Source organism: Chlamydiota bacterium, from assembly GCA_016178055.1.
Lineage (GTDB): Bacteria > Auribacterota > JACPWU01 > JACPWU01 > JACPWU01 > JACOUC01.
The window spans coordinates 1-48,901 of the sequence record JACOUC010000069.1 but is presented as its reverse complement, the minus strand read 5'-3'; the positions used below and the strand labels follow the sequence as shown (position 1 = coordinate 48,901).

Annotated in this window: 43 protein-coding genes and 3 tRNA genes; 42 read left to right on the top strand and 4 right to left on the bottom strand. The window is 41.0% G+C overall.

What is annotated here, in order from left to right:
* Nucleotides 1-200: 200 nt before the first annotated feature.
* Nucleotides 201-1,772 (bottom strand): hypothetical protein, encoded by a 1,572-nt coding sequence (locus HYS07_10120; GenBank protein ID MBI1871534.1) that lies wholly within the window; start codon nt 1,770-1,772, stop codon nt 201-203.
* Nucleotides 1,773-1,932: 160 nt separating this feature from the next.
* On the opposite strand from HYS07_10120, the gene HYS07_10115 reads away from it, so the two are divergent.
* The 13 genes from HYS07_10115 to HYS07_10055 all read left to right on the top strand — a co-directional run bounded on the left by HYS07_10115 (nt 1,933) and on the right by HYS07_10055 (nt 17,071).
* The gene (locus HYS07_10115) at nt 1,933-3,051 is read left to right on the top strand and encodes an ABC transporter substrate-binding protein (protein ID MBI1871533.1); all 1,119 of its coding nucleotides are present in this window, start codon (nt 1,933-1,935) and stop codon (nt 3,049-3,051) included.
* A gap of 132 nt (nt 3,052-3,183) precedes the next feature.
* Nucleotides 3,184-4,086 (top strand): branched-chain amino acid ABC transporter permease, encoded by a 903-nt coding sequence (locus HYS07_10110; GenBank protein MBI1871532.1) that lies wholly within the window; start codon nt 3,184-3,186, stop codon nt 4,084-4,086.
* Between the two features lie 70 nt (nt 4,087-4,156).
* Entirely contained in the window at nt 4,157-5,113 is a 957-nt protein-coding gene (locus HYS07_10105) for a branched-chain amino acid ABC transporter permease (protein MBI1871531.1), read from the top strand.
* Nucleotides 5,114-5,253: 140 nt separating this feature from the next.
* Nucleotides 5,254-6,012 (top strand): ABC transporter ATP-binding protein, encoded by a 759-nt coding sequence (locus HYS07_10100; protein ID MBI1871530.1) that lies wholly within the window; start codon nt 5,254-5,256, stop codon nt 6,010-6,012.
* Nucleotides 6,013-6,088: 76 nt separating this feature from the next.
* The gene (locus HYS07_10095) at nt 6,089-6,811 is read left to right on the top strand and encodes an ABC transporter ATP-binding protein (protein MBI1871529.1); all 723 of its coding nucleotides are present in this window, start codon (nt 6,089-6,091) and stop codon (nt 6,809-6,811) included.
* 244 nt (nt 6,812-7,055) lie between these two features.
* The gene (locus HYS07_10090) at nt 7,056-8,177 is read left to right on the top strand and encodes a SpoIID/LytB domain-containing protein (protein MBI1871528.1); all 1,122 of its coding nucleotides are present in this window, start codon (nt 7,056-7,058) and stop codon (nt 8,175-8,177) included.
* A gap of 21 nt (nt 8,178-8,198) precedes the next feature.
* On the top strand, nt 8,199-9,257 hold the full coding sequence (queA, locus tag HYS07_10085) for a tRNA preQ1(34) S-adenosylmethionine ribosyltransferase-isomerase QueA (GenBank protein ID MBI1871527.1): 1,059 nt from the start codon (nt 8,199-8,201) through the stop codon (nt 9,255-9,257).
* A gap of 122 nt (nt 9,258-9,379) precedes the next feature.
* Nucleotides 9,380-10,480: a tRNA guanosine(34) transglycosylase Tgt gene (gene tgt / locus HYS07_10080; protein MBI1871526.1), complete on the top strand. Its 1,101-nt coding sequence runs from the start codon at nt 9,380-9,382 to the stop codon at nt 10,478-10,480.
* Between the two features lie 830 nt (nt 10,481-11,310).
* Nucleotides 11,311-11,448, top strand: coding sequence for a hypothetical protein (locus tag HYS07_10075; protein MBI1871525.1), 138 nt, complete (start codon nt 11,311-11,313; stop codon nt 11,446-11,448).
* A gap of 239 nt (nt 11,449-11,687) precedes the next feature.
* On the top strand, nt 11,688-14,357 hold the full coding sequence (locus tag HYS07_10070) for a pyruvate, phosphate dikinase (GenBank protein MBI1871524.1): 2,670 nt from the start codon (nt 11,688-11,690) through the stop codon (nt 14,355-14,357).
* A gap of 197 nt (nt 14,358-14,554) precedes the next feature.
* Nucleotides 14,555-15,394 (top strand): sigma-70 family RNA polymerase sigma factor, encoded by an 840-nt coding sequence (locus tag HYS07_10065; GenBank protein MBI1871523.1) that lies wholly within the window; start codon nt 14,555-14,557, stop codon nt 15,392-15,394.
* 171 nt (nt 15,395-15,565) lie between these two features.
* On the top strand, nt 15,566-16,111 hold the full coding sequence (locus tag HYS07_10060) for an adenine phosphoribosyltransferase (protein ID MBI1871522.1): 546 nt from the start codon (nt 15,566-15,568) through the stop codon (nt 16,109-16,111).
* A gap of 198 nt (nt 16,112-16,309) precedes the next feature.
* Nucleotides 16,310-17,071: a hypothetical protein gene (locus HYS07_10055; GenBank protein MBI1871521.1), complete on the top strand. Its 762-nt coding sequence runs from the start codon at nt 16,310-16,312 to the stop codon at nt 17,069-17,071.
* Nucleotides 17,072-17,123: 52 nt separating this feature from the next.
* Here the strand turns inward: HYS07_10055 and HYS07_10050 are convergent.
* Nucleotides 17,124-17,197, bottom strand: a tRNA-Arg gene (locus HYS07_10050).
* Nucleotides 17,198-17,318: 121 nt separating this feature from the next.
* Between HYS07_10050 and HYS07_10045 the strand changes: the two genes are divergently transcribed.
* The 13 genes from HYS07_10045 (at nt 17,319) to HYS07_09985 (ending at nt 29,032) form a co-directional block, all read left to right on the top strand.
* Nucleotides 17,319-17,936 carry a tetratricopeptide repeat protein gene (locus HYS07_10045; protein ID MBI1871520.1) on the top strand — a complete coding sequence of 206 codons (618 nt, stop codon included), beginning with the start codon at nt 17,319-17,321 and terminating at the stop codon, nt 17,934-17,936.
* 383 nt (nt 17,937-18,319) lie between these two features.
* Nucleotides 18,320-19,693, top strand: coding sequence for an alginate export family protein (locus tag HYS07_10040; GenBank protein MBI1871519.1), 1,374 nt, complete (start codon nt 18,320-18,322; stop codon nt 19,691-19,693).
* Between the two features lie 112 nt (nt 19,694-19,805).
* A complete protein-coding gene (locus HYS07_10035) occupies nt 19,806-20,504 on the top strand; it encodes an LAGLIDADG family homing endonuclease (protein ID MBI1871518.1) in 699 nt (232 codons plus the stop codon).
* Between the two features lie 6 nt (nt 20,505-20,510).
* Nucleotides 20,511-20,584, top strand: a tRNA-Gln gene (locus HYS07_10030).
* Nucleotides 20,585-20,744: 160 nt separating this feature from the next.
* Nucleotides 20,745-20,817: transfer RNA gene (locus tag HYS07_10025), tRNA-Glu, on the top strand.
* A 233-nt stretch (nt 20,818-21,050) separates the two neighbouring features.
* Nucleotides 21,051-23,480 (top strand): ATP-dependent Clp protease ATP-binding subunit, encoded by a 2,430-nt coding sequence (locus HYS07_10020; GenBank protein ID MBI1871517.1) that lies wholly within the window; start codon nt 21,051-21,053, stop codon nt 23,478-23,480.
* A 40-nt stretch (nt 23,481-23,520) separates the two neighbouring features.
* Nucleotides 23,521-23,751: a hypothetical protein gene (locus HYS07_10015; GenBank protein ID MBI1871516.1), complete on the top strand. Its 231-nt coding sequence runs from the start codon at nt 23,521-23,523 to the stop codon at nt 23,749-23,751.
* A gap of 38 nt (nt 23,752-23,789) precedes the next feature.
* On the top strand, nt 23,790-24,563 hold the full coding sequence (locus HYS07_10010) for an ABC transporter permease (GenBank protein MBI1871515.1): 774 nt from the start codon (nt 23,790-23,792) through the stop codon (nt 24,561-24,563).
* A 24-nt stretch (nt 24,564-24,587) separates the two neighbouring features.
* Nucleotides 24,588-25,382, top strand: coding sequence for an ABC transporter ATP-binding protein (locus HYS07_10005; GenBank protein MBI1871514.1), 795 nt, complete (start codon nt 24,588-24,590; stop codon nt 25,380-25,382).
* A 70-nt stretch (nt 25,383-25,452) separates the two neighbouring features.
* The gene (locus HYS07_10000; GenBank protein ID MBI1871513.1) at nt 25,453-26,418 is read left to right on the top strand and encodes an MCE family protein; all 966 of its coding nucleotides are present in this window, start codon (nt 25,453-25,455) and stop codon (nt 26,416-26,418) included.
* A gap of 6 nt (nt 26,419-26,424) precedes the next feature.
* Complete coding sequence (gene radA, locus HYS07_09995) at nt 26,425-27,786, top strand: DNA repair protein RadA (protein ID MBI1871512.1); 1,362 nt, start codon at nt 26,425-26,427, stop codon at nt 27,784-27,786.
* Complete coding sequence (gene ispD / locus HYS07_09990) at nt 27,786-28,478, top strand: 2-C-methyl-D-erythritol 4-phosphate cytidylyltransferase (GenBank protein ID MBI1871511.1); 693 nt, start codon at nt 27,786-27,788, stop codon at nt 28,476-28,478. The genes radA and ispD overlap by 1 nt, the downstream gene beginning before the upstream one ends.
* A 26-nt stretch (nt 28,479-28,504) precedes the next feature.
* Nucleotides 28,505-29,032, top strand: coding sequence for a 2-C-methyl-D-erythritol 2,4-cyclodiphosphate synthase (locus tag HYS07_09985; protein ID MBI1871510.1), 528 nt, complete (start codon nt 28,505-28,507; stop codon nt 29,030-29,032).
* Nucleotides 29,033-29,078: 46 nt separating this feature from the next.
* On the opposite strand, the gene HYS07_09980 is transcribed toward HYS07_09985, so the two are convergent.
* Complete coding sequence (locus tag HYS07_09980) at nt 29,079-29,312, bottom strand: hypothetical protein (GenBank protein MBI1871509.1); 234 nt, start codon at nt 29,310-29,312, stop codon at nt 29,079-29,081.
* A 326-nt stretch (nt 29,313-29,638) separates the two neighbouring features.
* Complete coding sequence (locus HYS07_09975; protein ID MBI1871508.1) at nt 29,639-30,658, bottom strand: aldo/keto reductase; 1,020 nt, start codon at nt 30,656-30,658, stop codon at nt 29,639-29,641.
* Between the two features lie 258 nt (nt 30,659-30,916).
* On the opposite strand from HYS07_09975, the gene HYS07_09970 reads away from it, so the two are divergent.
* The 16 genes from HYS07_09970 (at nt 30,917) to HYS07_09895 (ending at nt 48,751) form a co-directional block, all read left to right on the top strand.
* Entirely contained in the window at nt 30,917-31,558 is a 642-nt protein-coding gene (locus tag HYS07_09970) for a hypothetical protein (protein ID MBI1871507.1), read from the top strand.
* A gap of 74 nt (nt 31,559-31,632) precedes the next feature.
* Nucleotides 31,633-33,786 (top strand): DNA helicase RecQ, encoded by a 2,154-nt coding sequence (gene recQ / locus HYS07_09965; protein ID MBI1871506.1) that lies wholly within the window; start codon nt 31,633-31,635, stop codon nt 33,784-33,786.
* 74 nt (nt 33,787-33,860) lie between these two features.
* Entirely contained in the window at nt 33,861-34,094 is a 234-nt protein-coding gene (locus HYS07_09960) for a hypothetical protein (GenBank protein ID MBI1871505.1), read from the top strand.
* 270 nt (nt 34,095-34,364) lie between these two features.
* Nucleotides 34,365-34,670, top strand: coding sequence for a nucleotidyltransferase domain-containing protein (locus tag HYS07_09955; GenBank protein ID MBI1871504.1), 306 nt, complete (start codon nt 34,365-34,367; stop codon nt 34,668-34,670).
* Nucleotides 34,667-36,529 carry a glutamate--tRNA ligase gene (locus HYS07_09950; protein ID MBI1871503.1) on the top strand — a complete coding sequence of 621 codons (1,863 nt, stop codon included), beginning with the start codon at nt 34,667-34,669 and terminating at the stop codon, nt 36,527-36,529. The genes HYS07_09955 and HYS07_09950 overlap by 4 nt, the downstream gene beginning before the upstream one ends.
* 161 nt (nt 36,530-36,690) lie before the next feature.
* The gene (locus HYS07_09945; GenBank protein ID MBI1871502.1) at nt 36,691-38,163 is read left to right on the top strand and encodes a cysteine--tRNA ligase; all 1,473 of its coding nucleotides are present in this window, start codon (nt 36,691-36,693) and stop codon (nt 38,161-38,163) included.
* A 33-nt stretch (nt 38,164-38,196) separates the two neighbouring features.
* Nucleotides 38,197-38,838, top strand: a complete 642-nt coding sequence (locus HYS07_09940) for a dTMP kinase (GenBank protein MBI1871501.1) — start codon at nt 38,197-38,199, stop codon at nt 38,836-38,838.
* Nucleotides 38,839-38,912: 74 nt separating this feature from the next.
* Nucleotides 38,913-39,911, top strand: coding sequence for a DNA polymerase III subunit (locus HYS07_09935; protein ID MBI1871500.1), 999 nt, complete (start codon nt 38,913-38,915; stop codon nt 39,909-39,911).
* Between the two features lie 152 nt (nt 39,912-40,063).
* On the top strand, nt 40,064-40,855 hold the full coding sequence (locus HYS07_09930; protein ID MBI1871499.1) for a stage 0 sporulation protein: 792 nt from the start codon (nt 40,064-40,066) through the stop codon (nt 40,853-40,855).
* A gap of 165 nt (nt 40,856-41,020) precedes the next feature.
* Nucleotides 41,021-42,589, top strand: coding sequence for a methionine--tRNA ligase (gene metG, locus HYS07_09925; GenBank protein ID MBI1871498.1), 1,569 nt, complete (start codon nt 41,021-41,023; stop codon nt 42,587-42,589).
* A 78-nt stretch (nt 42,590-42,667) separates the two neighbouring features.
* On the top strand, nt 42,668-43,432 hold the full coding sequence (locus HYS07_09920; protein ID MBI1871497.1) for a TatD family hydrolase: 765 nt from the start codon (nt 42,668-42,670) through the stop codon (nt 43,430-43,432).
* Between the two features lie 26 nt (nt 43,433-43,458).
* Nucleotides 43,459-44,418, top strand: a complete 960-nt coding sequence (locus tag HYS07_09915) for an ROK family protein (protein MBI1871496.1) — start codon at nt 43,459-43,461, stop codon at nt 44,416-44,418.
* Nucleotides 44,419-44,503: 85 nt separating this feature from the next.
* Nucleotides 44,504-45,154, top strand: coding sequence for a fructose-6-phosphate aldolase (gene fsa / locus HYS07_09910; GenBank protein MBI1871495.1), 651 nt, complete (start codon nt 44,504-44,506; stop codon nt 45,152-45,154).
* Between the two features lie 42 nt (nt 45,155-45,196).
* Nucleotides 45,197-46,174 carry a GDP-mannose 4,6-dehydratase gene (locus HYS07_09905; protein ID MBI1871494.1) on the top strand — a complete coding sequence of 326 codons (978 nt, stop codon included), beginning with the start codon at nt 45,197-45,199 and terminating at the stop codon, nt 46,172-46,174.
* Between the two features lie 252 nt (nt 46,175-46,426).
* Nucleotides 46,427-46,621, top strand: a complete 195-nt coding sequence (locus HYS07_09900; GenBank protein MBI1871493.1) for a hypothetical protein — start codon at nt 46,427-46,429, stop codon at nt 46,619-46,621.
* A 54-nt stretch (nt 46,622-46,675) separates the two neighbouring features.
* Nucleotides 46,676-48,751, top strand: coding sequence for an LPS-assembly protein LptD (locus tag HYS07_09895; GenBank protein MBI1871492.1), 2,076 nt, complete (start codon nt 46,676-46,678; stop codon nt 48,749-48,751).
* The last annotated feature ends 150 nt before the right edge of the window (nt 48,752-48,901 follow it).

Genomic DNA, 48,901 nt, shown 5'->3' with positions numbered 1-48,901 from the left:
CCCCTTACCGAAGCCACGGATCGTCCATCGCTTTTATATACCGTCAAAATTGAGTGAGGCTTACTGAAGAGCCGTATGCGGAAAATCCGCACGTACGGTTCCGTGAGGGGCATTGAAATATATGTCTACTCGACAAGTTCAAAGAAAGAGCTGAAAAATAGTTTAAAGTTTAAGGGCTGAAGATTACAGAAAGTTTAAGATTAGGAAGTTGAGGGAGTTTTTTTATCTTTAAACTTTGAACTTTGAACTTTGAACTTTTCGGTTATCCATTCTTTCGCTCTGATTCTAAAAAAGGCATGGAATTTCTCTTCTTCTGATTTTCCATAACCTGCCAGATAACCTCCCTCGAGAGGTTTTAAAAGAACAAAGAAATTTAATTTTTCTGGAAAATCAGCTGTTATTTCATCCAAAGGAACCTGAGAGGCTGATGAGGCTTGTTTTAGTTTTTCCACGGCCGATACAAAATTTTCAGGGGAGTCAAATTTAAGTCCAATCCAATGATGGTTGTCTGAAAAGGTGCTGTATAAAATTTTCGAAGGAGATGCAATCCTATCAACTTGTTGAAAGATATTTTCTGTCATTTGTAGAGAACCGACTTCTTTAATGAGACGATTAAAATCCAAATGGGCTTTTTCCAATTCTCCTTCTTTGAGGTCAAAGGCAAGGATGGTTTTAATCAATCCTTCCATCGAAAGATTGTTAAAGGTAAAAAGGTTTCTGATGTGGGAGGCGTAATTTTGGGCAAGGGCTTGGATTTCAGGTTTGTTCCCTAGGGGTATAAATTTTGAGATCGGAAGCGTTTGAGGAAGTGTGACCTTTAAAAGAGCTGCGGTATTAACGAGGGGAGCGCTTTTTAAAGAAAGCATCAGTTGATTTGATTTTTTTAATTTTTCTGCAAGAGAAGAATCAGGTTTAACTTTTAAATCAATTTCAAGTTCGATTGAATCAGCTTTTAAAAAAGAAAATAACTGAAGTTCATCTACTTTCCCAAGAGAATCCTCCAGTGTTTCTAACATCCATTGGAGTGATTGAAGATTTTTAGAAATCAGAGCGGGTTCAAGTTTATGACGAAGGCCCTCCAGATCTTCTCGATAGACACCATAGGCTTGACTCGATCGCAAAAGGATATCGATGGGTTTGGGGCCAAGATCGCAAGAGTCTGATTTTTTAGAAGTGAGAATATTTTCTAAAGATTCACTTAAAAACTTTTGAACCAATTCTTGACTCCCTGAGACAATAACCTGGTTGTCTTTAAAGGCTAGAAAGTAAGAAAGCATCACCTTCGTCTGAAAATTCGTCACATCCACAGGGCCTTTTTCTAAGGCCTTTAGAAATCCCTCTCGATCAAAATGCGTCTGTTCTTCAATATACTCTTGAACGGGTTTATTTTTTGTTTCTTCTTTGAGCGTAAAACCCTTTCCCCCCAGAAGGCTTTTTCCAAACCCTAAAAGGAAAAGGTCTTTATCTTTGAGATAGGCGGTGTAAAAAAATGGGACGGGGGATTTTTTTGGGTTGAGTCTGGCATAGAGCATCGGACGGGATAAATCAAAACTCTCGATTTTTGTGTCTTTGAGGAAAAGGGTTGATAAAAATCCGGGTGCTTGCTGGGAGGCTTGACCAAAGGGAACAAGATATTCTTGGCTTTGTTGAATCAATTCAGAAAAAACGGGAAAATAAATGTAACCTAAGAAATCCTCTGGGAATTTCTCTTGAATCGTTCCGGTCGCGAGTAGTGGAAAAATGAAAATGATAATAAGAAATATTTTTTTCATAAGGGATAAATGATAGCATGAAAAGACAGCGTGAGTCTACAGTCCATCGTCCACGGTCGACGGTTTTAAAGGAAGCATTTATTTCTGTGGACCGTGGACTATGGACTCGTTTTCATCCACTTGGGTAAATAACTTTGAGCTATTTTGAAAGAGGAAAATGATGAAAAAATTATTATCGATTCTTTTAGGGGCATGTTTGATTGTAGGTTGTGCTAAAAAAAATGAAGATATTCCCATTGGCGTTTATGCCTCGCTCACCGGTAGTACGGCCACTTTTGGTCAATCCATGAATCGTGGAATTGAGATGGCTTTTTCAGAGGTGAATGATCAGGGTGGAATTTTAGGAAAGAAAATGAGGGCTGTTATTGAGGATGATCAAAGTAAGCCAGAGGAAGCAAAAACGGCTGTTGTAAAATTAATCAAGCGAGATGGCGTGGTGGCTGTTTTGGGCGAGGTTGCTAGCTCAAGGAGTTTAGCGGGAGCCCCTGAGTGTCAAAGGGCAGGAATTCCAATGGTGACTCCTGCTTCTACTAATCCAAAGGTCACTGAAATGGGGGACTATATTTTCAGAATTTGTTTCATCGACCCTTTTCAAGGGGAAGTCATGGCCAAGTTTACTTATGAGACTTTAGGTGTGAGAGAAGCTGCAATTTTTAAAGATATTAAAAATGATTACAGTGTGGGTCTTGCCTCTTTTTTTGAGGCAACCTTTAAAAAATTGGGAGGAAAGATTGTAGCCAATGAATCTTATTCAGAAGGGGATATTGAATTTCGCGCTCAGCTGACAGCGATCAAAAGTCAGCATCCTGAGGCTATTTTTGTCCCAGGCTATTACACGGAAGTAGGTTTGATTGCTCGACAAATTCGAGAATTGGGGTGGACGGGGCAGTTATTAGGGGGGGACGGATGGGATTCTCCGCGTGTGGTTGAAATTGGAGGAGAAGCCATTAATGAATCCTATTTCAGTAACCATTATGCTGCAGATGATCCGAGTGTCGTCATTCAAAAATTTATTGAAACTTTCAAGGCAAAATACGGAGAAGTTCCAGACGCGATGGCCGTTCTTGGGTATGATGCTGCCAAAATTTTAGTCGATGCTATTCAAAGAGCGGGGTCTCTTGAAGGGAGTACAATTCGGGATGCTTTAAGTCAGACAAAGAATTATCCAGGAATTTCTGGCTCCATTACACTCGATAAAGACCGAAATGCTCGTAAGGCAGCGGTTGTTTTAAAAATTGAGAATGGAAAAGTAAAATTTTTTAAACGGGTAGAACCTTAAAAAATCAAAATTAAAAATGCAAAAATCAAAATGACATATCAAAATTCAAAAATTATCTAATACTATTGCGGAAAAAATTTTTAGATTTTACATTGTCATTTTGCGTTTTGATTTTTGCATTTTGGATTTCATATGTCTGAATTTCTTCAACAACTTATTAATGGTATTAGCTGGGGAAGTATTTATGCCCTCATCGCCTTGGGTTACACCATGGTTTATGGGGTTTTGCGCCTGATTAATTTTGCCCATGGCGATATTTATATGTTGGGGGCCATGATCGGATACTATCTCTCGGGATGGGTTCATGGGGCAACGGAGCCTTCAAATGCTAAAGCTCTTCTAATCCTTTTGGTTTCAATGATCAGTTGTGGTGCTATTGGCGTTTTGATTGAAAAGACTTGTTATCGTCCCCTTCGTGGTAGCCTTCGTTTAAATGCGTTGATTACGGCCATTGGTGTTTCCCTACTATTAGAAAATGGAGGACAACTTGTTTTTGGGCCTGATCCTAAATTTTTTCCCCAAATTGTGAAAGTCAAAGAAATCATTCGTTTTGGGGATGTCGCCTTCAATAATATTCAACTCCTAATCTTAGGTGTTTCCATTGGTTTGATGCTCATGCTTCATTGTGTGGTGATGAAAACTCGCATGGGAAAAGCGATGAGGGCTGTTTCATTCAGTCACGAGACAGCCGGCCTCATGGGAATTAATGTCAATCGCATCATTAGTTTTACTTTTTTTATCGGGTCCACTCTAGCCGCAGCCGCAGGTATTCTCGTCGGGCTTTCCAATCCTAAAATAGAACCTTTGATGGGAATTATGCCAGGTCTCAAGGCTTTTGTAGCTGCTGTTCTGGGTGGAATTGGGAATGTTGTGGGAGCGATGCTCGGAGGTTTGATTATGGGAATTTCGGAAACATTGGTCTCAGGTTATATCTCAAGCACTTATCGGGATGCCTTCGCTTTTTTTATTCTTATTTTTATTTTGCTTTTTAAACCTCATGGACTTCTTGGAAAAACTGGTCCTGAGAAACTATAAAACAATTAAAAATTGAGAATTGAGAATTAAAAATGATATCGGAGTTAATGACGAGATGAGATGTTTGAGGATGTGGCTTTTAAATGGTTTGATCGTAATCACTCTTCTTATTCTGCAGCGTGTTCTCACACTTCATCTCAATGCCTACTACTTTCAAATCCTGATTTACATTGGAATCAATATTATTTTAGCGGTCAGTCTTAATTTAATTAATGGGCAGACCGGTCAATTCTCAATCGGGCATGCAGGGTTTATGGCTATAGGAGCCTATGTTTCTGCCTCACTCACCTATTATATGGGGCCTTGGTTCATTCATTTTCTTACAACATCAGTTGGACTACCCGATGGGATTGCGAAAGGCATTTTGTTTGCCCTTGCTCTGACTTTGGCGGGGATAACAGCTGCGAGTGCAGGGCTTCTGGTGGGATTACCCATCTTACGTCTTCGGGGTGATTATTTGGCCATTGCTACATTAGGGTTTGGAGAAATTATTCGCGTTCTTATTTTGAATACCGATGCTGTGGGGGGAGCCCGTGGCTTTACCGATATTCCTGAATATACCCATTTCTTTTGGTTAGGGCTTTTAACCTATATCACCCTTCTTGTGATTTGCAATCTCATTCATTCGACCAAAGGCAGGGCCTTCTCAGCGATAAGAGAAGACGAGATAGCTGCGGAATCGATTGGGATTAACACCACAAAATACAAGGTTGGGGCCTTTGTGATTGGATCTTTTTTTGCGGGTATTGCCGGCTGTCTTTTCGCCCATCAAGTGGGTTATCTTCATACCAATTCTTTTACCTTTATGAGGTCTATTGAAATTGTAGTCATGGTTGTTTTAGGAGGGATGTCAAGTATTACGGGAACGGTGATTGCGGCCATTGTTTTAACTATTTTACCGGAGCTCTTAAGATTCTTTAGCGAGTTTAGAATGGTACTTTATTCTCTTATTCTTATTTTACTGATGCTGGGAAGATCAGGAGTTTTTGGAAACTCAAGAATATCAAAAATCAAAATGACAATGTAAAACTTAAAATGTCTCCCTTGCAATAGCATCAGAAATTTTGAATTTTAATCTGTCATTTTGCATTTTGATTTTTGGATTTTGAATTAGAAATGAAGATGACGGTAAATTATAATCTGAATACAAACAAGAAGTATAGAAACATGTCCCTACTAGAACTTAAAAATTGCACATTGTTTTTCGGGGGTTTAAAGGCCGTTTCCCATTTTGACCTAGAACTCAAAAAAGGAGAATTGGTCAGCTTAATTGGTCCTAATGGGGCAGGAAAGACAACGATATTTAACCTTGTGACCGGAATTTATTCTCCTCAAATAGGCACGATCCTTTTAAATCAAGAATCGCTTAGCCATTTAAGACCCTCTAAAATTTGTCGTAAAGGCATTGCTCGAACTTTTCAGAATATTCGCCTTTTTGGATCGATGAGTGCTTTAGACAATGTACGTGTCGCCCACACCATTTATTTGAATCGTGGTTTGTGGAGGTCTATTTTTCGTACGGTTGCTTTTTACGAAGAAGAACGGCAGACACTAGAAAAGGCCAGTGAAATTTTAGATTTTGTCGGCCTTTCATCTGAAAAGAATGAGCTCGCCAAAAATCTTCCTTATGGAAAACAGCGCAGACTCGAGATAGCAAGAGCTTTAGCGACGCGTCCCCAACTTCTTCTTTTGGATGAACCTGCTGCGGGTATGAATCCAACGGAGAAGGATGATCTCATGAAGTTTATTCATCAATTACATCAAAAACAAAAGATGAGTATTCTTCTCATTGAGCATGATATGAAGATGGTGATGGAGATTTCTGAAAGAGTTGTGGTCATGGATCATGGCGAAATCATTGCCCAGGGAAATCCTAAAGAAGTTCAGAAAAATTCAAAGGTGATAGAAGCATATTTGGGAGGATAATTTAAAGCAGTAAGTAGTAGAAAGTAAGGAGTAAGTAGAAAGCGGAAAAGAAGTAAAAAGTAAGAAGAGAATATTCATGCTAAAAATTCAAAATCTTGAAGTCTCATATGGTGCCATCAAGGCCCTTCAGGGGGTCTCTCTGGAAGTCAAGGAAGGAGAGATTGTCACTTTGATTGGGGCAAATGGGGCGGGTAAAAGCACTCTTTTAAGAGCTATTTCTAGGTTGATGGATGTTGTTTCTGGTTCTATCCTTTATGCGAGGGAGGGGAAAGAACTTGATTTGAATCGCCTCAAGTCTCATCAAATTGTTCAGCTTGGGATTTCTCATGTTCCTGAAGGTAGACAGATTTTTCCGAATTTATCTGTAAAAGAAAATTTAGATTTAGGAGCTTACTTGAGAAAAGATGCTCAAGGGATTGAAGAAGACTCCGAAAAGATTTTTAAACTTTTTCCTAGGTTGAAGGAACGGCTACGTCAAAATGCTGGAACCTTGAGTGGGGGAGAACAACAGATGTTGGCGATTGCCAGAGCCCTTATGACTTGTCCTAAATTACTTTTAATGGACGAGCCTTCGTTGGGTTTAGCGCCTCTTTTAGTAAAATCAATTTTTGAAGCCATTCAAACCATTAATCAGGAAGGGATGACGATCCTTTTGGTTGAACAAAATGCCCATATGGCTTTGAAATTAGCCCATCGAGCTTATGTTTTAGAAACAGGAAAAATCGCTCTTCAAGGACAAGCCCATGATTTAAGAGTTAAAAATGTACCTTCTCAAAAGTTTTTCATTCACGAAATCTGATGAGAAATGCGGGCCAGCTCCTTGGGTATTCATTCAAGGAACAAGGGCATGGGTATCATTTTTGATATTTGCATTGTCATTTTGATCTTTGATTTTTAATTTTTGATTTCTATGGGTTTATTGGGTTCTGGCTTGTCCAGGTTAGGTAGTAAGGAGTAAGGGTTGATGGCATAATAAAAGTGAGCACCTTATGTGCTCATATCTTTTACACTATCGGGTCTGCAGGATCGGAGTCAAGGATTTTATGATGAAAAAAGGGTGGGTTTTATCAGCTTCTTTTCTTCTCCTCTTTTTCTCTTTAGGAATGAGTAAAAGACCGCGTGAGATTGAAAGGGATATTCGGGTCTTGATTCATCAAGGGATTGCGGATCTTTCTATTTCTGGGGAAAAGTTGGATGTGGAGGATGACGAGGGCAGGCATTTATTCCAATCCTTAGGGCTTGTTCATCTGACGCGAAAGGCTGAGGGGATAGATGTGAATGGTCAAGTGCTCAAACAAAAGGTGATCGTTTTGACGTCAGAAACGGAAATTCTCAAAGTTCAGGGCAAAGATTATCGTGGAAAAATTTTAGGGGTGCTTGATGAAAAAAGAGGATTTTTAGTGATTAATCAACTTCCTCTAGAAAGCTATTTAAGGGGAGTCGTAGGATCCGAAATGCCTCGAGGGGCTCCTTTAGAATCCCTGATGGCTCAAGCCATTGCCGCAAGGACTTTTGCTTATGCTCATCAGTTGAAGAATGCGAAACAGCCCTTTGATTTGGATCGCCCCTCTTCTTCACAAGCCTATCAAGGAATCAAAGGTGAAAGTGCACTTACAGACCAGGCTATTCAAGAAACGATGGGAACGGTTCTGGTTTATCGAGGGAAAATATTTACTTCTTTTTTTCATCATTGCTGCGGGGGATATACGGTAAAAGCTAAAGAAGTCTGGCCTGATATCAGTGAAAAAATTCCGCCAGCTCGAAGTTGTAAGCCCTGTCAAGAAAAGCCGGGCGTCGAATGGAAGTTTAAAATAACCTGCTCAGAATTTAGGCAAATATTATTATCGCATCATTTTCCCATTCCTGAAACCTTTTCAGCGATTCTTCATCGCGATTTAGAAACGAAGAGGATTGAGTCTATTGAAGTGGCAAATCAGTCGATTCCTGCCCGTGAGCTTAGAAAATATTTAGGGCATACCCGTCTTAAGAGCACGATATTCTGGCTAAAGATCAGTGAGGACCAGATGGAATTTTCGGGGAAAGGATGGGGGCATGGCGTAGGTCTTTGCCAGTATGGGGCCATTGCCTTGGCTGAAAAGGGATCTTCTTTTCAAGAAATTTTAGGCTATTACTATCCGAAAGCAAAGTGTGTTCGACTTAGATAACAGAGGATGATACGATCACCGATGCCCGATCACCAATCACCTGTTTTGAATCTCAATGACTATGATTATGATTTACCTTCATCCCTGATTGCTCAACGACCAAGTTCGATGCGGGAAATGTCACGTCTACTTCAATTTAATCCTGCAACAAACCAAATTCAGCATCGGTCTTTTAAAGATCTTGTCCATATTCTGGAACCAGGCGATACCGTTGTGATCAATGATTCCAGGGTGATTCCAGCAAGAATTTGGGGAAAAAAAGTTAAGACGGGGAGGCTGGTTGAATTTCTCTGGCTTGAAGAGACCTCGGATGGATGGAAGGGGCTTTTGAGAGGAAAGAATCCTGTCGCAAGTGAAATTATTTTTGGATCAGGGGAAGTGGTCGGACAGGTTTTTTCAAAAAATGAGGATGGAACGATAACACTTAAAATAAGTTCCTCTATAGAAACCTTATCTTTTCTTGAAAAATATGGGGAACCCCCGCTTCCGCCTTACATTCATCGAGATCCCGACTTAATTCTAAAAGAAGACAAAGAACGTTATCAGACTGTCTTTTCAAAGAGTTGGGGCTCTGTGGCGGCTCCTACGGCGGGACTTCATTTTAGTCCATCATTAATGGACGAGATGAGTCATCGAGGCATTCATTTTGTGAAGGTGACGCATCATGTAGGTCTGGGGACTTTTCAACCCTTGAAAGAGGAAACGCTTCAAAAAGGGAAACTTCACTGTGAAAAATATGAAATTTCCCAAGTGAGTGCGTTTCAAATCAATCAGGCTGTTTCCCAAAAAAGAAGGATTTTAGTGGTTGGAACAACCACGGCTCGGTGTTTGGAATCCTCAGTAGGATTAGACGGGAAAATTCGATCTGGAAATGGGGTAACGGATCTTTTTATTTACCCTCCTTATCAATTTAAAATTGTCAAAAATCTTTTGACCAATTTTCATCTTCCTAAATCTTCTCTTTTGATGTTAGTCTCAGCTCTGATCGGTCGACAAAAACGATTGTCTCTTTATCAGGAAGCGATTCAAAATCAATATCGGTTTTATAGCTATGGAGATGCAATGTTGATTCTTATTTAAATCAAAAATCAAAACGCAAAAATCAAAATGACAAATTAAAATTCAAATAACTAAAAACCAAAAGCTTTCTAAAATTTTGGATTTTGGTCTGTCATTTTGATTTTTAAATTTTGATATAAATTATGACTTTTCAACTTTTAAAAAAAGATAAAGAAACCCGTGCCAGGGCGGGTCTTTTAACGCTGACCCATGGTCAAGTTGAGACTCCCTGCTTCATGCCCGTGGGAACTCAAGCGACGGTTAAAACCCTTTCTCCTGATGAGCTTCGTAGCTCGGGTGTTCAGGGAATATTATGTAACACCTATCATTTAATGCTGCGTCCTGGAGCTGATATCATTGGGAAGGCAGGCGGTCTTCACAAATTTATGAATTGGGACGGGGTGATTTTAACGGATAGCGGAGGGTTTCAGGTCTTTAGTCTGGCCAAATTAAGAAAAGTGAGTTCAAAAGGAATTGAATTTCGTTCTCACCTGGATGGATCAAAATGGTTTTTAACTCCTGAAGAAGCGATTCGGATTCAAGGGATTCTGGCCTCGGATGTTGCGCTTTGTCTGGATGAGTGCCTTCCCTATCCTTCCTCCTATGAGTCTACTTGCAATTCAGTTCTTCTGACGTTAGAATGGGCAAAAATTTCCAAGAAGGCTCATCAGCCTTTCGAAGAAAGCCAAGCCCTTTTTGGGATTATTCAAGGGAGTGTTTTTAAGGATTTACGTGTCCGATGTATTGAGGGCCTTCGTGAGGTTGGTTTTGACGGCTATACCTTTGGCGGATTAAGTGTGGGGGAGCCGGATCTTTTGATGTATGAAGTTCTTGAAGAAACCGTCGACCCTATCCCGGAAAATAAACCTCGTTATGTCATGGGTTGCGGCACCCCTCTCAATCTTTTAGAATGTATTGAAAGAGGAATTGATTTATTTGATTGTGTTTTGCCCACACGAAATGCAAGAAATGGGACGGTCTTTACCCATCAGGGAAAAATTACTTTAACAAACAGCCGTCTTAAAGATGATTTTTCTTCTCTGGATGAGGCTTGTGGATGTACAACCTGTAAGAATTATAGCCGCGCTTATCTCCGGCATCTTTTTCAGGCAGGTGAAATATTAGGGATGAGGCTCGCCTCGATTCACAATGTTTTCTTTTTTGTAAATTTAGTCAAACAGGCAAGAGCAGCAATCTTAACGAATCGCTTTACAGCATTTAAAGCAGATTTTTTGGGAAAATAGGGGACGTTCATTGATTTATTGATTTACTAAATATACATCAAGTGAGATGCAGAATAAAAGAAGCTATCTTAATTATGTATGTAGAGCTTCAAGCGCAAGACGGTGGGCTAGATAAAAGAGCGGTACTTGGTTGCGATGAACCTATCACGAAGGCGCAAGGTCAAGAATGGATGGCTAATCTTGGGACACAACTTAGCAGAGGAGAGCTAAGAGTCAGAGATAAAGCGTTAATCGATGTCTCACGTTTTATATCATCAACGGATGGTATGACGGGTTTTTACATTCAATCTTTTATAATTCTGGCGTATTTCCGTATTTCCAAGTAAAAAATTTTAGGTGCTTAAATTTTAACAAAGTGGTATTTTTATCTTTCACTTTTGGTTTTTAACTTTTTTTATAGGGGACGTTCACTGATTTACTAAATATACGTCATAAATTTTATGACAGTTTGCTCTTTGAAAACCGAATAAATTTTTCGAGTTTAGAGCCCGTTATTGCGATCCCACTTTGGGAAGATTCCTCGAAACCGACTCCATCGGCTGTGCCAACTTCCTCATTTTCAGTGTGCAAGTGAGAAAGCCGAAAAAGACATTATAAAGTATAAGGGAGAAGCTTTACCCTTACTAATCGAGTCATCTTATTTAGAAGATTTATGGGTAAGAAGTTGGGCAACGTATTGCTTAATGAGAATTGCTGATCCTTGAGCATGAGAGGCTTTAAGCGCACGCCTAAGAAGTGATTTGAAATGGACAATGGTTACTGCGGCAGAGGGGTTGTATTGAATTGGGGATAAGGACAGGGATATCAGAATGAGGGCAGTGGAAAGATGAGTGCAGTTAGGAGTAAAAAAGGTTATTTCCAATGAAAAATTGGATCTTGAAAATGTCCCTCCTTATCTGCACGAAAAATTTCGAGAACTTTTTAAGCAGCTTTCACAGCAAGGTTATGGTTCTTTGAAAATTGAATAGAACCGAGTCCTTAGGGAAATGGGGGTGGATGGGAAGTTAGATTTCCTGAAGGAACCCCTCCTGATTGAGTTGAGGGGCCGTTTAACATATACAGGAAGAGATGGAAGACAAAACTCTATTGAGTCTTATGAATAGTTGGCTAAGAGAAAATATGCTTTTTAAGGAACAGCTTCATCAGGAGGTCTAGATAATATTAACAGATTTTATTTCTAAGAATTAAAAGGAGGAGTTAGCGCGTTATGCAGAAAACAGATCAAGTCTTATCGAAGGAAACAAAGTCAGCAACAACAAAATTTGTCTATTTCTTCGGAGGAGGAAAAGCCGAAGGTAATTCAAAAATGAAGGAAGTTTTAGGGGGCAAGGGCGCTAACCTCGCCGAAATGACTAACCTGACCATTCCGGTTCCTCCTGGATTTACGATTTCAACTCAAGCCTGTCAGGCCTATTATGAAAAATCACGTCAGTTTCCAGAAGGTTTGAGAAAAGAAGTCGAAAAGTCTCTTCATCAATTGGAAAACCTGATGGGGAAAAAATTAGGGGATCCTGTTGATCCTCTTCTCGTTTCGGTCCGTTCAGGTGCAGCGGTTTCAATGCCAGGAATGATGGATACAATTTTGAATTTAGGGCTTAATTTCCAGTCTGTGAATGGTCTTGCGACCAAGACGGGGAATGAACGATTTGCCTGGGATTCCTATCGCCGATTTATTCAAATGTTTGGGGATGTGGTGTTAGAGGTGGAGCGTCACCTTTTTGAAGAGGCGTTGACTCAAGCTCGTGAGAAAAAGGGAGTCCATTTTGACAATGAACTGGACGCGATTGATCTTAACGAATTGGTCATCCGATACAAAAGAATTGTACGTGAGGCTAAAGGGATTGATTTTCCTGAATCGCCCATCGAGCAATTGTGGCTGTCCATTGGAGCTGTTTTTGGATCTTGGAACAATGCCCGTGCGATTAAATACCGACAGCTCAATGAAATTCGCGGCCTTTTCGGAACAGCCGTTAATGTTCAATCCATGGTATTTGGAAACATGGGCCCCACTTCGGGCACTGGAGTTGCCTTTACCCGAAATCCTTCCACAGGTGAAAATAAACTTTATGGCGAATTTTTGATGAATGCTCAAGGCGAGGATGTGGTTGCTGGAATTCGCACCCCTGTTCCTCTGGCAGAACTGAAGAAAGTCATGCCTGCGGTCTATGATCAATTCACGCAGATTTCTAAGACCCTTGAGAATCATTACAGGGATATGCAGGACATCGAATTTACGATTCAAGAGGGCAAGCTTTATTTACTCCAAACTCGTTCAGGGAAGAGAACAGCTCATGCCGCCGTGAGAGTTGCCGTCGAAATGGAAAAGGAAAAATTGATTGATCGCAAAACGGCCATTTTACGGGTAAATCCGGCTCAGTTGGATCAGTTGCTTCATCCTACGATTAATCCAAAGGCCAAATATCAAGTTTTGACCAAGGGGCTTCCTGCTTCTCCAGGTGCTGCGGTTGGGCAAATTGTTTTTTATGCTCAAAAAGCGGAAGAATGGGACGAACAGGGGCATAAAGTCATTCTTGTTCGAGCGGAAACCTCCCCCGAAGATATTGGAGGCATGGCGGTTGCTCAAGGAATTTTAACCTCACGAGGAGGAATGACCTCTCATGCAGCCGTTGTTGCACGTGGCATGGGAAAATGCTGTGTGGCCGGATGTCAGGACACCGTTGTTGATGAGGTTAAGGGAACTTTAACGATAGGAAAGAGGGTGTTGAAAGAAGGGGATAAAATTACTCTGAACGGGTCTACCGGCGAGGTCATTTTGGGCACTGTGGATTTGGTCAGTCCCGAATTAAGTGGAGAATTTGGCGAGCTCATGAAATGGGCTGATGAGACTCGACGTTTAAAGGTGAGAACCAATGCCGATACCCCCAATGATTGTAAGGTTGCAAGAAAATTTGGAGCGGAAGGCATTGGGCTTTGCCGAACCGAACATATGTTTTTTGAAGGGGACCGAATTGATGCGGTTCGGGAAATGATTTTGGCGGAGGATCATGGAGGCCGTGAAAAGGCCTTAGAAAAAATTTTGCCCATGCAAAAGGGAGACTTTGTTGGAATTTTTGAGGCAATGGAAGGCCTTCCCGTAACCATTCGTCTTTTAGATCCACCGCTTCATGAATTCGTTCCTCATACGGAAGAAGAAATTCAACTTTTAGCTAAAAAAATTAATGTTTCTCCCGATCAATTAAGGGCAAAATCGGATTCTCTAAAAGAATTTAATCCGATGCTAGGTCACCGAGGTTGTCGTCTGGGGATCAGTTTTCCTGAAATTTATAAAATGCAAACCCGGGCCATTTTTGAGGCAGCTTGTGAGATTGCAAAGCGGGGAATTAAAGTGGTTCCAGAGGTCATGATTCCTTTGATTGGAGACGTGAGTGAACTCAAGGTTCTCAAAATTGACCTAGAAGAAGTTGCCAAAGAGGTTATGGGAAAGGCCAAAATAAAAGTGGAATATCTTTTTGGAACCATGATTGAAATTCCACGGGCTGCTTTGACCGCTGACAAAATTGCGGCGGAAGCACAATTTTTTTCCTTTGGAACAAATGATTTAACGCAGATGACATTTGGTTTTAGCCGAGATGATGCGGGTGTCTTTCTCAAGGATTATCTTGAGAAGGGGATTTTGCAGGATGATCCTTTTCAAATTTTAGATCAGGAAGGGGTTGGACGCCTCATTCAAATTGGTATTGAAAAAGGTCGTTCCGTTAATCCTAAACTCAAAGTGGGAATTTGCGGAGAGCATGGAGGAAATCCTCCCTCGATTGAATTTTGCCATATCCAGGGGATGGACTATGTCAGTTGTTCCCCATACCGGGTTCCGGTTGCACGGCTTGCGGCAGCTCATGCGCAGTTGAAAAATGCATAAAACGGTTATCGGTATTTAGAATGTAGGTTAGCCCGGATCGTAGCTGTTTCATTGTTTTTACCATGCATTTTTGTCCACAGTCGACAGTCGATGGTCGACAGTTTTAAGAGGATTATTTATTTCTGTAGACCGTGGACCGTAGACTGTAGACTAATGTTATCAATCGATAACCCAACAACAATCACCGGACAGCAGAAATGTCAGAGGCAGAAGATTCCGTACAAATCTATCTTAAGCAAATTGGTGAAACTCCTCTTCTGAATCGAGAGGAGGAAGAAGCCCTTGCCCGTCGATCTCAAGCTGGGGACGAAGAGGCACGGCGCATGCTCGTTCGTGCCAATTTACGCCTCGTTGTTTCCATTGCCAAAAGATATATGCACATTGGTTTGGCCCTTCTTGATTTAATTGAAGAAGGTAATCTTGGTTTAATGAAGGCCGTTGAGAAATTTGATGTTGCAAAGGGCTGCAAACTTAGTACCTACGCCTCTTGGTGGATTAAGCAAGGGATTATGCGGGCCTTGGCCAATCAATCAAAAATGATTCGCCTTCCCGTCTATTTGGTTGAAAAAGTGACAGCCGTTCGTAAAGCATCCGAAGCCCTTTTCAAAGAAATGGGACGCTATCCCACTTACCAAGAAATTGCGGCTCATCTTAACATTGAGCCTGAAAAAGTTCTTGATCTTCAAAATATTTCTAAAACTCCAGAATCACTTCATGAAGTCATTGGCGAAGATGGTGTGAGCGAACTGATTGATGTGATCGCCGATAATTCAGCTTCAAGTCCCGAGCGGGGAATTGCTGAACGCATGATTCACGAAAACATTATGGATTTAGTGAATCACTTGGGAGAGCGTGAGGCAAAAATTGTTCTTTGGCGTTATGGCCTTTTTGGCGATTCTCCTAAAACCTTGGAAGAGATTGGTCAAAGACTGGGAATTACGCGAGAGCGTGTTCGACAAATTTGCGAGGTCGCGGTCAAGAAAATGAGAGAGGTGTTGAACGAAAAGCATCTAAGTTATCAGGATTTTGAAGGATGAAAATCTAAAAATCAAACATCAAAAATCAAAATGACAGATGAAAATCCAAAATGTTTAAAATGCAATTGCGAGGAAAAATTTTGATTTTTGGATTGTCATTTTGCATTTTGATTTTTGGATTTTGATTTTCATTTTTTTGGGCCCGGATGGATATGGGGGTGGTTTACAACAATGAGAACACTGATCGACACTCAAGAACTTTCATATGAATTAAAAAAAGTCATTCATGATGTCCCTGATTTTCCAAAAAAAGGAATTATTTTTAAGGACATTACTCCTCTTTTGATGGACGGATTTCTTTTTCAAAAAACCATTCAGTTTTTCTTTAATCGTTGGCAAGATGAAGTGCTGGATGCTATTGTGACGATTGAATCCAGGGGTTTTTTTCTGGGTGCCCCTTTGGCTGCGCAATTAGGAGTGGGGCTCATCCCTGTCCGGAAAAAAGGAAAGCTTCCACGTAAAACCCGCAAGGTTTCCTATCAACTTGAATATGGAACGGACCATCTTGAAATTCATGAAGAGGACTTGAAAAGGCTTCGTCATGTGTTAGTGGTCGATGATGTTTTGGCCACGGGCGGCACTGTTTCTGCGGTTATTCAGCTTTTAGAGGAGGCAGGCTGTCTGATACGGGGAATTGATTTTTTAATGGAACTGACCTTCTTAAAGGGGCGTGAAAAATTAAAAAACCATCCGGTCTTTTCGCTTCTTCAGTATTAAGAAAATGGGTATAATTGCGACATGTCAATCATCTGTAAAGCAATGTCCTTGGGTCTTGGCTTGATATGAAAAAATCAAAAAGTTTCAGTGATGACCTCTACGAGGATGAGTGGTTGGAGTGGTATAAAATGACTCCTACCCAACGTTGGAAAGAAAGTCAAAAGTTGTGGGTTTTTTTTATAAAAATGGGAGGTTCTCTTGATCCCGAACCCGATTCACAGAGTCCTTTCGACGCTTTATTTGAAGGGCGTTCAGCACCTGCTTATGGGCGGTCAGGCCTGCGTGTTCTACGGCGCAGCAGAATTTAGTCGCGACACGGATATTGCGATTCTTGCCGAGCCTCATAATCTTGAACGTTTATCCAAGGCATTAAAGGAACTGAAGGCCAAGTGTATTGCCGTTCCTCCGTTCTCAAGTACGTATCTAAGACGCGGTCACGCCATTCATTTTCGATGCTTCCGGGCTGATGTCCTCAATATGAGAATTGATGTCATGTCGGTTATGCGAAGGGTTGCGGCTTTTAAAGATCTTTGGGAGAGGAGGACAACAATCCAACTCAATTCAAGTGAGAAATACGAACTCATGTCATTGCCCGATTTAGTTCAGGCAAAAAAAACTCAAAGAGATAAAGATTGGCCAATGATCAGGAGGCTTGTGGAGGCACATTATATTACATATCAGGGGAAGCCTACCTCAGAACAAATTTCATTTTGGCTAAGAGAGGCAAGAACGTCTCGTCTTTTGATAGAACTTGCCGGAAAGTATCCCTTTGAACGGACTCTCTTAATGAAAGAAAGGCCCCTTCTTTCCTTTGCAAAAGCCAAGGATGAGGTGATTTTACAGAACGCTCTTGAAGAAGAAGAAAAACGTGAAAGAGAGATAGACAAAATGTACTGGACTCCTCTCAAAAAGGAATTAGAAGAGCTTCGACGTCGAAGGCTAAAAAAGGCGAATGAATAATAATTTTGTTTTTCATTCCGCAATCCAGAATCCAAAATCTAAAATTGAAATCTGCCCCCGAGACGAATCGAACGTCCGACCTAAGCTTTAGGAAAGCTTCGCTCTATCCTACTGAGCTACGGGGGCGTTAAAAAATATATTTCGGATTTTGAATTTCGGATTGCGGAATTAATTAATGAAAAAAATTTAAATACAGACCTGAAAAAAATGCTAGGCTACTCTAACCCAAATTGGAGTTTGTGAAAAGATGAAAAATAAATTGAAAAAATCTATTGAGGTAAAGTTTGTTCAGAAACTTTTTCCTTTTCGTTATTTTATTCTTTTTGTTTTAGTTGTTTTTTTAGGGGGTGTTTTAGGTTTGACGGGTTGGTCTTCCCATCAGAATGTACGTGAGAAAAAATCGATGAATCTTTTTTCACTCGCCCATGATGAGAATGATTTTTTGAGCATCACTCAAAATTATCCTGGTACATCGGCCTCATCCCTTTCAGAGATTCACTTAGCACATGAGAAAATAACGAAATTAGATTTTAATACTGCGATTGAAATTTACGAAAAATTTTTGTTGAAAGATTCTGATCGCATTTTTGCCCCTTTCATCCAAATGAATCTTGGGGAATGCTTCATTTCAACAAAAAAATTTGATCAAGCCCGAAAAATCTTTGAAACTATTTTAAGGGACCCAAAACTTGAGTTTCTCCATACTCAGGCTCAATTGAATTTAGGACGGATTCTGGCTCTTCAAGGTCATTTTTCAGGTGCCCTAGCGTTATGTCAAAAATTGAAAGAAAATGATGAAAGCAATATTTGGAAGGATACCCTAGAAGCTTTTATTGCCTATCATAATAGAAATATTCAGAAATAACTCATATGGGTCAAAAATTGAACAATATATTATTTTTTCTTATTCATAATTATATTTGTCATCATGAACTTTCAGTCCACCCAAGTGGATGAAAATTGAGTTCCTCCCCTTTGGGGTACAAAGGAGGGGAATAGCCAGTAACAACGTCTCATTTTCATGACTGATAATTTTTCTTGTATCTTCGTTTTTAAAGGAATAGAATGTTTGTATCTTTAAGGGGGTTCGTATGTTATTGTTTTTTTCTTCTCTCGTACCAAACATCATAGGTAGCTTTAATAAGGCAAGAAAGGGGGGATGGTTTATTTGTTCGGCCTGAAGCTGCTCAAGTGATGATCAAGATAGATTCAACCAAGAAATCAAAGACTAATCAGGAGGTTTATAGGATGAAAAAGATACTTTACAGTATCACGCTCTTCATCGTTCTCTCCGGATTTTGTTTTGCTGAAGTTCAGAACGTAAAAGTTTCAGGTGAGTTGAGAAACCGTGGTCTTTATTCGACCAATGTTATTGACCTTTCAGATAATTCAAAACCGGATGACGATATTGGTTATTTTGCTCAACGGGCAAGAATTAATGTTGAAGCAGATTTAACCGATAATGTTCTCACTGTCATTGAGTTGGAGGCATCCGGTATTGTAGGCGATAAAGGCGTTGCTCAGAATGCTAATTCAGTCGCCGCAGCTCAACTCGCTGGGTTAGATTCAAGTGCTCGAAGCGTCCGAAATGCCGATGGAACGACAGACATCCAAGGAAGTGTTCATATGGATGAGAATACGACTGCTCAAGGTCGTCGTCAAAAAGACGGTTACGATGTCAAGGTAAGCCAGGCTTATGTTCAAGCCAGTGAGCTTTTTTATACGCCATTGACTGGAAAGATAGGTCGGCAATACATGAACTTCGGAAAAGGTTTTCTCATCAGTGATAATGAACATGAGATTAACTTCGATGCGATTCGCTCAACATTGGATTTTTATCCCATCATTGTGGATGCAGTCTATGCACGTTTGGCAGAGAGAAGTTCTCAGGCCATTCAGGCTGTCGATGCAGACGACATGAGCATGTATGTCGTGAATGCTCATTATGCAGCTGATCGCTGGAATGCTGAAGCATATGTCATTGGACTTGTTGATGTGGATACGCATTATCAACCTGTTACCGTTGGATTAAGAGGTGATGTGATGCCGATGGAGGCTCTTCAACTTTGGGTAGAGGGCGATTATCAGGGCAATCAGTATACCCCGAATCGAGACCTTGAAGCTTGGGCAGCCAATGTTGGGGCAACCTATACGTTTGACTTTAAATGGCATCCCGCTCTTTCGGTCATCTATACGGTTGCTTCGGGTGAGGAAAATCCGACTGCAACAACAGGTGATTATGAAGGCTTTCAGGAGCTATTTGAGTATAACTATTACGGATATGCTTTCAGTCCAAGACTGGAGAATATTCAGTTCATCAATGCAAAGGTCAGTGTCCTTCCAATGGACAATGTGACTTTGGGATTCGATTACTATCATTATTGGCAGTTAGAGCAAGCCATCCAATCCATGGGAGATCCCTTCCAGGATAATGGAGGTGTTGCAGCCCTAACAACTGGTAACGATGAAAGTCTTGGTGATGAATTTGATCTCATGGCTGCATATGATTATACGGAAGATGTCAGTACCCAGCTCTATTTAGCATGGTTTCTTCCTGGGTCTGCATATACTCCGGATGATACAGCCTTTGAGATTAGAGGTGAGATTTTAGTAAGCTTCTAGTCAAAGAGAATCAGGAGTTTTTTAAACCCCTTGGGAGTTTACTCCCAAGGGGTTTTTGTCTAATGGTAGGACAAAATTTTGATTTTCTAAGCATTTTAGTTAGAATACTCTCATGCGTTCAATACTTCCGAAAAGGGTTCCTTGGAATAAAGGATACACGAAGCATACTCATCCGAGCGTTTTGAAAGTAGCTCAAACACTTCGGCGTAAGCCTAAGAGTAATTTTTATCAGTGGCAACTTAAGAATAAGGTGCAATATCATTTGTTGGAAAAAAACGAGGATCTTGCGGAGTTTTATGGCCTTCTCTTGGGTGATGGCTGTATTGAACGGCTTTCACGCTGTGAGAAAGTATCAATCAGTTGCAACAAGCGTGAAGAAGTCAGGATTAGTAGAATTAAGAGGATGATGACAAAGATTTTTCGAAAAGAGGCAAAACTGAGATATAGAAAGACAAGCCGTTGCGTAGATGTGTATTTTTATCAGAAACACTTAAGCAAGAGACTACGGTTTCCCGTTGGAGAAAAATTGAAGCATCGTTTGTCTATTCCATTGTGGATTTGCGCGAATCCCGTGTATACTGTGCGCTGTTTAAAAGGATTGTTTGAAAGTGATGGCGATCGAGTTGTTGATCTTGAGAACTATACAGATGTTATCAAGTTTACAAATTTTTCACCATCCTTGCTGGAACAGATTTATAGAATACTAAAAAATTTTGGATTCCATCCTCAACTTCGTCATCATGATGTTCGACTGGCTCGGAAACTTGAAGTGAAAGAGTTTGTTCATTTGATTCGCTTCTCTAAATTATAAAGTGAATGGGGGATCATCCAACGGTAGGATACATGACTCTGGATCATGTCATGAAGGTTCGAGTCCTTCTCCCCCAGCCATCAATACAGTTCAAAGTTTAAGGTTCAAAGTTCAAGGATTTAGGAGCAGAGCTTTTTGGTTTTTTAACTTTAAACTTTGAACTTTAAACTTCGAACTGTTTTGTTTGCCTTTTGTTTTTAACTTTAAACTTTAAACATTTAACTTTGAACTGTTTTTAGAGGCCCCATCGTCTAGTGGCCTAGGACATCACCCTCTCAAGGTGGAGACACGGGTTCGACTCCCGTTGGGGCTATTAAATACAGTTCAAAGTTTAAGGTTTAAAGATAAAAGAGGTAAAGGTTCAGGAGTAAATTCGGGAGGGTGAAGTTTTTAGTTTTTAAACTTTAAACCTTGAACTTTAAACTGCTTCTCTTTCTTCTGTGTGTTATGATAATCATGGTGTTCTTGTTTCTTTTATTTTCTTGAATCTTTAAGCTTTCAACTTTGAACTTTAAACTTTGAACTTGTATTTCGGGGGAATCATCCATGTTTGAAAAGTTTACCGACCGGGCAAGGCAAGTGATTATTTTGGCTCGTAAGGAAGCCGACCGTTTTAATCATAATTATATTGGGACGGAACATATTCTTTTAGGTCTCATTAAATTAGGGGAAGGGGTTGCCGTTAATGTCTTAAGAAAGATGGGCCTTGATTTTGAGACGGTACGTATGGAGGTGGAACGTGCTGTGGGAACAGGACCTGAGACCAAAATGATTGGGGATATTCCTCTCACTGCTCGGGCAAAAAGAGTGATTGAGCTCGCTTTGGATGAAGCCAAAAAATTGAGTCATACGTATATTGGAACTGAACATCTTCTTTTGGGCCTTCTTCGTGAGGGAGAAGGGGTTGCAGCAAAAATTTTGCAGAGTTTAAATGTTGATATTGAGGCTGCACGGGCCGAGGTTCTCAAAGAATTAGGGACTGAATTTTCAGGAAAAGGAGAAATGCCAGAAAATGTCGAAGAAAATGTGAAGAGTCCAGCTCTTTCGGCTTTTGGAAGAGACCTTACTGAACTTGCGAAGCAAGATAAGCTTGATCCTGTGATTGGACGTGCAGATGAAATTGAGAGAATGATTCAGATTCTTTGCCGCCGGCGTAAAAATAATCCGGTTCTCTTAGGAGAAGCGGGTGTGGGTAAGACCGCTATTGTTGAGGGATTGGCTCAGAAGATTATTTCGGGCGATATCCCTGAAAGTTTAATTGAGAAGCGCATTGTAACCTTAGATTTAGCTTTGATGGTGGCCGGGACCAAATATCGCGGACAATTTGAAGAGCGAATTAAGGCTGTTATGAAGGAGATTAAAACTTCTCAAAGCATTATCCTTTTTATTGATGAGCTTCACACCATTGTAGGAGCCGGAGCTGCTGAAGGTGCGATTGACGCATCTAATATTTTAAAGCCAGCATTAGCCCGAGGTGAGTTGCAGTGTATTGGAGCCACAACCCTTGACGAATATAGGAAATATATTGAGAAGGATGCTGCTTTGGAGAGACGATTTCAAACCGTGATGGTGGATGCTCCTTCGCCTGACGAGACACTAGAAATTTTGAAAGGGCTACGGCACAAGTATGAGTCCTATCACAAGGCTGTGATTACAGATGCAGCTTTGGATGCAGCAGTAAAACTTTCGGATCGGTATGTGACAGGACGGTTTTTGCCGGATAAGGCCATTGATTTAATTGATGAAGCTTCTGCTCGAGTGAGAATTCATTCAGTGACGGAGCCTAATGCGATTAAGGGTATCAAAGATGAAATGCGTAAAGTAAAGACGAAAAAAGAGGCTTCGGTCCGAGAGCAGGATTTTGAAAAGGCTGCTCGCTTCAGAGATGAAGAACGAATGATGCGTTTTAAATTAGAAGAAGCCTTGGTTGATTGGAAGCAAAAGAAGAGTGAGAATAAAGTCATTGTGACGGAGGAGGATATTGCCCAAGTTGTATCCAAATGGACAGGGGTTCCTCTTTCTCGTCTTGAAGAGGCTGAAGCCGAGAAACTTTTAAAAATGGAAGATGAAGTTCATAAGCGCGTCATCGGCCAAGAGGAGGCAGTTCGTTCTGTTTGCAAGGCTGTGCGGAGATCGCGTGCGGATTTAAAAGATCCGAATCGACCCGTGGGTTCTTTTGTTTTTTTAGGCCCTACGGGGGTAGGAAAGACCTTGCTTGCAAAGGCATTGGCTGAATTTATGTTTGATGACGTGGATGCCATGATTCAAATTGACATGTCAGAATACATGGAAAAGTTTGCGGTTTCTCGTCTGACAGGATCTCCTCCGGGGTATGTTGGGTATGAAGAAGGGGGACAGCTGACGGAACAGGTCAGGAGACGTCCTTATTCAGTGGTTCTTTTTGATGAAATGGAAAAAGCACATCCAGATGTGATTAACGTTCTTCTCCAAATTTTGGAGGAAGGAAACCTCACGGACAGTCTTGGAAGAAGGGTTGATTTCAGAAACACCATTTTAATCATGACTTCCAATATTGGAGCGGACTTAATCAGAAAAAGGTCTACGGTGGGTTTTCATGAGGAAACAAAGGAAGCTCAGTACGATGAGATGCGTGATAAATTGGTCGGGGAATTGAAAAAAAGCTTAAAACCAGAATTCCTGAATCGAATCGATGAGGTGATTGTTTTTCATTCTCTAACCCGTGACGATCTTGCAAAAATTGTTGACTTAGAAATTCAGAAAGTTCGGGATCGCTTGGTTGCTAAAGGCCATGACATAGAGGTTACACCCAAGGCAAGGGAATACTTAATTGATAAAGGATTTGACCCTGTCTATGGCGCTCGTCCTTTGCGTCGTGCCATCCAACGTTATATCGAAGACCCTGTTTCGGAAGAGCTTTTAAAGGGAAAGATGAGTGAAGGTCAGAAGTTGAAAGTGGATTTAGAAAACGATCGGTTAGTCTACCAATGGATTTAGACAATTCTTTTTGAGACTCTAGAAAAAATTGGATTTCTCCATGCTGGAAAAATGTCTCGGCTATGCGGGAATTCTTTTGGTGGTTCAAATCGTTGCATCCTTCCCAATGGGGTCTGGGTTGTGGGGAGGGCTCAATCAGCTCTTTTTCACTTTTGGCTTGGGAAAAATGTCGGGTACCCAAGTTAAAGTGGGATCTTTCCAAGGGTGTCTCTTCGAACCATTCCATGTCCATCCTGTTGATCTACAATGGATGAAAATGAAGGTATTTTAGGTATTCGAAGGAGGTTTAAGATTTTGAAATCCAATTTTATGTTTAAAAATTTTATTCCGGATCTGGGCCGGTCAGCCATTGATGGAATCTATCAGCTGGGGGGTATCTTCATCCTTTTTGTTCAGACTTTAAAGAGAATTTTTCTTAAAAGCCCCAATTGGACGTTGGTGATTAAGCAGTGCTATCAATGCGGAGTTTTATCTCTTCCGGTGGTTTTATTGACAGGGGCTTTTACAGGGATGGTGCTGGCCGTTCAATCTTTTTATCAATTTCACCAAATTACGATGGATACGGCGATTGGAATTTTGGTAGGGCTTTCTATGACGCGGGAATTAGGCCCTGTATTGACCGCAGTCATGGTTGCTGGGCGTGTGGGAGCTGCGATGGCGGCAGAGCTTGGAACCATGCGTGTGACTGAGCAAATTGATGCTTTGAGATCAATGGCGACGGATCCCGTCAGTTATTTAATCGTACCGCGTTTCTTGGCCTGTGTCATTGTGGTTCCGCTCTTGACCACTTTTGCAATTTCTGTGGGTATCCTTGGGGGATACATTGTGGGAGTAAAAATGCTTCATATTAATCACACTTTTTTTATTCAGAACATGCTTGATTTTACAAAGGTCTCTGACTTGATGAATGGTTTGGTAAAGTCGAGTGTTTTTGGGGTTCTCATTGCCATTATCAGTTGCTATAAGGGGTTCACCACAGAGAATGGGGCTGAAGGGGTTGGAATTGCAACGACAGAGGCTGTTGTTTTCTCATGTATTTCAATTTTAGTTTCAGATTTTTTCTTGTCCATTATCCTTTTTTAAGATTAACAAACTATAGAAAAATCTATGGAAAAAGACATTCTGATTCACATAGAAAATCTTGCAAAAAATTTTAGAAATATTCCTGTTTTAAGAGGCCTAAACCTGGATATTTATCGGGGAGAATCCCTGGTCATTATTGGGCAAAGTGGTGAGGGGAAAAGTGTGCTTTTAAAGCACATTATTGGCCTTTTGAAGCCGGACAGTGGAAAGATTTTAATTGAGGGCTGTGATATTGTTTTAATGCCGGAACAGAAATTAAATGATGTGCGAAAACGTTTTGGTCTTCTTTTTCAGGGGGCAGCCCTTTTTGATTCCATGACTGTTGGGGAGAATGTTGCTTTTGGTCTGACCGAACATACGCGAATTGGTCGCTCAGAGGTGGGAGAACGCGTTAAGGAACTTCTTTCTGTCGTCGGATTGGAAGGGATTGAAGATTTGAAGCCGGCCGAGCTTTCAGGCGGGATGAGAAAGAGGGTTGGATTGGCCCGTGCCATTGCCATGGATCCAGAAATTATTCTTTATGATGAACCCACAACAGGGATTGATCCCATCATGGGTGATATTATCAATGAGCTGATTATAAAAATGAATGAACGTCTTCACTCGACATCGATTGCCGTGACCCATGACATGGCGAGTGCGTTTAAGATTGCTGATCGGATTGCAATGTTATATGATGGAAAAATTATCGAAGTGAGTCCTGTTGAAGAGTTTAAGATATCTAAAAATCCTATTGTACAGCAATTTATTACAGGAAGTGCCAAGGGGCCCATTACAACTGAGGTTGCGGAAGTGCATAATTTAGAAATTAAGTTTTAGATCATTGATTTATTAACCGGTGACGGGCGAACCGGTAACGGGTGACTTTTTTGATCATTGGAGGGCCATCATGTCGCGAGTACGAGTGGAGGTGAAGGTCGGTTTATTTGTATTTGTAGGGTTGATGGTTCTGGGAACCATGATTCTTCTTTTTGGATTTCGCAGCGCCCGTCTTCTTCACAATACCTATCGACTCACGGCTGTTTTCCATTTTACCAATGGAGTGGTAGTCGGGGCCCCCGTTCGTTTATCAGGCGTAGAAGTGGGTAAAGTTCAATCCATTGAATTTGCGCAAGATCAATCCAACGATGTCTATATCCACATGGACATTCGAAAGGGGATTATCATTCGAAAAGATGGGAGACTCATTATTAATTCTCTCGGAATCATGGGTGAGAAGTATTTGGAGTTTTTATCCAAATCGGCAACGGCAGAACCTTATGTTGCATGGGATAAGGTTCGAGGGGAAGAACCTCTTGCCTTGAATGATGTGGTCTCAGAGGCTTTGAAATTGGTCGGCGAATTTCGAACCGCTGTTCAGGATATTTTTGATGATCGGACCAAGGAAAATGTTCGAGAAACCGTTCAAAATTTGAGAGACTTAACAGATCATGAAACCAAAGAAGCCTTGACCCAATCTTTAAAAAACATCGCTCGATTAACAGGGCCCCAAACCCGTAAGAAGTTGAGAGTTGCCCTGGGTGAATTTGGGGAAACGGCGTCTTCCATGAAAACGGTCATTAATGAGAATCGAGAAAATATTCAGGCCATTTTGGAAAAATGGAAAAGAATTTCTGAATCTCTGGATGGAGTGATGTCCGATCTAAAAATGGCTAAAGGAACCTTGGGCCTTTTGGTGTCGAGCCCAACTGTTCATAATTCACTTCATGAAACCCTTGAAAATATAAATGCCTGGATTACTTCTGTGCGAAGACATGGTCTCCTTTATAAGGAAAAAGATTTAGATTCTAAAAGTGGGTCGGCGGGTGCTGCTCAATCTGAAGAGAATAAGGGGTATTTCTATAAAAGAAAATGAGTGAGAATGCCCAAAACAACCGTTCAGTATGTTTGTCAATCATGCGGTGCTTCCTTTCGTCAGTGGATGGGACGATGCTCGACCTGTCAGGAATGGGATTCGCTTCAAGAGGAATCGATTCTTCCAAAGGCCTTTGATTTGAAGGGGCTTTCAAAGGCGACTCATTCTATCCCGGTACGCTTTCCAGATCTTTCTCATGAGGAGGTAGACCGACACCCTTCCGGATGGTTTGAATTAGATCGAGTGCTGGGGGGTGGAATTGTTCCGGGCTCTTTGGTATTGATTGGAGGAGAACCAGGAATCGGTAAATCGACGTTGCTTCTGCAAGTTGCCGAAACTTATACGGGAAAAGGGCATTCTGTTTTATATGTTTCTGCGGAAGAATCGCTCTCTCAATTAAAGCAACGTGGAAAAAGATTAGGTGTTTCGTCCAAAGAGCTTTTTTTCTGGGCCGAGGGAGACTTGTCTCGTTTAGAAATGATTATCGAAGAACTTTCTCCCGGGCTGATTCTGGTTGATTCCATTCAAATGGTCTATCATCCAGAATTAGAATCCTCTCCTGGAAGCTTAATTCAAGTGAGAGGATGTTCTATTCGCTTGATGGAGATTGCAAAGAAGAGTTCTATTCCCATTTTTCTTGTGGGACATGTCACCAAAGAAGGTTCCTTGGCAGGTCCGAAAATTTTGGAACATTTGGTGGATACGGTCCTTTATTTTGAAGGTGAAAAAGCCCTTCATTATCGAATTTTAAGAACGATCAAGAATCGGTTTGGGACTGTGGATGAGGTCGGTATTTTTAGAATGGGTGAGGAAGGATTGGAAGAAGTAGAAAATCCCTCTGAACTTTTCCTTGAAGAAAAACCTCCAGGAATGAGTGGTTCTGTGATTGTCAGTTCTCTTGAAGGAACGCGTCCTCTTTTTCTTGAGGTTCAAGCACTTGTGTGCGAAACAAAAAATAGTTTTCCCAATCGGCGAAGTTCTGGAATCGATTTGAATCGGCTTTCTCTTATTCTGGCTGTTTTGGAAAAAAGAGCTCGTGTGGGGGTTGATCGAGCCGATGTTTTTGTGAATGTTGCAGGAGGAATGAAGATCAATGAGCCTGCGATTGATTTAGGATTGGCGATGGCCATTGCTTCTGCTGCTTACGGAAAAGCAATCGAAGATGGAGTGGTATGGATAGGAGAAATTGGTTTAGGGGGAGAGATCCGTTATGTTCAAGGTTTAGAGCGGCGGATCACAGAGGCCCGAAATCTTGGGTTTAAGCGTTGTATGATTCCTTACCATCCTAAGAAAAATATTTCTTTGGATGGGATAGAGCTTTGTCCCATCAGAACGCTTCAGGAAGGTTTGGAGAGGGTTTTCCCCTGATGAAAATTTCTGCGATCATTGTTGCAGCCGGAAAAGGGGAGAGGTTCGGGGGGAATATCCCAAAGGCGTTTTTCCCATTGAATCGGAAACCTCTTTTGGCTTATGTCCTTGAGGCCTTTAATCAAGTTTCGGATATCGTAGAAATCATTGTGACCCTCCGCTCTAGCCTTATGGGTGAGTTCTGGGAAAAACAAATGGGAAAATTTTCTCTTGTGAAACCCATAAAACTTGTTCAGGGAGGAGAAACAAGATCAGACTCTGTATGGAATGCTCTTCAAAAAGTGGATAGAGAAAGTGAGATCGTTCTCATTCATGACGCGGCACGACCCTTCGTGACCCTTCAGTTAATTTCTGATGTGATTGAAGGAGCACTCAAGTGGGGAGCCTCGATTCCAGGGCTTCGAGTGAAACCCACAATAAAAGAAGTAAATCCAAAGGGATTTATTGTCAAAACGCATGACCGTGAAAAACTTTTTGAGGCTCAGACCCCTCAAGGATTTAGGGTGGACTTATTGAAGGAGGCTTTTAAAAAAGCAAGTTCCACAAGATCCATTGCAACAGACGAAGCATTTTTGATTGAGAGCCAAGGAGGGCGTGTTAAAGTAGTCGAGGGAGATGAGAAAAATATTAAAATTACAACACCCGCAGATTTAGAATGGGCAGAATGGATCATGCATCGTTCGTCCTCCTAAATTTTAAATTTTTTTGAGGAAAATATATGAAAACGATTGATAAAAATCAAAGGGGAAAAGACTCACGACTCAAGACTCACGACTCACCCCGAATCGGTTTTGGCCTAGACATTCATCCTTTTAAAACGGGCAGGCCTCTTGTTTTAGGAGGTGTCAATGTTCCTTGTCAAAAAGGTCTTCAAGGACATTCCGATGCAGATGTTTTGGTGCATGCGGTGATGGACGCCCTTTTAGGGTCTGCAGGTCTTGGCGATATTGGAATTCACTTTCCTGGGGGAGATCCAAAATATAAAAACATCTCAAGTCTTCTTCTTTTAAAAAAGGTGGAAGTTTTAATTAAGAAAAAAGGCTTCTCCATTCAGAATATTGATTCTACCCTCACCATTGAAGAGCCTAAAATTTCACATTTGATTCCTAACATGAGAAAAAAAATTTCCTCGATTCTTTCTCTTTCTCCGGATCAAGTAAATATTAAAGCAACCCGTGCAGAAGGGCTTGGCTTTGTGGGTCGTGTAGAGGGGGTTTGCGCTTATGCGGTGTGCCTACTTTGCTGAGAAGACAGACAACAGACAACAGAAGACAGATGACTGGTGACCAAGTTTACGCAGCCTTTTTAATAATTTTTACATCTGCGGACTTCAGCAATTCTTCAAGCTCGTATAAAATGGGATCAATTAATTTTTCATCTCGCACGTCGATCCTGGTCAAAGTAAGAGCTTCATCGTACCCATAAAAAAGCCCCGATTGTATCTCGACTGTGAACATACTTGGGCTTTCATAGAGCTCGATCACTAAAGTTCTCTTTTCTTTTTCTTCATAGAGACGTATGAGCATATGATTTCCTCGTTCCCACATTCATCATATCACATTTCTTAATTGAAATAGGGATATTCTGTTTATTTAATGTAGTTTAACTACCTTTCTCCCAATTAGTTATAGTCTTAATGGGTCTGACGTCGATTCTGTTATCACTAGTACATTTTTGTTATTATTTCTCTTTAAAAGTGTACATGAGTGCCTTCATAGATAAAGACACCTTAGAAGGAGAGAAGGTAAAAAATAAAAGAATCAATTTTAGATTAGATTAATGACACTACCGTGCTTTTATGATCAATTTTGGTTTTAGGGTTCAAGCTGATGGGTCATTTTTTCATAGTCGTTTACATTTTTGATGAAGCAGTTTCAAGTCCAAAATTATTTTGGTATAAGCTCTGTATTTCGTTTAGCTCTTCAGGGGTGAGGGGCTTAACTTCAGGGGTTTTTACAAATTCTTCTAATTGCTCCAAAGAATAGATATTCGAAAAGACAGAGGTGATAGAAGGCTCTGTCAAAATAAACTGAATGGCCATTTGGCCCAAGGTCCGATTTTTACCTTCAGTCAGAAATTTCAATTGCTCAACTTTTTTAAGTCCGTCATCCAACCATCTCTTTTTTCTCTCATCGGTGGATACACGATGGGAACGGTGGTCGTTTTCAGAGAAGGTTGTTTCCTGGGTATATTGGCCTTCTAAAAGCCCAGAAGAATGAGGAACTCGAACGAGGATGCTGGAATTTTCTTTTCGTGCCGAGGGAAAGACCCCTATTCCCAACATTTGTTCTAAAAGATTGTAAATAATTTGAACCGCATTTACTTTTCGTTTCTGAATGGAATAAACGCTTTCCTCTATTTGGCGCTCAGCGATAGCTGGGCCGAGAGCAACACCAAAGGAACGAATTTTTCCTTCTTTTTTAAGGGCTATAAGAGTTTCAAAAATATCATCTCTCTTTAACGTATCGATTCTGGGATTATGAAGTTGATAAAGATCGATGACATCGGTCTGGAGCCGTTTGAGACTTTCTTCACAGGCATAGCGAATATATGGAGGGTCCCATTTTTGAGAGAGTTCTTCATGACCTCGACGTGTTGGATTAGGGGTATATATATCATATCCAAATTTTGAAGCAATGACGATTTCTGACCTTTTTTCCTTGAGGGCCTTGGCTAGAATGGTTTCGCCATAGCCATTTCCATAGGTGTCCGCTGTATCAAAAAAATTGACACCCAAGTGAAAGGCTTTTTGAAGAAGTTCAATCCCAACAGATTCTTCTTTAATACCCCACCAAGTCGTTCCAACGGTCCAAACTCCAAACCCGATTTCAGAAACCTTTAAATTTGTATTTGCAAGCATGCGATATTTCATTGTAGGGTAAGACTAGGGTTTTCTTGAATTTGAGTCAAGGGGAAAGAACCCAAGAGAAAGTTATGAATTTAAAATTAGGTAAATGTTAATCGGCTAAATGGAAGCGAATGGTATCCTAATTTTATCAATGGTATATTAAACCCTAAGGGTTTGCCGTGGCGTTTAATGTATAAGCAGGGGACCTATAACACTAGACGTGACCCGTTCTTTCAGATATGTGCCAATTTGGGCATAAGGGTTGATAAAAGAGGTATTGAAGTGAAACCCGCACAAAAATTTGATCGACAATTTTCAGAAGTCGTAAGAATGATCCGCGAAGCTCGGTATCATGCCATAAAAAGCGTGAATGCCGAGCTTGTAAAACTTTATTGGAGCATTGGTGAATACATCAGCAGGAAGATGGCCTGTGCTGAATGGGGCGACGCGGTTGTGGACGGTCTTGCAGAATATATCCAGACAAAGCATCCGGATTTTAAAGGGTTTACCCGTCGCGGATTGTACCGAATGCGTCAGTTTTACGAGACCTATCGGGATGATGCAATTGTGTCAACACTGTTGACACAAATCAGCTGGTCCAGCCATTTACACATTCTTTCCAAAACCAAAGACGATGAGGTGGCCGAGTATGCCTTAAGCCGCAATCTCTCACCCGCGCTCGTTGCGGAATACAAGACAAAACTTATTCCCAAGCAAATTCTTCGTAAAAAACTCCACGAATACTTTTTGCTGGCCGGTCCTGAGAAGGAGAAAACCTCCCGAGAAGGCGGCCATGTGGCTGGTAAAGCCCACGCGGCGATCAAAAAACAGATGGGGAAAAGTGTGATTACGGGTATGAGGCCTCATCAGCTTCCGGAAAAAATGGTAAAAAGACCAATTCGGAAAAGGAAGGCCATTTTATAATTCAAGTTCGTGTATGAACATTACCAGGACGCGCAAAGTTTGGCGTGTGCTTGAACGTTGATTAAGAGACCCCAATGTCCCAAGTTAAAACAGTTTTAAAAAGTCATTTTGGTTTTGATGAATTTCGTCTGGATCAGGAAAGAATCATATCTGCGGTACTTCAAAAAAAAGATGTGGTTGCCCTGATGCCCACGGGTGGCGGGAAATCTCTTTGTTTCCAGATCCCAACACTTATTTTTCCAGGTCTTACGGTTGTGATTTCTCCGCTTATTGCTCTCATGAGGGATCAGGTGAGTGCCCTGAAGCTGAACGGTATTCCAGCGGCTTTCTTAAACTCGACTTTGACTTGGAGTGAAGAATCAAAAGTTCTCTCTGCGGTTCGAGAGAAAAAGCTCAAACTTCTTTATTTGGCGCCGGAGCGATTTTTTGCGAGGGAGTTTCAATTTTTGGAATTTTTACAATCCATTGAGGTTTCTCTTTTTGCCGTCGATGAAGCCCATTGTATTTCACAATGGGGACACGATTTTCGTCCGGAATATTTAAGGCTCTCTGTTTTGAAACACACTTTTCCGGCTGTGCCGGTGATCGCCCTGACTGCTACAGCGGATGTTTTGACAAGGCAGGATATTTTAGAAAAGCTCAATTTAAATCAGCCCAAAGTTTTTATTTCGAGTTTTGACAGAAAAAATATTCATTATTTTGTTGAGGGTAAACAGGACGCCCGTCAAAAATTGTTAGAGTATCTAAATAAACACCGTTCAGATTCAGGCATTATCTATGCTTTGTCGCGTCAATCCGTTGAGGATTTAGCCCTAGAACTTGAAAAAAAGGGTTTTTTGGTAAAACCTTATCATGCGGGGCTGAGTAAAGACATTCGCGATGCAAATCAAGATTTGTTTATCCAGGACAAAATTAAAATCATTGTCGCTACCATTGCGTTTGGAATGGGGATTGATAAATCAAACGTCCGATATGTCATTCACATGGACATGCCCAAAAATATTGAGAGCTATTATCAGGAAACAGGCCGTGCGGGTCGTGATGGGCTTAAGAGCGATGCGATTCTTTTTTATAGCCCAGGCGATGTGATGAAATTGAAAAGTTTTGCTCAGATTGAGGGAAATTCAAGACAAACGGAAATTCTTACGCAAAAATTAAATCAAATGGCTCGGTTTTGTGAATTGCGTACTTCCTGCCGGCGAAAGTATCTCCTTAATTATCTGGGTGAGAGTCATCCTGGAAATTGTGCTTCATGCGATGCATGCCTCACCCAATATGAAAAGATCGATGGGACTAATAATGCCCAAAAGGCTTTAGCTGCCGTCACTCGGCTGCGCGGGAGTTACGGCCTTAACTATGTGATTGATTTTTTGCGGGGTTCAAAGTCTGTCAAAATGAAAGAGCCGCATAAAAAAATGGAGGGGTACGCAAGCGGGGCCTTGCTTTCAAAAGAAGAATGGCGAAGTTTGCTTCATGAAATGATCGAAATGGGGTATCTCGCTCAGGAAGGCGAATATCCAACGCTTAAACTGACTCCAAAAAGTGCGTCAGTGATGAGGAATGAGGAAAAAGTGATGCTGATCAAATTTGTCTCTCGTCAAAGTGTCTCCGAGTCTGAAACTCCGCATGAAACCGGCCTTTTTAATATTCTAAAAGCCTTGCGCTTGGATCTTGCTCGGAAAGCGAATGTTCCCGCTTATCTTGTCTTTTCAGATGCAACGCTCATCGAGCTTTCTACTTATTTACCCAGTAGCGTAGATGAATTAAAGTTGATTTCGGGTTTCGGCGAAGTAAAACTCAAGCAGTATGGAGCCATTTTTTTGGAAGTGATTCAGTCCTATTGCCACGAACATCATTTGGCTTCTCGTATTCATGAGAAGAAGGGTAAGGAAACTTTTGCCAAAAAAAGCAATGCTTCTGCCGGTCCGTCCCTAACCAAGCAAGAAACTTTGCGTTTGTTTAAGAGCGGAAAACCGATTCAAGCGATTGCTGTGGAAAGGTCCTTAAGCCCCTCGACCATTGAAGGTCATTTGGCAGATTTTGTTTTGGATGGAACGCTTAAGGTTGAACAGTTGGTCTTGCCTGAAAAAATTGCCCTCATTACGAATGCTGCCGAACGGATCGGAGGAGAATGGCTTGCACCTATAAAATCTGATCTGGGAGAACGTGCTTCTTATGGAGAAATTAGAGTTGTCCTCAATCATTTGAAATGGGTTAAGTTGAATTAATTTAAGGGATCCAAATTTAATGGGCCGATTAGGATATTCCCTTAGACAAAATAAATAACTATTTTGGAGATTTTATGCTTTTCATTATCAAAATTCTTGTGTCGAGCGTGATTATTGCGTTTACCTCTTGGCTTGCAGGGAAAAGGCCCGTCCTTGCGGGGTTCATTATTGCTCTTCCCCTTACTTCGATGATCGGCCTCTTTTTTTCTTATGCGGAATTTCGCAACATGGAAAAGATTAATCAATTTGCTTCTTCTATTTTTGTGGCTGTCCCTCTTTCACTGGTTTTTTTTTACCCTTTTTATTGAATCGTTGGCTCAAGATGAATTTTTTCATTTCATTTGCCTTGGGTGTTTTATTGGTGGGATTGGCTTATGGATTGTATGCCTATTTATCGAAGATGAGGTATTTGTAGCAGGTTTCAAAAATCCACATGCAAATTTCTTGAGTTTACCTTATGATATGGGGCTTATGAATACAAACTCGATTCGTGTTCGATTTGCTCCCAGTCCGACGGGGGAGCTCCATTTGGGGAATACTTAAAGGCAAATGCTGAAAATCCAATTGAGGGATTAAAAATGGAAAAGGTTATTCAAGAGTTTGCTTCTGAGCTGAAACGCAAGCTAGGATCTTGTGTGAAGCAGGTGGTTTTATTTGGGTCTCGGGCACGGGGTGATTTTCGTGAAGGTTCCGATTATGATGTCTTGGTGGTGGTGGATCACAAGACTCCAGAACTTCGTTCAAGCATTCTCGATATTGAAGGTGAACTGCTAGATCGTTATGATGCTTTTTTTGCTTCAGTCCTTCGAAGCGAGGAGGAGTGGCAGAGTACCCAAGGATTTCCTTTGGCTATCAACATTGCAAGGGAGGGTGTTGTTTTGTGAAGGCCGAAATAAAATCGATGTTGATTCAGGCGCATGAGAAGATTCGTGCGGCTAGAATTTTGCTGGAAGGTGGTGCTTGGGGTGATGCTGCATCGCGTGCATATTATGCTGCTTTTCATGCAGTGAGTGCTGTGCTGTTGTCAGGTGGTGAAACGTATTCGAGCCATGCCCAGGTCATCGGAGCTTTTAATAAGAATTTTGTTCATGCAGGTGTTTTTCCTCCGGAATTTACAAAATTACTTACTCGTCTCTTTGAAGATCGTCAAAGCGGTGACTATGATTTTTTGCCTGCTTCCATGGAAGATGATGCTCGTCAAGATGTTACGGATGCTGAAATATTTGTAGAAACGATAGAAAAATTTTTATCTTCTGTGATTATAAATCAGGAAAAAGTTCGTGTTCGATTTGCCCCCAGTCCGACAGGGGAGCTCCATTTGGGGAATGCCAGAACAGCTATTTTTAATTGGCTTTTTGCCCGAAAAATGAGAGGGACTTTTATTTTGAGAATTGAAGATACGGATCAAGAGCGATCAAAGGCTGAATATACTCAACTGCTCATGAAAGATTTGCGCTGGTTGGGGTTGGATTGGGATGAGGGCCCGGAGGTTGGAGGGAGCTATGGCCCTTATTTACAATCCGAGCGGTTGGAAATTTATAAGGCTCATGCCAAACGTTTAGAAGAGAAGGGACTTATCTATTCCTGCTACTGTTCGCAGGAAGAGCTTGAAGCTCGTCGGCTGGATGCGCAAGCGAAGGGTATTCCTCCTCGTTATGATAATCGATGCCGATTTTTGACTGAGGAAGAGAAGAAAAATTATGAGCGTGAAGGCCGAAAGTCTGTTGTACGTTTTAAGGTAGAACCCCAGAAGGTTAAAATTCAGGATTTAGTTCGGGGTGAGGTCATTTTTGATACGGCTCTTTTTGGGGATTTTGTCATTTTTAAATCAGACGGGTTTCCAACTTTTCATTTTGCTGTGGCGGTGGATGATGGTCTCATGAAAGTGAGTCATGTGATTCGGGGTGAAGATCATTTGTCGAATACCCCTCGACATATTCTTCTTTTTCAAGCGATGGGTTTTGACGTTCCTCAGTTTGCCCATCTTTCAATGATTATGGGACCCGATGGAACACGTCTCTCAAAGCGGCATGGGGCGACCTCTGTAGGTTTTTATAATCAGGAGGGATTTTTGCCAGAGGCTCTTTTAAATTACTTAACTCTCTTGGGTTGGTCCAGTGGAGATGATCAGGAAATTTTTTCGCTTGAAGAATTGGTTCAAAAATTTTCGATTGAAAGGATTGTGAAGTCCAGTGCAATTTTTAATCCCCAGAAGTTGCATTGGGTGGGATCTCAGCATCTGAGAAAAATTTCAGTTAAAGATGTATCACATCATTTGCAAAAATTTTTCCCTGAAATTTTAAAAAATATTTCTCTTGATACAATTTATGGCAAGGTTGAATTGTTGAGAGAACGTACAGGAACTCTTCAAGAGTTAATGAAAGAGCTGGAAGTTTTTCTGAATCCCCCTTCTCTTGAGGCAGAGGTTATTAAGAATGCGTTATCCTCAGAAGCAGCAGGGAAAATTCTTAAAGGGATTTTGGACGCTTTAGAAAAGGACTGGACCGAAGAGGCTTTCCCTGTAAAATCCCTTTCTCTTTGTCAGAAAGCACTCGAAGTGTCAGGTCAGGAATTTTATCCTCTTTTTCGTCTGGTTTTAACAGGTCATCCTCATGGGCCTGAGTTAAAGGATGTGTGCCCGGTGATGGGGAAGGATGAAGTGATAAGAAGACTTAGAAAGGCTCTAACGAGAGTGGAAGAGATATCAAAAATCAGTCATGAAAATAGAAAAAATGTACAATAATGTTCTTTATTTTTATCCACTTGGCTGGACTGAAAGTTCATGATGACAAAAATCAAAATGACAAATCAAAAATCAAAATTTTTTGCACGCAATGACTTGGGTGCATTTTAAATTTTAATATGTCATTTTGGTTTTTGATTTTTGACTTAGGAGTTTAAAATATGTCCCTTAAAATTTACAATACCTTAACGCGTGAGAAAGGGCTTTTTACTCCATTGGAGCCTGGGAAGGTGAAAATGTATGTTTGCGGCGTTACAGTTTATGATTCCTGCCACATGGGTCATGCCCGTGCTGCGGTCGTCTTTGATGTCATTTATCGATTTTTAAAGGCCTTAGGTTTTGAAGTCAATTATGTGCGTAATTTTACGGATATTGATGACAAAATTATTAAACGAAGTCATGAATTAGAATTAGATTATAAGACTTTAACTCAAAAATATATTGAAGAATATTCTGAAGAGATGGGCATGCTGAATATATTAAAACCCACCTCTCAACCTTTGGCGACAGGGCATATTCAAGAGATGATTGAAATGATTGATGGCTTAATCAAGAAAAACTATGCCTATCAAGTGGGAGGGGATGTCTATTTTGAGGTTACGAAATTTCTTTCTTATGGAAAACTTTCTCGTAGAACTTTAGAAGAGATGCGCTCAGGTTTTAGAATTAATCCTGACGAGAAAAAGAATCATCCAGAAGATTTTGCACTTTGGAAGGCAGCAAAACCCGAAGAACCTTTCTGGGAGAGTCCTTGGGGAAAGGGCCGTCCCGGATGGCATATTGAGTGTTCCGCCATGAGTGTGAAGCATCTCGGGGCCAGTTTTGATATTCATGGAGGGGGAAGTGATCTTATTTTCCCTCATCATGAAAATGAAATTGCCCAGTCAGAGGCTTCTACGGGAAGATCCTTTGCTCGCTATTGGATTCATAATGAAATGATCATGATTGATAAGACGAAGATGAGTAAATCATTGGGAAATGTTTTCATCCTGAGAGAACTTTTGAAGACCCATCCAGCACGGGTCATTCGCTTTTTTTTGCTTTCAAAACATTACCGCACCCCGATGGATTTTTCTTTTGAATCTCTCAATGAGGCAAGGCAGGCCCTTGAGAGAATTGAATCTACGATTTCAAGGGTTGAGGAAAAATTAAAGGGGCAAGTTAAGGCTTCGAAAGAATCTCCCGGGGTAGAAAAATGGGTTTCGCTATTTCGTGAAGCCATGGAAGATGATTTTAATACGCCCAAGGCCCTGGGCGTTCTTTTTAGAGTTTTGGCCCAAATTAATCAAAGTTTAGATCGGGGAGCTGAAGTGAAATCGACCTCTGAGGATTATCAAGCGATTACGATGATGGTCGATCTTTTAGGTTTAAAGATTGATACAGGTCGGTTCCAAAAAATTTGTTCAGAGATTCCTTTTGAAGAAGGTCGGGTCAATGAATTATTGGCTCAATCTCTTTTGAAACAAGAGGAAGTTGAATATTTGGTAAAGGCCCGTGAGAATGCAAGGCATCAGAAACTTTGGAAGTTGGCGGACGAGATTCGTCTGGGTCTTCGAGAACGCGGGTTAGAAATTCAGGATGAGAAGGATGGAGTGAAAATTATTGGGAGTCAGGGTCCAGGGATTAAGGGATAAGAGGATTGATATCGCAATACTGGAGTATATCGCGTGAAAGGGAAGAAGGGATTTTTAATCACCATTGAAGGGCCTGAGGGGAGTGGTAAGACAACCTTATCAAAGGAACTTCATCGTCTCTTGAAAAAAAAGGGACATCCTGTTTTTCTCACGCATGAGCCAGGGGCTAGCTCACTCGGAAAAGAGCTGAGAAAAATTTTACTTCATTCATCTCAGGAGGGAAAAGTAAGCCCTTTAGCAGAACTTTTCCTTTTTGAGGCTGATCGAGCTCAGCATGTTGAAGAGGTCATTTTACCTTTGTTTAATCAAGGTAAAATTGTTTTGTGCTGCCGATTCTATGATTCTACGACGGCTTATCAGGGTTATGGACGTGGTTTTGATTTTAAAATGGTTCAACAATTAAATCAAATTGCGGCAAGAGGACTGACGCCTGATCTTACTTTGTTGCTGGATATTTCTCCTCGCAAGGGATTGCCTCGAGTATGGAAGGCTCGGGGGCATCAAGATCGGATTGAATCAGAGAAAATCGTTTTTCATGATCGCTTGAGGCGGGGGTTTTTAGATTTGGCAAAGAAGAATCCGAGACGATTTCGTGTCATTGATGCAAGCCAAGGTTTTGGAGAGGTTAGGAAAGAGGCGATGGGTTATCTTGAAACTTTATTAAAGAGTAAGTGATTATTTTAACTGTCGCCCGTTACCTGTCTCTGGTCTCCAGTGACCGGTGACCGGCGACCGGAGACAGGTGACGGGTGACTACGTTAAAGCAGGCTATTTTGAATCACCGGGTAGCTCATGCTTATCTTTTTTACGGTTCTGATCTGGAGACTCAGATAGATTGTGCGAGCTGGATGGCACGGGCCCTTCAGTGTCTTTACTTTACTGAGAACGGTCCTTGCAATACCTGTTCAGCGTGCCAGAAAATTTCCAAAAAGATTCATCCTGATGTGCAATTTTGGGTTCCTCAAGGGGCCCTTCGGGTGATACGGATCGAGGATGTAAAACAGTTGCAGAAAGAGGCTTCTTATAAGCCTTTTGAAGGAAGGGTTAAAGTTCAGGTGATTCAAGAGTCGGACCGCCTTCATCCCACTGCAGCCAATGCACTCTTGAAAATTTTAGAGGAACCGCCTGATAAAACTTTTTTTATTTTGCTGACGGAAGAGCTTGAGGATGTTCTTCCCACGCTTCAGTCCAGATGTCAAGGGGTGAGAATGGAAGGGGTGAAAGGGAATTTTCCTCGTGAAATGCTTCAGGGATGTGATGGAGATGAAGGTCTTTTTGAAGTGTTGAGGGAATTTTCTAAAAGTAATCCTGAAAAAGCTCTAAGTCTTGTTGAACAAGAAAAATGGAAGGGCCTAAAGTTACTGATTCAATCTTTGAAACATGCGATGGAAGGTTCATGGATTACCCTTTTTGCTCAAGTAGAGGAGATGGTTCATAGAATAGAAGATGGATTGGAAGCAATAGAGACGAAGTGGGATGAAGAAAAAATTGAAACAGATGATTCCTCATTAAAAAAGAAATTGGAAGAAGAAAAAAAGACGTTTTTAGCGGGAGAAAAGACTCGATCGATCAAAGAAATGTTGCGATTTATCCTGGTTTGGGCAAGGGTTTATTTGGAAAAGAAAAAGAATTTGGTTCTTTTCCCTGAATGGGTCAAGGCTGTGGAAGAGGCCCGTCTTCTTCTTGAACGGGGTGCAAATTTGAAATGGGTTCTTGAGGCAATGATCATTAAGCTTAAGAAGGGGTGAAGGCCTGTGATAAAGATGGATGGTGAATAGCCCACATAGATAAAGATAAAAAGATAGTCGACAGTCCACAGTCGACGGTCGATAGAAAAAACACCTTTTGTGAGCCTTGGACAATGGAGTGTGGTCTCGGGACTGTTTTGAAGGGGAATCTGATGCAAGTTCGTTTAAGAGAGTTTGGAAAAGTTTTATCCACCGATTCATCTGATCAAAAATTAAATTTTGGAGATATCTGTATTGTAAAAATCGATTATGAGATAGATTATGGAAAGATTGTTTCAAACAAGAAAGCATTATCAGAAGAGGGTTCTTTTCAAGGTGTCGTGAAGATCCTTCGTAAGGCGACATCAAGCGATCTTGAGCAGATTGAACAAAATCGCCGGCAGTCAAAATCAGCTGTAGAGACATGTCGAGAAAAAGTAGATCAGCATCGGCTACCCATGCGCATTTTTGGATGTGAGTTTAGTTTTGATCGGCAAAAAATTATTTTTTACTTTACGGCAGCTGGAAGGGTTGATTTTAGAAATTTAGTTCGAGATCTGGCCTCTGTTTTTAAAGCCAGGATTGATCTTCATCAATTAGGCCCTCGGGATGAGGCAAAAATGATCGGTGGAATTGCACCTTGTGGCAAGACAGAAGTTTGTTGTACTCAATTCATGGGTCGTTTCGAAACGATTACGACCCGGATGGCCAAAATTCAAAGGTTGCCGGTTCGTCAGGAAAAGCTTTTGGGTTTATGTGGCCAATTAAAGTGTTGTCTCAAATTTGAATTAGATACTTACGAAGAGTTGTCAAAGTCTTTTCCTGAAGAAGGGACCCGTGTATCGACAAAGTTAGGCCGAGGCCGTATTATGGATCAGGATATTCTTCGACAGAGGGTGATCATGCGTTTGGAAGACGATCGGCAAGTTAGTTTATCTTTAGATGAAATAACGGTTCTTAAATGAATGAAACCTCTGAAAAAGGCCCATCTGACAACGTTTCCCGCTGCGCTTCTTTGTGCGGCGTACGACAAAAGTACGCCTCCGCAGTCGCTTGCAGGCGCTCTTCGCTCTGGACCTTTTTGAGAGGTTTCTGACCATAAAAATTTTTTGGGAATAACAATAGATTTTATGAAAAATAATAGTAAAAATTATTTTATTACGACGGCCATTGATTATGTCAATGCCCTTCCGCATTTGGGGACGGCCTATGAGAAAATTGGAGCTGACGTCATGGCCCGTTTTAAGCGACTTCAGGGGAGAGAAGTGTTTTTTCTCATGGGAGTTGATGAGCATAGCCTCAATGTCGAGAAAGAAGCTCGGAAAAGAAATCTTTCTCCTCAGGATTATTGTGATGAGCTGGCTCAAAAATTTGAAGAGGTCTGGAAGATTTTAAATATTTCCTACAATCGTTTTATCCGAACGAGCTCTCCCAGTCATGTCAGGTCCGTTCAGCATGTTTTTCAGGCTATTTTTCAAAAAGGGGATATTTATCTTGGGAATTATGAAGGGTGGTATTGCAATTCCTGTGAAGCTTTTTTGAAAGATAAAGATCTGGTTGAAGGTCTTTGCCCAACGCATCGATTAAAACCGGAGTGGATTAGCGAAAAAAATTACTTTTTTGCGCTTTCCCGCTATGAAGAAGGCTTAAAGCGTCTTTTACAAAATTCTGCAAGTTTTATTCTTCCCAAAATTCGTCATCATGAAATTTTGAATGTGATAGAAGGGGGTTTAGAGGATATCAGTGTGTCTCGTTCGGGAGTCTCTTGGGGAATTCCCTTACCCTTTGATCACAACCAAGCTGTTTACGTGTGGTTTGATGCACTGCTCAATTATATTTCAGCAATGGGGTACCCTGAGGATTTGGATCGTTTTAAAGAATGGTGGCCTGCTCAAGTTCATGTCATTGGAAAAGATATTACAAGGTTTCACTGTGTTATTTGGCCTGCCATGCTGATGAGTTTAGGTCTAGAGATTCCTCAAACCGTTTTTGGGCATGGCTTTGTCTATTTAAAGGGGGAGAAAATGAGTAAGACAACGGGGACGTTGATTGGACCGGTTGAGGCAGCTCAGAAATTTGGAACAGATGCTTTGCGTTATTTCTTAATGAGAGAAATCCCTTTTGATCGGGATGGGGATTTCTCTTGGGAGGCTTTTGAGACCCGATATGCGGCTGATTTAGCAAATGATTTGGGTAATTTAATTCAGCGAACGCTTTCAATGATCCAACGCTATTTTCAGGGGAAAATTCCAAAATCGGGTTCGTTGGAGGAAATAGACAAGAGCGTGATTGAATTCTCGCGTGAAACTTATCGTGAATACAATGAGGCGATGGAATCTTTTCGTTTCAGTGATGCCTTGGTGAAGGTCTGGACCTATATTCAAAAATGCAATGGCTATATCGGACAAACGGCTCCCTGGGCTCTTGCAAAGGATCCCAATCAATTAGGTCGACTGGGAACGGTTCTTTTTATCGTTGCTGAAAGCATTGCCCAAATTTCTCTTCTGATTGAACCTTTTATGCCAGACACCGCTTTGAAAATTCGTAAACAATTGGGCGTAGAGAATTTTGGTTTTAAAAATTTATTGTCGCTTGAACAGTGGGGACAATTAAAGGCAGGAATAGAGTTAGGGAGGGTGGAACCTCTTTTTCCCAGAGAAGAGAAAAAAATAATTTCAAATCTCAAATTTGAAATCTGAAATTCGTTCTCAAATCTCAAATTTGAAATCTGAAATCCGTTCTCAAATCTCAAATTTGAAATCTGAAATCCGTAGTATATGATTGATACTCATGTCCATTTAAATGATCCGGCCTTTGATGAAGATCGAGCGCTTGTGATTGAAAGGGCAAGGGGTTCAAAAGTAGAAGTGATGCTGGATGTCTCTGAAGATTTGGCGTCGGCTAAAAAATCAATAGACCTTTTTTCTAAACATTCAGATATTTGGTCTGCTGTAGGGCTTCATCCTCATCGTGCCTGTATTTTGGGAGAGAGTGAAATTCATTCTTTTCAAAAAATTCTTCACCATGAGCGTGTGGTTGCAGTAGGAGAAATAGGGTTGGATTATTATTATGATCATCAACCTCGAGAGATACAGAAAAAAGCTTTTGCTCAGATGTTAGCGCTCGCTCGTGAAGGGGATTTTCCAGTTTTAATTCATCATCGAGAGGCTGAACAGGATTTAATCAATCTTTTAAATTCTTTTAAAGGGATTAAAGGTTTGATTCATTGTTTTACGGCGAGTTTGGATCTTGCAAAGGTTGTTTTGGATTTGGGATTTTACATTTCTTTTTCAGGTATTGTAACTTTCAAAAAAGCGGAGCCTCTTCGAGAAGTGATTCGTCACGTTCCCATGGATCGCATTTTAATTGAAACCGATGCTCCGTTTTTAGCTCCGGAACCGATGCGTGGAAAGAGGAATGAACCTTCATTTATTCAGTATACGGCCCAGGAAATAGCACGTATTAAGAATATCAAAATCGATGAGTTTGAAAGGGCAGTTTCTAAAAATGTAGGGAAACTTTTTGAAAAAATTAAAAGTTAAAAATAAAGAATTAAAGGCTACAAAAAATGAATTATTTTTTAGGGATAGACATGGGAGGAACCAATCTTCGCTTCGGCTTAGTTGATGAAGAAGGAAAACTGAAGTGGTCCAGTCGCTTTCCGACTGAAGCTGGTTCTCCTAAAGAAGAAATTTTTGGTGTCATGAAAAAGGGGATTGATCAAGGTCTTCAAGAGGCCAAGGTAAAGTCTTATCGGGTTAAAGCAATCGGTGTCGGAGTTCCTGGCTGTGTTGATTTTAAAACCGGTTTAATTTATACATTGGTTAATATTCCCGGTTGGGAAAATACTCCCCTCGCTTCAAAAATCAAAGAAGTATTTAATCTCCCTGTTTTTGTCGATAATGACGTCAATGTGATGGCCTTGGGGGAACTTTTTTTTGGGGCGGCTCGTGGGGCAAGGAATGTGATTTGCATAACTTTAGGGACAGGGGTGGGCGGAGGTGTAATTGTTGAGGGAAATCTTTATCGAGGTTCAAGCATGACCGCAGGAGAAGTGGGTCATATTGTGCTTGAGAAGGATGGAGCTCAATGTAATTGTGGAAACAGAGGGTGTCTAGAGCGTTATATTGGAAATCGTTATTTGGTTGAAAGGGCCCTCGCATTATATGCCGAAAATGCTGGAGTTAAAATACCCGAACCCCTTTCTCCAGAGTCTTTGACTCAAGCTGCTCGAAACGGGGATCAGGTTGCAAAAGCAGTTTGGAAAGAGATGGCGAATTATCTTGGCATTGTTTTGGGTGGGTTGGTCAATTTTTTTAATCCAGACCGAATCGTCATTGGGGGAGGGGTTGCTGAGGCAGGCGAATTTTTGTTTGGGCCATTGGAAAAGGGTTTAAAGGAACGAAGTATGAAAATTCCGGGCAATCTTGTCCAACTTAAGAAAGCGGAATTAGGAGTTAATGCTGGATTAATTGGTGCGGCGACGTTGGCGATGGGAAGTAAGAACAGTTTAAAGTTTAAGGTTTAAGGTTCAAGGTTCAGGGAAGAACTCAAGCGCGTAATCTTTGAACATTAAACTTTTAACTTTGAACTATTTTAAAAAAGGAGGTTTTATGAAATTCTTTTTAGATACGGCAGATGTGAAAGAGATTCGAGAGGGTTGGAAAATGGGGGTTGTGGATGGAGTGACCACCAATCCAAGTTTGGTGGCCAAAACAGGGAGAAAATTTCGCGAAATTTTAGAAGAGATTTGCTCTTTTCTCGAAGGCCCGGTGAGTGCAGAAGTGGTGAGCCTAGATCAAGAGGGCATGGTTCGGGAAGGGCGTGAGCTGGCAAAGATCCATAAGAACATTGTTGTTAAAATTCCCCTTCTTAAAGAAGGACTAAAAGCCGTGAGGGTTTTGACGGCTGAAAATATCCGGACGAATGTTACTTTATGCTTTTCTGCAAATCAGGCCTTACTTGCGGCCAAGGCGGGAGCCAGTTTCATCAGTCCTTTTATTGGGAGGCTGGATGACCAAGGGCAGGAGGGCATGCAAGTCATTCGCGATATCAAAACAATTTATTCAAATTATCATTTTAAAACAGAAATTTTGGTGGCGAGTATCCGTCATCCCATTCATGTTTTAGAAGCTGCTAAGATTGGTGCAGATGTCGCTACCATGCCCTTAGATGTTTTGGACAAATTGGTCAAACACCCCTTAACAGATATTGGACTGAAAAAGTTCCTGGATGACTGGAGTAAAACAGTAAATAGTAAGTAGTAAGTAGAAAGCAGCAAGCAGGAAAAAAGAGAGAGGTCTTCAGTGAAAATTTTAGTTACTGGTGGAGCGGGTTTTATTGGTTCTCATCTCATCGGGGAACTTTTGGCGAAGCGGCATTCGATTGTCGCTATTGATAACTTTGACCCCTTTTATGACATCCATCTTAAAAAAGAAAATATTAAACTTTATCAAAACGAATCTCGATTTAAATTTTTAGAAATAGATATTCGAAATCGCAAAATGCTTTCAAATGTTTTTGCTTCTCATCGATTCGATGTTTGTATTCATTTGGCGGCCAAGGCTGGAGTTAGGCCTTCCATACAAGACCCTGTCAGTTATTACTCTACGAATGTCGATGGAACTCTAAACCTTTTGGAAGAAGCTCGACTTCACAAACTGGATCATTTTATTTTTGGATCTTCTTCATCTGTTTATGGAAAAAGAAATCAGATTCCCTTTACAGAAACGGATGCGCTCCTATCTCCTATTTCTCCCTATGCCGCAACCAAAATTGCAGGGGAATCCTTGTGCCATGTTTATCACGAGCTCTACGGGATTCGGATGACGCTGCTTCGATTCTTTACCGTTTACGGGCCTCGTCAGCGTCCTGAAATGGCTATCCACAAATTTACGCGTATGGTTGATCAGGGCGATACCTTGACCCTTTATGGGGATGGCTCTTCCATTCGCGACTATACCTACGTCACCGACATTGTTCAGGGAATGACCGCCGCACTGAAAGGCGAGTGGGGTTATGAAATTTTTAACTTAGGGGATTCTAAAACAGTTCCGTTAAATCATCTCATCTATCTGATCGAAAAAAATCTTGGGAAAAAGGCAAAAATAAAAAAGATGAAAGACCAAGCAGGCGATGTTCCAATGACTTTTGCCAATATTGCAAAAGCAAATCATTCTCTAAATTATCTTCCGAAAATAAATATTGAGGAAGGCATCAAAAATTTTTGCCAATGGTTTCTAGAAAGAAAGAGTTTAAGAACAAGGCTCAAGAAAAACCATTGATCCCTTTTTTTGTTTCATGATAGCATACGCCTTCAAACTTTGAACTTTGAACCTTGAACTTTAAACTTTAAACTTTGAACTGTTTTTTTGGGGGCGCTCATGAAGTTTTTGAATCCAAGGCCAATAAGACTGTCCACATCCATCCTTCTCCCCCTCTCAACACTATTAATCACAATCACAACAGAAGATGGCAAAGATGAAGATGGGGACGTTGGTAGGAAATTAGGTTAATTTGAAAGTTCAAAAAATCGTATGACCAATAAAAAAATTTTCGCGCTTTTTCTTTGCTCTTTTCAGCTCTTTTGGAGACTGGCTATCGAAGAGCCAGCTCAAGCTGAGCCAATGGGCCAGCTTCTTGAAGCCAAGACCTTGGAGGTCATTGTTGCGGGCGGAGCGCGACCCGCTTTGTCCGTGACGGAAGGTAGGTGGCCTCTAACCTCGAGCTAGATTACGTATATAAACTTAACTTAATTACTGTAAAATCAGAGAAGGTGATAAACAATGTTAAATAATCATTTGAAATTTAAATTTTTCCTATTTTTTCTTTTCTTTCAATTTATATCCTACCGGGCCCTTGGGGAAGATCTTCCGGTTCAGGTGAATGCAGATGCTATTGACTATGATCGTGAACAAGGGATTATTACAGGGACTGGACATGTGACGGTTGTCTACCAGGATACCACGCTTCTTGCCGATAAAGGGTTTGTAAATCCCAAGACGAAAGAGGCTGATGCCCAGGGAAATGTTCAAATCATCCAGAAGAAACGGCGTATCATTGGGGATTCTCTCCATTATAATTTTGACACGGGTAAAGGGGAATTTGTTAATGCAAAAACCTTTTATCAACCTTGGTATGCAAAAGGCGATAAGGTTATCCGAGAATCTAAAGAAAAGTATGAAATTCAGAAAGGATATATTACAACTTGTGATTATCCTGATCCTCATTATCGGTTGCGGGCTCAAAAAATTCTCGTTTATCCTGGCAAAAAGATTGTTGCGTATAATGTTTTTTTCTTTGTCGGAAGAGTACCTGTTTTTTGGCTTCCTTATTATTCTCATTCCCTTCAGAAATCTCCATGGTCTTTTATTCCAGGCTATTCTAAGAGGTGGGGATTATTTTTCCTTTCAAGCTTCAACTGGCTTGACACAAAATATGTCAATAGTCAGGTTCGCTTAGACTACCGGGCCCGCAGGGGTTTTGGGGTAGGATTGGATGGTGAGTATCGAATCAAAGGGGGAGGGGGTGGAACCCTCAAGAATTATTATATTCATGACAACAAGCGTGAATTTTCCGATGGAAGTGAAGGGGAAGATGATCGTTACCGTCTTTCACTGGTCCATTATCAACCCTGGAAATATCAAACAACGATTCGAGGCCAATTTCACAAGTTGAGTGATGAAGATATTCTCCTTGATTTTTTTCATCGGGACTCTGACTACGCCGTAAAACCCGCAACCTTTTTTGATATGACCAAATATGATCCAAAGTATACGGCTCGATTGTATGTTCAAGGGAGGGTGAATGATTTTTTTGAGGAAGTGGAGCGCTATCCTGAAGTCTCTCTGGAGTTTCGACGACAGAGAATCATGAAAACACCTTTTTATTATACGTCCTTAAGTTCTTTTGCAAATTTGTCTAAGAAGTTTGCCGAGAAACCGGATACGTTATCGGAATCTTCCACAACGGATACCAGCGTTGTTTCCAATTCTCAAGATGCCATGCGTTTTGATACCTATGATGAGATTTCTTATCCCAAAAAATATTTGGGATGGCTTGAAACCAACACTTGGTTTGGGGTGCGTCAAACTTGGTACAGTCGGGATCTTAATCAGTCCGATTCTCTTTGGAGAGGTTCCTTTTCTGATGGGGTTGAGGTAGGCACCAAAATATATAAACTTTTTCCCTATCAAAATTCAAAGTGGCAAATCGATGATTTGCGTCATGTCATTGAACCTCGGGTCAAGTATTCCTATGTTTTGGATCCAACAGTTGATCCCAGTGAGTTAATTCAATTTGATCAAATCGATGCCTTGACCGGTCAAAATACCATTCGCCCCTCCCTTCGCAATAAACTTCAAACTCGAAGAGATAATATGAGTTGGGATCTCATTGATTTTTTGGTCTACACCGATTTTTTTGTGGATCCGGACCCGGAGCAGAACACCTTTTCAAATATATTCGGCGATTTAGAATTGAGACCTCTTCATAATTTCAGTCTAGATTCAAATATAAGTTATGACGAATATAAGGGTCTGGTTTCTAGTTTTAATGTAGATATTGCAACCTTTCGTGAAGGAAAATGGCGGGTTGCGACGGGGGTTCGTTTTCTAGATCATCAGAGTACATTATGGACCTGGGGGGTTGATTACACGATTAATTCGGATTGGGGTGTTAAAACCTATAATCGTTGGGAGTTTGAGACCCGTACATTAGAGGATCAAGAATACACCATTTATCGTAACCTTCATTGTTGGCAAAGCGCTTTTACTTTTAGAAAGACCGGTGATGATGTTCAGTTTTGGATGACTTTTTGGCTGACCTCTTATCCAGATATTCATTTTAATGTAGGGGATTGAGAAACAGTTTAAAGTTTAAAGTTCAGTGCGCCAAGCAAGCCAACAAAAGCAAGCCGAAATAAGGAGCCTGAGTAAAGGCTAACCACCGACTCAGAACTGAACTCTGCACTTGGAGAGGCAACGAACCGAGTGAAGCCAGAGGGAAGGAGA

Coding starts and splice junctions, on each gene's coding strand:
- HYS07_10120 (MBI1871534.1), bottom strand. CDS start 1,772: ATGAAAAAAATATTTCTTATTATCATTTTCATTTTTCCACTACTCGCG.
- HYS07_10115 (MBI1871533.1), top strand. CDS start 1,933: ATGAAAAAATTATTATCGATTCTTTTAGGGGCATGTTTGATTGTAGGT.
- HYS07_10110 (MBI1871532.1), top strand. CDS start 3,184: ATGTCTGAATTTCTTCAACAACTTATTAATGGTATTAGCTGGGGAAGT.
- HYS07_10105 (MBI1871531.1), top strand. CDS start 4,157: ATGTGGCTTTTAAATGGTTTGATCGTAATCACTCTTCTTATTCTGCAG.
- HYS07_10100 (MBI1871530.1), top strand. CDS start 5,254: ATGTCCCTACTAGAACTTAAAAATTGCACATTGTTTTTCGGGGGTTTA.
- HYS07_10095 (MBI1871529.1), top strand. CDS start 6,089: ATGCTAAAAATTCAAAATCTTGAAGTCTCATATGGTGCCATCAAGGCC.
- HYS07_10090 (MBI1871528.1), top strand. CDS start 7,056: ATGATGAAAAAAGGGTGGGTTTTATCAGCTTCTTTTCTTCTCCTCTTT.
- queA (MBI1871527.1), top strand. CDS start 8,199: ATGCCCGATCACCAATCACCTGTTTTGAATCTCAATGACTATGATTAT.
- tgt (MBI1871526.1), top strand. CDS start 9,380: ATGACTTTTCAACTTTTAAAAAAAGATAAAGAAACCCGTGCCAGGGCG.
- HYS07_10070 (MBI1871524.1), top strand. CDS start 11,688: ATGCAGAAAACAGATCAAGTCTTATCGAAGGAAACAAAGTCAGCAACA.
- HYS07_10065 (MBI1871523.1), top strand. CDS start 14,555: ATGTCAGAGGCAGAAGATTCCGTACAAATCTATCTTAAGCAAATTGGT.
- HYS07_10060 (MBI1871522.1), top strand. CDS start 15,566: ATGAGAACACTGATCGACACTCAAGAACTTTCATATGAATTAAAAAAA.
- HYS07_10045 (MBI1871520.1), top strand. CDS start 17,319: ATGAAAAATAAATTGAAAAAATCTATTGAGGTAAAGTTTGTTCAGAAA.
- HYS07_10040 (MBI1871519.1), top strand. CDS start 18,320: ATGAAAAAGATACTTTACAGTATCACGCTCTTCATCGTTCTCTCCGGA.
- HYS07_10035 (MBI1871518.1), top strand. CDS start 19,806: ATGCGTTCAATACTTCCGAAAAGGGTTCCTTGGAATAAAGGATACACG.
- HYS07_10020 (MBI1871517.1), top strand. CDS start 21,051: ATGTTTGAAAAGTTTACCGACCGGGCAAGGCAAGTGATTATTTTGGCT.
- HYS07_10015 (MBI1871516.1), top strand. CDS start 23,521: ATGCTGGAAAAATGTCTCGGCTATGCGGGAATTCTTTTGGTGGTTCAA.
- HYS07_10010 (MBI1871515.1), top strand. CDS start 23,790: ATGTTTAAAAATTTTATTCCGGATCTGGGCCGGTCAGCCATTGATGGA.
- HYS07_10005 (MBI1871514.1), top strand. CDS start 24,588: ATGGAAAAAGACATTCTGATTCACATAGAAAATCTTGCAAAAAATTTT.
- HYS07_10000 (MBI1871513.1), top strand. CDS start 25,453: ATGTCGCGAGTACGAGTGGAGGTGAAGGTCGGTTTATTTGTATTTGTA.
- radA (MBI1871512.1), top strand. CDS start 26,425: ATGCCCAAAACAACCGTTCAGTATGTTTGTCAATCATGCGGTGCTTCC.
- ispD (MBI1871511.1), top strand. CDS start 27,786: ATGAAAATTTCTGCGATCATTGTTGCAGCCGGAAAAGGGGAGAGGTTC.
- HYS07_09985 (MBI1871510.1), top strand. CDS start 28,505: ATGAAAACGATTGATAAAAATCAAAGGGGAAAAGACTCACGACTCAAG.
- HYS07_09980 (MBI1871509.1), bottom strand. CDS start 29,312: ATGCTCATACGTCTCTATGAAGAAAAAGAAAAGAGAACTTTAGTGATC.
- HYS07_09975 (MBI1871508.1), bottom strand. CDS start 30,658: ATGAAATATCGCATGCTTGCAAATACAAATTTAAAGGTTTCTGAAATC.
- recQ (MBI1871506.1), top strand. CDS start 31,633: ATGTCCCAAGTTAAAACAGTTTTAAAAAGTCATTTTGGTTTTGATGAA.
- HYS07_09960 (MBI1871505.1), top strand. CDS start 33,861: ATGCTTTTCATTATCAAAATTCTTGTGTCGAGCGTGATTATTGCGTTT.
- HYS07_09955 (MBI1871504.1), top strand. CDS start 34,365: ATGGAAAAGGTTATTCAAGAGTTTGCTTCTGAGCTGAAACGCAAGCTA.
- HYS07_09945 (MBI1871502.1), top strand. CDS start 36,691: ATGTCCCTTAAAATTTACAATACCTTAACGCGTGAGAAAGGGCTTTTT.
- HYS07_09930 (MBI1871499.1), top strand. CDS start 40,064: ATGCAAGTTCGTTTAAGAGAGTTTGGAAAAGTTTTATCCACCGATTCA.
- metG (MBI1871498.1), top strand. CDS start 41,021: ATGAAAAATAATAGTAAAAATTATTTTATTACGACGGCCATTGATTAT.
- HYS07_09920 (MBI1871497.1), top strand. CDS start 42,668: ATGATTGATACTCATGTCCATTTAAATGATCCGGCCTTTGATGAAGAT.
- HYS07_09915 (MBI1871496.1), top strand. CDS start 43,459: ATGAATTATTTTTTAGGGATAGACATGGGAGGAACCAATCTTCGCTTC.
- fsa (MBI1871495.1), top strand. CDS start 44,504: ATGAAATTCTTTTTAGATACGGCAGATGTGAAAGAGATTCGAGAGGGT.
- HYS07_09900 (MBI1871493.1), top strand. CDS start 46,427: ATGACCAATAAAAAAATTTTCGCGCTTTTTCTTTGCTCTTTTCAGCTC.
- HYS07_09895 (MBI1871492.1), top strand. CDS start 46,676: ATGTTAAATAATCATTTGAAATTTAAATTTTTCCTATTTTTTCTTTTC.